The 57671-nt window shown below is 69.8% G+C and carries 51 protein-coding genes, 2 pseudogenes and 1 riboswitch (1 of these 54 running past the window's edge); of the genes and pseudogenes, 32 read left to right on the top strand and 21 right to left on the bottom strand.

Annotated features, from left to right (window positions below; translation table 11 throughout):
* Positions 1–159: 159 nt before the first annotated feature.
* The 3 genes and pseudogenes from QRX50_RS50545 to QRX50_RS42720 all read left to right on the top strand — a co-directional run.
* Positions 160–699 (top strand): annotated as a pseudogene (locus QRX50_RS50545) (ATP-binding cassette domain-containing protein); the annotation flags it as partial.
* Between the two features lie 216 nt (positions 700–915).
* Positions 916–1797: an ATP-binding cassette domain-containing protein gene (locus QRX50_RS50540; RefSeq protein ID WP_434533383.1), complete on the top strand. Its 882-nt coding sequence runs from the start codon at positions 916–918 to the stop codon at positions 1795–1797.
* Positions 1798–1976: 179 nt separating this feature from the next.
* Complete coding sequence (locus tag QRX50_RS42720; protein WP_003071237.1) at positions 1977–2186, top strand: helix-turn-helix domain-containing protein; 210 nt, start codon at positions 1977–1979, stop codon at positions 2184–2186.
* Here QRX50_RS42720 and QRX50_RS42715 read toward each other — a convergent pair.
* Positions 2173–3488 (bottom strand): annotated as a pseudogene (locus QRX50_RS42715) (glycosyltransferase 87 family protein). The gene QRX50_RS42720 and the pseudogene QRX50_RS42715 overlap by 14 nt on opposite strands.
* Positions 3489–3559: 71 nt before the next feature.
* Entirely contained in the window at positions 3560–4432 is an 873-nt protein-coding gene (locus QRX50_RS42710) for an LLM class flavin-dependent oxidoreductase (RefSeq protein WP_285968774.1), read from the bottom strand.
* A gap of 72 nt (positions 4433–4504) precedes the next feature.
* On the opposite strand from QRX50_RS42710, the gene QRX50_RS42705 reads away from it, so the two are divergent.
* Positions 4505–4945 (top strand): MarR family winged helix-turn-helix transcriptional regulator, encoded by a 441-nt coding sequence (locus QRX50_RS42705; protein WP_285968773.1) that lies wholly within the window; start codon positions 4505–4507, stop codon positions 4943–4945.
* Between the two features lie 116 nt (positions 4946–5061).
* Positions 5062–6930, top strand: a complete 1869-nt coding sequence (locus QRX50_RS42700; RefSeq protein WP_285968772.1) for an ABC transporter ATP-binding protein — start codon at positions 5062–5064, stop codon at positions 6928–6930.
* A 52-nt stretch (positions 6931–6982) separates the two neighbouring features.
* Here the strand turns inward: QRX50_RS42700 and QRX50_RS42695 are convergent, their stop codons facing one another.
* Positions 6983–8146, bottom strand: a complete 1164-nt coding sequence (locus tag QRX50_RS42695; RefSeq protein ID WP_285968771.1) for a serine hydrolase domain-containing protein — start codon at positions 8144–8146, stop codon at positions 6983–6985.
* Between the two features lie 123 nt (positions 8147–8269).
* On the bottom strand, positions 8270–8998 hold the full coding sequence (locus QRX50_RS42690) for an SIS domain-containing protein (protein WP_285968770.1): 729 nt from the start codon (positions 8996–8998) through the stop codon (positions 8270–8272).
* 111 nt (positions 8999–9109) lie between these two features.
* Between QRX50_RS42690 and QRX50_RS42685 the strand changes: the two genes are divergently transcribed.
* The 4 genes from QRX50_RS42685 to QRX50_RS42670 all read left to right on the top strand — a co-directional run bounded on the left by QRX50_RS42685 (position 9110) and on the right by QRX50_RS42670 (position 13086).
* A complete protein-coding gene (locus QRX50_RS42685; protein ID WP_285968769.1) occupies positions 9110–9802 on the top strand; it encodes an alpha/beta hydrolase in 693 nt (230 codons plus the stop codon).
* A gap of 90 nt (positions 9803–9892) precedes the next feature.
* A complete protein-coding gene (locus tag QRX50_RS42680; RefSeq protein ID WP_285968768.1) occupies positions 9893–11152 on the top strand; it encodes an SAM-dependent methyltransferase in 1260 nt (419 codons plus the stop codon).
* Positions 11153–11268: 116 nt separating this feature from the next.
* Complete coding sequence (locus QRX50_RS42675; RefSeq protein ID WP_285968767.1) at positions 11269–12468, top strand: LCP family protein; 1200 nt, start codon at positions 11269–11271, stop codon at positions 12466–12468.
* A 93-nt stretch (positions 12469–12561) separates the two neighbouring features.
* Positions 12562–13086: a GNAT family N-acetyltransferase gene (locus QRX50_RS42670; protein ID WP_285968766.1), complete on the top strand. Its 525-nt coding sequence runs from the start codon at positions 12562–12564 to the stop codon at positions 13084–13086.
* Between the two features lie 32 nt (positions 13087–13118).
* Here QRX50_RS42670 and QRX50_RS42665 read toward each other — a convergent pair whose 3' ends face one another.
* From QRX50_RS42665 to QRX50_RS42620, 10 genes are all read right to left on the bottom strand, one after another.
* Positions 13119–13580, bottom strand: a complete 462-nt coding sequence (locus tag QRX50_RS42665) for a peroxiredoxin (protein ID WP_285968765.1) — start codon at positions 13578–13580, stop codon at positions 13119–13121.
* A 73-nt stretch (positions 13581–13653) separates the two neighbouring features.
* Entirely contained in the window at positions 13654–15510 is a 1857-nt protein-coding gene (locus tag QRX50_RS42660; RefSeq protein ID WP_285968764.1) for a diguanylate cyclase domain-containing protein, read from the bottom strand.
* A gap of 255 nt (positions 15511–15765) precedes the next feature.
* The gene (locus QRX50_RS42655; protein WP_285968763.1) at positions 15766–17226 is read right to left on the bottom strand and encodes a cytochrome P450; all 1461 of its coding nucleotides are present in this window, start codon (positions 17224–17226) and stop codon (positions 15766–15768) included.
* Positions 17227–17339: 113 nt separating this feature from the next.
* Positions 17340–17447, bottom strand: coding sequence for a GMC oxidoreductase (locus QRX50_RS42650; RefSeq protein WP_285968762.1), 108 nt, complete (start codon positions 17445–17447; stop codon positions 17340–17342).
* 281 nt (positions 17448–17728) lie between these two features.
* A complete protein-coding gene (locus QRX50_RS42645) occupies positions 17729–17956 on the bottom strand; it encodes a hypothetical protein (protein ID WP_285968761.1) in 228 nt (75 codons plus the stop codon).
* 90 nt (positions 17957–18046) lie between these two features.
* Positions 18047–20302: a 5-methyltetrahydropteroyltriglutamate--homocysteine S-methyltransferase gene (gene metE / locus QRX50_RS42640; protein WP_285968760.1), complete on the bottom strand. Its 2256-nt coding sequence runs from the start codon at positions 20300–20302 to the stop codon at positions 18047–18049.
* Positions 20303–20412: 110 nt separating this feature from the next.
* Positions 20413–20630, bottom strand: a riboswitch (cobalamin riboswitch).
* A gap of 88 nt (positions 20631–20718) precedes the next feature.
* Entirely contained in the window at positions 20719–21789 is a 1071-nt protein-coding gene (locus QRX50_RS42635) for a ribonucleotide-diphosphate reductase subunit beta (RefSeq protein ID WP_285968759.1), read from the bottom strand.
* A gap of 70 nt (positions 21790–21859) precedes the next feature.
* Complete coding sequence (locus tag QRX50_RS42630; protein ID WP_285968758.1) at positions 21860–24841, bottom strand: ribonucleoside-diphosphate reductase subunit alpha; 2982 nt, start codon at positions 24839–24841, stop codon at positions 21860–21862.
* A gap of 246 nt (positions 24842–25087) precedes the next feature.
* Complete coding sequence (locus QRX50_RS42625) at positions 25088–25687, bottom strand: acetoacetate decarboxylase family protein (RefSeq protein ID WP_285968757.1); 600 nt, start codon at positions 25685–25687, stop codon at positions 25088–25090.
* Positions 25684–26523 carry an enoyl-CoA hydratase-related protein gene (locus tag QRX50_RS42620; RefSeq protein ID WP_285968756.1) on the bottom strand — a complete coding sequence of 280 codons (840 nt, stop codon included), beginning with the start codon at positions 26521–26523 and terminating at the stop codon, positions 25684–25686. The genes QRX50_RS42625 and QRX50_RS42620 overlap by 4 nt, the downstream gene beginning before the upstream one ends.
* A 164-nt stretch (positions 26524–26687) precedes the next feature.
* On the opposite strand from QRX50_RS42620, the gene QRX50_RS42615 reads away from it, so the two are divergent.
* From QRX50_RS42615 to QRX50_RS42575, 9 genes are all read left to right on the top strand, one after another.
* Entirely contained in the window at positions 26688–27479 is a 792-nt protein-coding gene (locus QRX50_RS42615) for a TIGR03084 family metal-binding protein (protein ID WP_285968755.1), read from the top strand.
* A complete protein-coding gene (locus QRX50_RS42610; protein ID WP_285968754.1) occupies positions 27476–29170 on the top strand; it encodes an acyclic terpene utilization AtuA family protein in 1695 nt (564 codons plus the stop codon). The genes QRX50_RS42615 and QRX50_RS42610 overlap by 4 nt, the downstream gene beginning before the upstream one ends.
* Positions 29170–30318 carry an acyl-CoA dehydrogenase family protein gene (locus QRX50_RS42605; protein ID WP_285974699.1) on the top strand — a complete coding sequence of 383 codons (1149 nt, stop codon included), beginning with the start codon at positions 29170–29172 and terminating at the stop codon, positions 30316–30318. Before QRX50_RS42610 ends, QRX50_RS42605 begins: the two co-directional genes overlap by 1 nt.
* Positions 30315–31916 carry an acyl-CoA carboxylase subunit beta gene (locus QRX50_RS42600; RefSeq protein WP_285968753.1) on the top strand — a complete coding sequence of 534 codons (1602 nt, stop codon included), beginning with the start codon at positions 30315–30317 and terminating at the stop codon, positions 31914–31916. Before QRX50_RS42605 ends, QRX50_RS42600 begins: the two co-directional genes overlap by 4 nt.
* A 10-nt stretch (positions 31917–31926) precedes the next feature.
* Entirely contained in the window at positions 31927–33879 is a 1953-nt protein-coding gene (locus tag QRX50_RS42595; protein WP_285968752.1) for an acetyl/propionyl/methylcrotonyl-CoA carboxylase subunit alpha, read from the top strand.
* The gene (locus QRX50_RS42590) at positions 33876–35042 is read left to right on the top strand and encodes an acyl-CoA dehydrogenase family protein (RefSeq protein WP_285968751.1); all 1167 of its coding nucleotides are present in this window, start codon (positions 33876–33878) and stop codon (positions 35040–35042) included. Before QRX50_RS42595 ends, QRX50_RS42590 begins: the two co-directional genes overlap by 4 nt.
* Positions 35043–35095: 53 nt before the next feature.
* Positions 35096–35899, top strand: coding sequence for an SDR family oxidoreductase (locus QRX50_RS42585; protein ID WP_285974698.1), 804 nt, complete (start codon positions 35096–35098; stop codon positions 35897–35899).
* Positions 35899–36504, top strand: coding sequence for a TetR/AcrR family transcriptional regulator (locus QRX50_RS42580; protein ID WP_285968750.1), 606 nt, complete (start codon positions 35899–35901; stop codon positions 36502–36504). The genes QRX50_RS42585 and QRX50_RS42580 overlap by 1 nt, the downstream gene beginning before the upstream one ends.
* Positions 36505–36653: 149 nt before the next feature.
* A complete protein-coding gene (locus tag QRX50_RS42575) occupies positions 36654–36875 on the top strand; it encodes a hypothetical protein (RefSeq protein WP_285974697.1) in 222 nt (73 codons plus the stop codon).
* 183 nt (positions 36876–37058) lie between these two features.
* Here QRX50_RS42575 and QRX50_RS42570 read toward each other — a convergent pair whose 3' ends face one another.
* The 3 genes from QRX50_RS42570 to QRX50_RS42560 all read right to left on the bottom strand — a co-directional run bounded on the left by QRX50_RS42570 (position 37059) and on the right by QRX50_RS42560 (position 40626).
* Positions 37059–37943, bottom strand: a complete 885-nt coding sequence (locus QRX50_RS42570) for a MarR family winged helix-turn-helix transcriptional regulator (protein WP_285968749.1) — start codon at positions 37941–37943, stop codon at positions 37059–37061.
* Positions 37944–38031: 88 nt separating this feature from the next.
* Positions 38032–38991: a chitinase gene (locus QRX50_RS42565; protein WP_285968748.1), complete on the bottom strand. Its 960-nt coding sequence runs from the start codon at positions 38989–38991 to the stop codon at positions 38032–38034.
* Between the two features lie 297 nt (positions 38992–39288).
* Complete coding sequence (locus QRX50_RS42560; RefSeq protein ID WP_285968747.1) at positions 39289–40626, bottom strand: histidine-type phosphatase; 1338 nt, start codon at positions 40624–40626, stop codon at positions 39289–39291.
* A 182-nt stretch (positions 40627–40808) separates the two neighbouring features.
* Here QRX50_RS42560 and QRX50_RS42555 point away from each other — a divergent pair, with 182 nt between their 5' ends.
* Positions 40809–42050 carry a GGDEF domain-containing protein gene (locus QRX50_RS42555; protein WP_285968746.1) on the top strand — a complete coding sequence of 414 codons (1242 nt, stop codon included), beginning with the start codon at positions 40809–40811 and terminating at the stop codon, positions 42048–42050.
* Positions 42051–42059: 9 nt separating this feature from the next.
* Here QRX50_RS42555 and QRX50_RS42550 read toward each other — a convergent pair whose 3' ends face one another.
* A complete protein-coding gene (locus QRX50_RS42550) occupies positions 42060–42521 on the bottom strand; it encodes a nucleoside deaminase (RefSeq protein ID WP_285968745.1) in 462 nt (153 codons plus the stop codon).
* A 90-nt stretch (positions 42522–42611) separates the two neighbouring features.
* Between QRX50_RS42550 and QRX50_RS42545 the strand changes: the two genes are divergently transcribed.
* Entirely contained in the window at positions 42612–43574 is a 963-nt protein-coding gene (locus tag QRX50_RS42545) for a helix-turn-helix transcriptional regulator (RefSeq protein WP_285968744.1), read from the top strand.
* Positions 43575–43587: 13 nt separating this feature from the next.
* Here the strand turns inward: QRX50_RS42545 and QRX50_RS42540 are convergent, their stop codons facing one another.
* Together QRX50_RS42540 and QRX50_RS42535 are read right to left on the bottom strand one after the other, a co-directional pair.
* Positions 43588–44202: a TetR/AcrR family transcriptional regulator gene (locus QRX50_RS42540; protein ID WP_285968743.1), complete on the bottom strand. Its 615-nt coding sequence runs from the start codon at positions 44200–44202 to the stop codon at positions 43588–43590.
* Positions 44203–44337: 135 nt separating this feature from the next.
* On the bottom strand, positions 44338–45093 hold the full coding sequence (locus QRX50_RS42535; protein WP_285968742.1) for a GntR family transcriptional regulator: 756 nt from the start codon (positions 45091–45093) through the stop codon (positions 44338–44340).
* A 139-nt stretch (positions 45094–45232) separates the two neighbouring features.
* On the opposite strand from QRX50_RS42535, the gene QRX50_RS42530 reads away from it, so the two are divergent.
* Entirely contained in the window at positions 45233–46300 is a 1068-nt protein-coding gene (locus QRX50_RS42530; protein ID WP_285968741.1) for a YeiH family protein, read from the top strand.
* 48 nt (positions 46301–46348) lie between these two features.
* Positions 46349–47806: an FAD-dependent oxidoreductase gene (locus tag QRX50_RS42525; RefSeq protein ID WP_285968740.1), complete on the top strand. Its 1458-nt coding sequence runs from the start codon at positions 46349–46351 to the stop codon at positions 47804–47806.
* A gap of 35 nt (positions 47807–47841) precedes the next feature.
* Here QRX50_RS42525 and QRX50_RS42520 read toward each other — a convergent pair whose 3' ends face one another.
* Positions 47842–48741 (bottom strand): M24 family metallopeptidase, encoded by a 900-nt coding sequence (locus QRX50_RS42520; protein WP_285968739.1) that lies wholly within the window; start codon positions 48739–48741, stop codon positions 47842–47844.
* Between the two features lie 286 nt (positions 48742–49027).
* On the opposite strand from QRX50_RS42520, the gene QRX50_RS42515 reads away from it, so the two are divergent.
* The 10 genes from QRX50_RS42515 to allB all read left to right on the top strand — a co-directional run.
* On the top strand, positions 49028–49753 hold the full coding sequence (locus tag QRX50_RS42515; protein WP_285968738.1) for an HD domain-containing protein: 726 nt from the start codon (positions 49028–49030) through the stop codon (positions 49751–49753).
* Between the two features lie 200 nt (positions 49754–49953).
* The gene (locus tag QRX50_RS42510; protein WP_285968737.1) at positions 49954–51264 is read left to right on the top strand and encodes an ammonium transporter; all 1311 of its coding nucleotides are present in this window, start codon (positions 49954–49956) and stop codon (positions 51262–51264) included.
* Positions 51261–51599, top strand: coding sequence for a P-II family nitrogen regulator (locus tag QRX50_RS42505; protein ID WP_285968736.1), 339 nt, complete (start codon positions 51261–51263; stop codon positions 51597–51599). Before QRX50_RS42510 ends, QRX50_RS42505 begins: the two co-directional genes overlap by 4 nt.
* A 628-nt stretch (positions 51600–52227) precedes the next feature.
* On the top strand, positions 52228–52911 hold the full coding sequence (locus QRX50_RS42500; protein WP_285968735.1) for a GntR family transcriptional regulator: 684 nt from the start codon (positions 52228–52230) through the stop codon (positions 52909–52911).
* Between the two features lie 199 nt (positions 52912–53110).
* Positions 53111–53911 (top strand): substrate-binding periplasmic protein, encoded by an 801-nt coding sequence (locus tag QRX50_RS42495; RefSeq protein WP_285968734.1) that lies wholly within the window; start codon positions 53111–53113, stop codon positions 53909–53911.
* A gap of 22 nt (positions 53912–53933) precedes the next feature.
* Positions 53934–54593 (top strand): amino acid ABC transporter permease, encoded by a 660-nt coding sequence (locus tag QRX50_RS42490; protein WP_285968733.1) that lies wholly within the window; start codon positions 53934–53936, stop codon positions 54591–54593.
* A gap of 17 nt (positions 54594–54610) precedes the next feature.
* Positions 54611–55405, top strand: coding sequence for an amino acid ABC transporter ATP-binding protein (locus QRX50_RS42485; RefSeq protein ID WP_285968732.1), 795 nt, complete (start codon positions 54611–54613; stop codon positions 55403–55405).
* A 2-nt stretch (positions 55406–55407) separates the two neighbouring features.
* Positions 55408–56307, top strand: a complete 900-nt coding sequence (locus QRX50_RS42480) for an NAD-dependent epimerase/dehydratase family protein (RefSeq protein WP_285968731.1) — start codon at positions 55408–55410, stop codon at positions 56305–56307.
* The gene (locus QRX50_RS42475; protein ID WP_285974696.1) at positions 56297–57073 is read left to right on the top strand and encodes an SDR family NAD(P)-dependent oxidoreductase; all 777 of its coding nucleotides are present in this window, start codon (positions 56297–56299) and stop codon (positions 57071–57073) included. Before QRX50_RS42480 ends, QRX50_RS42475 begins: the two co-directional genes overlap by 11 nt.
* Before the next feature lie 50 nt (positions 57074–57123).
* Positions 57124–57671, top strand: the 5' end (the start) of a protein-coding gene (gene allB / locus QRX50_RS42470; RefSeq protein WP_285968730.1) for an allantoinase AllB. The gene runs 862 nt beyond the window's last position; only the first 548 of its 1410 coding nucleotides appear in the window; it begins with the start codon at positions 57124–57126; its stop codon lies off the right edge, out of view.

Raw genomic sequence — 57671 nt, 5'->3', positions numbered from 1 at the left:
CGGAAAACCGTTCGACGCCGACCCGTACACTGGGTCCCGTGGAACGGGAAATCCTCACGGAGTAGCTGCCGCACCGGGCGCTCGTGACCGATCTTCGTTTGAGCGGGGACGGCGAGCGATGCCGGTGCCTGCCGCTGTCCACGTTCACCCCCGAATCCGGGAGTTCTCTTGATCACGGCCACTGGCCTCGAGCTGCGTGCCGGCTCGCGCATCCTGCTGAACGGCGCCACCCTCCGCATCCAGCCCGGCGACCGCATCGGCCTCGTCGGCCGCAACGGTGCCGGCAAGACCACGTCGCTGAAGGTCCTCGCGGGCGAGGGCGAACCGCACGCGGGCGAAGTCCGCCGCAGCGGCGAGCTCGGCTACCTGCCGCAGGACCCGCGCGAGGGCGACCTGTCCGTCACGGCGAAGGACCGCGTGCTGTCTGCGCGCGGCCTCGACACGCTGCTGCGCGACATGGAGAAGGCGCAGACCGCGATGTCCGAGCTCGTCGACGACAACCAGCGCGACAAGGCCATCAACCGCTACAGCCGCCTCGAAGAACGGTTCGCGTCGCTCGGCGGGTACGCCGCCGAGAGCGAGGCCGCGCGCATCTGCTCGAACCTCGGTCTCGCCGACCGCGTGCTCGCGCAGACGCTCAACACCCTCTCCGGCGGTCAGCGCCGGCGGGTGGAGCTGGCGCGCATCCTGTTCGCGGCCGCCGAGGCCGGCGCGGGCGGCAAGTCCGAGACGATCCTCCTGCTCGACGAGCCGACCAACCACCTCGACGCCGACTCGATCACGTGGCTGCGCGGCTTCCTCAAGCAGCACGACGGTGGGCTCGTGGTGATCAGCCACGACGTGGAGCTGCTCGCCGACGTCGTGAACAAGGTCTGGTTCCTCGACGCCACGCGCGGCGAGATCGACCTCTACAACATGAGCTGGCAGCGCTACCTCGACGCGCGCGCCACCGACGAGAAGCGCCGCCGCCGCGAGCGCGCGAACGCCGAGAAGAAGGCGTCGGCGTTGCAGCAGCAGGCCGCGAAGCTCGGCGCCAAGGCGACGAAGGCCGTGGCGGCCAAGAACATGGCCCGCCGCGCGGAGCAGATGCTGTCGCAGCTCGACGACACGCGCCAGGCCGACAAGGTCGCGCGGATCAAGTTCCCCGAGCCCGCCCCGTGCGGGCGCACACCGCTCACGGCCGACGGGCTGTCGAAGTCCTACGGCTCGCTCGAGATCTTCACCGGAGTCGATCTTGCGATCGACCGCGGCTCGAAGGTTGTCGTACTGGGTTTGAACGGTGCCGGAAAGACGACATTGCTCCGGCTGCTCGGCGGAATGGAAACTCCGGATACCGGTTCCGTCGAGCCGGGTCACGGATTGCGTTTGGGCTATTACGCACAGGAACACGAAACTCTCGACCACGATGCGAGTGTGTGGGAAAACATCCGACACCTCGCGCCGGACACGGGGGCGCAGGAGTTGCGGAACCTGCTGGGTTCGTTCCTGTTCACGGGTGAACAACTCGACCAGCCCGCCGGCACGCTTTCCGGCGGTGAGAAGACCCGCCTGGCACTCGCCGGGCTCGTCTCCAGTGCGGCGAACGTGCTGCTCCTGGATGAACCGACCAACAACCTCGATCCGGCCAGCCGTGCGCAGGTCCTGGACGCCCTGCGCAGCTTCGCCGGCGCTGTGGTGCTGGTGACGCACGACCCGGGCGCGGTCGAGGCGCTGGAGCCCGAGCGCGTGATCCTCCTGCCCGACGGGACCGAGGACCATTGGTCCGCGGATTATCTGGAACTTGTCCAGCTAGCGTGATCAGATACGGCCATTTGGGTGCTTGCCACGCTCCGTGAAGCACTTGAATGGCCCAATGTGATCGCAATTTCGCTCGTTTTACGTCTGTCGTCTGGCATTCCTGGGCTTCGTGTTCGATCATTGCCCCGGCAGGGGCCGTCAAATGGCCCAGAACTCCACTCGGCGGGAAGGCGATCGACGTGGCTGATCTCAAGAAAGGCGCGCGGATCACCGGCAACACGCGCGACAAGCTGGCCGCTGACCTGAAGAAGAAATACGAGAAGGGCTCGAGCATCCGGGCCCTCGCTGAGTCCACGGGGCGTTCCTACGGGTTCGTGCACCGTGTTCTCTCTGAGTCCGGGGTCCAGCTGCGGGGGCGCGGCGGGGCCACGCGGGTCAAGAAGAAGTAGCAGTACCAGGCCGACTGCGCGGGGGGCGCAGTCCCTGTTCGGCTGCTCGGAACGTCAGCACTCCTCCGAGCAGCACCAACGGATAAACCAGGTAGCCGTAGCGGGTTGCCGGGGTGAGCAGGACCAACGCGCCGAGTCCGACGGCGATCCGCAAGAGCGCGGCGGATCCCGTCGCGGGGGACGGCGCACCAGCCACGCCAGCATCGCCACCGCCGCGGCCGCCACCAGGACGAGTGAGATCACGCGGCCCGCTGAGCCGGTTTCCGCGATCAGGTGGCCCGGAAGCGGGCTTGCCGCGGGGGAGCGCACCACGCCCATCCCGAGCGGGAACCGGATCACGTGCTCCACGAACGCGCCCGGGTCGACCAGGTACACCGGCAGGTGCAGCACCACGGTCGCACTGACCAAAGTGGTCACGAACCACGCGAGCGCCCTGCGGTCGCGTGAATTTCCGTTGTGCGTACGGCACAACACGAAGACCGCGAGCACGGCCGCGGCCGGCGCGACGATGAGCTTCGCGCTGATCACGAGTGCCAGCACGAATCCCGACCAGCCCGCGCGGCCGGTCGCAGCGAGTGCACAGGCGAGCACGAGCAGTCCCACAATGGCGAGATCGGGGCCGGCGACGGCCCAAGTCAATGCGGTGAGTGGGCACGCGATTGCCAATTGTGCCGAAAGAACCGGAATTCGCGGCCATTTCAGCATTCGTAGTGAGGCGATCACGCAGAGAGACGCGCAAAGTGCGAACATCCACCGGGCATCGGTGAGCGCATTGGTGAACGGCGTTCCCCCGAACAACGCGCGCGGAAGGCCGAACACCGTCATCACGGGTCCGTAGGGCGTGTAGTCGTTCACCTCGGGAGCGCGCCCGAGAGCGGTCACGTCGAGGTATGGCGTGCCGTGCTGAAGCAGCAGGCTCGCGCTGCGTTCGATCACCCACACCTCGGGCTGCGCAGCCCACGAGAACGGCGTGACGAGCCAGTCGACACCGGTCAGTCGGCGAATCACGAGCACCACGAGCGGGATGATCATCGCCAACAACCCGATGACCGCGATCGAGCACCACCGCGAGCCGAGCCGGCTGCGGGGCGTGCGCCCGAGCCGGGCCGACACGAGCAGCCAGCCGCTGTGGGCTGCGGCGAAGCCGTACGCGGCCGTCGCGAAGTCGGCCCAGATCCGGTAACCGTAGAACTCGGACTTGAGCGCGCTGATCAACGCGAAGGCGAAGCAGCCCAGGTAGAACACCAGGTCCCAGGTGAGCACGCGGGCGGCCCGGTCCGCGCCGGCCCGGGCCGGCGCCATCAGCAGCTGCACCGCTTCCCCCTCACGAACCTGGCCGTCCCCGTCGCGTCAGGCTACCGAGGGCGTCCGGATCACCCGTGCTCGCCCGTTCGGCTCAGCTCGCGCAGCCGCGGGAGCAGCGCGGCCGCCTGCTTCGCGCGGCCCACGGTGTCGCCGGCGGACGGGAGCATGAGGACGAGGTCGGTGAACCCCGCGTCGAGGTAGGTCCGCGCCTCGCGCAGGGTGTCGCTGTCCTCGGCCGAGAGCCGGAACTGCACGGCCCGCCGCACCGTCGCCGGGTCACGCCCGACCGCCGCGCAGTGCCGGTCGAGCACGCCCGACAGGCGCGTGAGCTCCTCGACGGGCGTGCCCGGCAGGCTCGCGTTGAGCCACACGTCGGCGTGCTCGGCGACGATCCGCAGGCCGCGGCGCTCGCCGTTGCTGCCGAGCCACAGCGGAGGCTTCGGCGTCTGCACGGGTTTCGGGTCGCTCGTCGCGGCCGTCAATGAGTAGTGGGTGCCGGTGAAGTCGGCGACCGGGCGCGCCCACAGCAGATCGAGGACGGTGCAGGCCTCGGCGAGCCGCTCGACGCGTTCGCGCGCCGGCGGGGTCGCCACGCCGAGCATCGTGTCGGCGAGCTCGTCGCCACCCGCGCCTAGGCCCATGTCGAGCCGGCCGCCGCAGAGATGGTCGACGGTCGCGGCCATCTTGGCGAGCACGGCCGGGTGGCGGTTGGTGTTGCCCGACACCAGGCAGCCGATCCGCACGTGGCGCGTGGCCTCGGCCATGGCGGCGAGCAGGGTCCAGGCTTCGAAGACGGCGCCGGTGCGGACCGGGCCCATGGGGGCGAAGTGGTCGAAGGTCCAGAGGCCGTCGAACCGCGCGTCGTCGGCGATCGCCCAGATCTCGCGCAGCGCCGCGATGTCCGTGAACTGCTGCGCGGGTTTCAGTCCGAAGGTCACCATGGGGGCTCCTGATCGTCAGGGCGAAAAATCATCAGCACTACTGATTATCAGCGTAGAGCTAGGATGCAGCTCATGTCGAGTGCCCCCGAAACCCCGGCCGTCGTGACCCGCCGGCTCGGTTATCTGCTCAAGCACGCGCAGCTGCGGCTGGCCGAGCTGCAGGAGCCGCTGCTGGCGCCCCACGGGGTGACCGGGCGGCAGGTCGCCGTGCTCGCGCTGCTGGCCGACGGTGAGCCGCAGTCGCAGCAGGAGGCGGCCGCACGGCTCGGCGTGGACCGGACGACCATGGTGCAGCTCGTCGACGAGCTGGAGGACAAGGCGCTCGTCCGGCGCCAGGTCGACCCCGCTGATCGCCGCCGCCGGATCGTGACGCCGACGGAGGAAGGGCTGCGGGTGCTGACGGCGGCCACCGAGGCGTCGGAGGAGGCGGAACGGCGGCTGCTGGGCCCACTGGGCGGGCGCGAGGCCGACGGGTTGCGCGAGGCGCTGTGGGCGGTTGTTCACCAACGGTGAACGCCACGGGTGGACGGTACGGGGAAGAACTCGGGACGAACCGGCGTTGTGCTGGGCATCTCGGGAAAAAAGCTCAAGTAATGTAGAAGTTTTGTCGATCGGGGGAAAGGCTCCACATGGACAACTCGTGGGCGTTGCTCGGTTCCGTGATGCGGGGGGCCGACACGCCAAGGGCGCTCACGCGCGGAACCGTGAAACGGGTCGCGCGGTTCGCTCGTCCGCACTGGTCACGGCTGCTCGTGTTCCTCGTGCTCACGGTGGTCTCCGCGGTGCTCGCGGTGACCACGCCCGTGCTGGCGGGCAAGGTCGTCGACGCGGTCGTCGGCCACCAAGACCTGCCGTTGATCATCTGGCTCGCCGTGGTGATCGCGGTGCTCGCCATCCTCGACGCCGGGCTGGGGCTGGCGGAGCGGTGGCAGTCGGCGCGCATCGGCGAGGGGATCATCCTGGACCTGCGCGTCGCTGTGTTCGCGCACGTGCAGAAGCTGCCCATCGCGTTCTTCACGCGCACCCGCACCGGCGCCCTGGTCAGCCGGCTCAACAACGACGTGATCGGCGCGCAGCGCACGTTCACCGCGACACTCTCGGGCCTGGTCACCAACGTGATCCAGCTCGTGCTCTCGCTCGCGGTGATGGTGACGCTGTCGTGGCAGGTCACGGTTTTCGCGCTGGTCCTCCTGCCGATCTTCGTGCTGCCGGCACGCCGGCTGGGCCGCCGGATGGCCGGGCTGCAGCGCGAGTCGGCGCAGCTCAACGCCGGCATGACCACGCAGATGACCGAGCGGTTCTCGGCGCCGGGCGCCACGCTCGTGAAGCTGTTCGGCCGCCCGCGCCAGGAGGTCGGGGAGTTCAGCGACCGCGCCGGGCGCGTGCGGGACATCGGCGTGCGCACGGCGATGCTCACGCGCTGGTTCATGACCAGCCTCACGCTCGTGTCGGCGCTCGCGCAGGCGCTGGTCTACGGTCTCGGCGGCTACCTCGCCTTCACCGGCCAGATCGCGCCCGGCACCGTGGTGGCGCTGGCCCTGCTGCTGACCCGCCTCTACGCGCCGCTCACGGCGCTGGCCAACGTCCGCGTGGACGTGATGACCGCACTGGTGTCGTTCGAGCGGGTCTTCGAAGTGCTCGACCTCGACCCGATGATCAAGGAACCGGAGAAGCCGAAGGCGTTGCCCGCGGGCGGCGTGGCCGTGGAGTTCGAGGACGTGCGCTTCGGGTACCCGGCGGCCGACCGGTTCTCGCTGGCGTCACTGGAAGACGTGGCCACTTTGGACAGCCGTGGCGGCGAAGAGGTGCTGCACGGCATCAGCTTCCGCGCCGAACCGGGCCAGATGGTGGCGCTGGTCGGCTCCTCGGGTGCCGGCAAGTCGACCATCGCCTCGCTGCTGCCACGCCTCTACGACGTGGACGGCGGTGCGGTCCGGCTGTCCGATGTGGACGTCCGGGACCTGGACTTCGCGACGCTGCGCGCCACCGTGGGCGTGGTGACGCAGGACGGGCACCTGTTCCACGACACCATCCGAGCCAACCTGTCCTACGCCCGCCCGGGCGTGACCGACGACGAGATCTGGGCCGCGCTGGAACAGGCCCGACTGGGCCACCTGGTGCACTCGCTGCCCGACGGACTCGACACCACCGTCGGCGAACGCGGCTACCGCCTCTCCGGTGGCGAACGCCAGCGCCTCACCATCGCGCGGCTCCTGCTGGCACAGCCGAAGGTCGTGGTCCTGGACGAGGCCACGGCGCACCTGGACTCCGAATCGGAGGCCGCGGTCGGCGAGGCCCTCACCGGTGCCCTCGAAGGCCGCACGGCGCTGGTGATCGCGCACCGGCTCTCGACCGTCCGCGCCGCCGACCTGATCCTGGTCGTCGAAGACGGCCGCATCGTCGAGCGCGGCACGCACGAACAGCTGCTCGCCCTCGGCGGCCGCTACGCCGACCTGCACCACACGCAGTTCGACGAGGAGCCGACGGCCGTCGCGTGACGCGCGGTGAAGGGCGTCTCGAGGAGACTCGAGGTGCCCTTCGTGTGTCCGCTCAGTTTTCGAGGCACGCGAAGGTCGCGTTGACGAGCGCCATCTTGCGCGGGTCGTCACGCAGCAGCGGGCCCATGCGGTTCATCACGTAACCGAAGCCCACGCCGGCTTCCGGGTCGGCGCCGCCGGAGGAGCCGCCGAGGCCGTCGTGGCCGAAGGCGGCCGGGTTGGGGCCGAAGCCGCGTGCGGTGCTGCCGAGGTAGAAGCCCAGGGCCCACTCGTTGGGCACGCCGGCGACGAGGTCGACCGAGGTGCCCTGCCCTTCGCGGGCTCGCGCGAGCGCGCCGGCCGAGATCAGGCGCTCGGAGCCGTCGGCCAGTGCGCCGTAGATGATGGCGAGGGCCTTCGCCGTGCCGTGGCCGTTGAGTGCGGGCAGCACGGCGCGCCGCCACGCGGGATCGTTGGCGTGGTGGCCTTCCACGCGCGGGTTGGCCATGGCGGCGAGCGCGACCGGGCCGGCGTTCGCGAACGCCTCGGTGAGCGCCGTGGCCATCTCCGGGGTGAGCACCGGCTCCACGAGCGTCGAGCAGCGTCCGAGGTCGGTTTCCCCGACCCCGAGGGAGAAATCCGCCTCCAGGGGACTGGCCACATGCTCGGCGAAGAACGCGTCGATGCCCTGCCTGGCCACGCGGCGCACGACCTCGCCGACGAGGAAGCCGTAGGACAGCGCGTGGTAACCGCTCGCCGAGCCGGGTGGGAACAGCGGTTCCTGCTCGGCCAGCAGCCCCGTGATGTGGTCCCAGTCGTAGAGCTGTTCGACCTTCACCGGGTGCGCCAGGCCGATGCCGACGACGCCGGAGCGGTGTGAGAGCAGCCAGCGCACCGGGAGGTCCTGCTTGCCCGCCGCGGCGAACTCCGGCCAGTAGCGTGCCACCGGCGCGTCGAGGTCGAGCTCGCCGGCGTCGGCCAGCTGGTGCGCGCAGATCGCCGCCATGCCCTTGGTGGTGGACCAGACGTTGGTCAGCGTGTCGGGCCGCCACGGTGTGGTGCGGAGGGGATCCGCCCAACCGGCCCAGAGATCGACCACGACCTCGCCGCGGTGGGTCACCGCGAAGGCCGCGCCCAGTTCGTCGCGCTCGGAGATGTTCTCGACGAACGCGGCCTGCACCGGCTCGAACCCGGGCGCGCAGGTGCCGTGCAGGGGCACGGCCGTCTCCTCGTCCATGCTGGCCCGCCTCCACTCGACACCGACTGGTCGGTACGCCGAAGTTAGAAGGGCCGACCGGGCCCGTCAAGACCTGCCGGGCCCGGTCCTTTTTCGCCGGAAGTGCCGCTGGTTCGCCGACGGCTACCGCAGGGCCGGCACGCGGGGGCCGTACTTGGCGAGCAGGGCCGTGTTGGCCTCGTCGCCACCCTCCACATTGGAGCTCCGCCACAGCGGGACGTCGATGCCCTCGGCCGTGCCGCGGTCGTAGACCTCCGCCAGGATGAGGTTCCACAGGAACGCGTTGACCACAGTGGACAGTGGTGCGGTGCGCGGCGCGGCGGCCGGGTGGCTCGCGTCGCCGGGGATCACGAGCGAGTCGAGCACGACCGTGCCCTCCTCGACCAGCGTCGTCGCCGACCGGCGCGGCGCCGCGGCCACGCATGCGCGGGACGTCACGGCGATCACCGACGCGCCCCGGCGACGGGCGCCGGCGGCCAGCTCGACCGGGTACGGGTTCACCCCGGAGGTCGAGAACACCACGAGCACGTCGTCGGGCCCCGGCGCGCGCTCGGCCAGCACCTCTTCGGCGAGCCCGCTGCGGCGCTCGGTCTTCGTGCTCTGCTGCGCGCCGTGCAGGGGCAGCAGCTCCGGGTGGTACAGCGGGTAGACGCAGGCGAGGCCGCCCGCGCGGTAGAACGTCTCGGCGACCGCGGCGAGCGAGTGCCCGGCACCGGCGGTGAACACGAGGGCGTCGGACCGGATCACCCCGAGCACGAGATCGGCCGCCGCCGTCAGCGCTTCGGCATTGGCCTCCCGTGCGGCCGCGAGCTTTTCCGAGGTGCTCTTCCAGATTTCCGTGGCGCTCACCACACCTGCCCTTCGTCGCGGGTTCGGGCGCCGAATGTATCGCTTGGACACGCTTCGTGGTGGATTAGCGTGAGAGCTGATCATCCGGGCGTACCGGTGACTGGGAGGCGGCACGTGGACGGAGTACCCGTCGTTTCGGTGCGGCGTGCGCACGGGCGGACGAGAGCGGTGGCGCTGGTGCTGCACGGCGGCGCCGAGCACAGCACCGCGGCGGTAGGGCCGTGGCGGCTGGCGTACCTGCGCATGGTGCCGCTGGCCCGAGCCCTGCACCGGGCGGGCCGCGCGGCGGGCCTGGAGGTGCGTCTGGTGCGCAACCGCCGCTACGGCTGGAACGCACCCGCGGAAGACCCGGTGGACGACGCACGCTGGGCGCTGGAGCGCGTCCGCGCCGAGCACCCGGGCCTGCCCGTCGTGCTCGTCGGGCACTCGATGGGCGGCCGGGTGGTGCTGCGCGTGGCCGACGACCCCGCGGTGGTGGGCGTGTGCGCGCTCGCGCCGTGGACACCGCCCGGCGAGCCCGTGGAGGCCGTCACAGGCCGCTCCGTGGTGCTGCTGCACGGCACGCGCGACCGGATCACCTCACCGCGTGATTCCCACGCCTTCGCCGAGCGCGCGCGGGAGCTCGCCAAGCGGCTCGCGCGCTTCGACGTCACCGGCGAAGGTCACGCGATGATCAAGCGTCCGGCGGTCTGGACCAGGCTGATGTGTGCTTTCACACTGGAAGCCATCGACGCTGGGGAGACCGACGAGACTCTCCGGCAGGCGTGGAACCGGCCCGCGGACGAGCGGTTGCGCATCCCCGTGTGACCGGATCCGGCGACAACCGCACAGCGCAGGTCGCGTGTGCCGGGAATACCATCAGTTGTGGGCCGATGGGCCCATTCCGGAGGGAGTGTCTTGTCCACCTCAAGTGTTGACCGAGCGGCGGGGCCCGCCTCGCTGCCGGCGCCCGACGAAACCCGGTGGCCGGGGCTGGCCACGCCACCGCACTCGCCGCTGCGCGCGCGAGCCGCGGAGGCGCTCTTCCGCCGTGCCGTGAAGAACCTCGACCTGCGGGTCACGTTCCCCGACGGCACCGTCCTGGGCGCCGGCGGTCCGGAGGCGCCCGAGATGCGCATCCTGCGGCCCTCGGCGTTTTTCCACCGCCTCGGGGCCGACGCGAAGATCGGCTTCGGCGAGTCGTACATGGTGGGGGACTGGACCGCCGAGGACCTCGCGGGCGTCCTGACGCCGTTCGCCGAGAAGCTCACCACGATCGTGCCGCTGTTCCTCCAGCGGTTCCGCCGCTTCGCCGAGCGCGTGCAGCCGGCGGCGGAGGAGAACACGATCGAGGGGTCGCGGTCGAACATCCACCGGCACTACGACCTGTCCAACGACCTGTTCAGCGCGTTCCTCGACGAGTCGATGATGTACTCCTCGGCGCTTTTCGGCCCGGGTGAGGACCTGACGCAGGCCCAGCACCGCAAGCTCGACAGCGTGCTGGACTACGCGGGCGTGCGCGAGGGCAGCGAGGTGCTCGAGATCGGCACCGGCTGGGGCGAGCTGTCGATCCGCGCGGCCTCCCGCGGCGCGAAGGTGACGTCGCTGACCATCTCGCAGGAGCAGAAGGTGCTCGCCGACGCGCGGATCGCCGAGGCCGGCCTGTCCGACCGCGTCGACGTGCAGCTGTGCGACTACCGCAACGCCACCGGCCAGTACGACTCCGTGGTCAGCGTGGAGATGATCGAGGCCGTCGGGCAGTCCTACTGGCCCACGTTCTTCGCCACCATCGGCAAGCGCCTGCGCCCGGGCGGGCGCTTCGGCCTGCAGGCCATCACGATGGACCACGACCGGATGCTGGCGGCGGCCCGGTCGTACACCTGGATCCACAAGTACATCTTCCCGGGCGGCATCATCCCGTCGGTGCAGGCCATCGAGGACGGCATGCGCGACAACACCCGCCTCAAGCTGGCCGGCATGCGCGAGTTCGGCCAGGACTACGCGCGCACGCTCAAGCTGTGGGGTGAGCGGTTCCACCAGCGCTGGGACGACATCCGCGGCTTCGGCTTCGACGACGTGTTCCACCGGATGTGGGAGTTCTACCTCGCCTATTCGGAGGCCGGGTTCCGCTCCGGGCACATCAAGGTGCACCAGTTCGGGTTCGCCGACCCCCGCTGAGCAGGCCGTTCCCCACCGGATGAACCTGCACCAGGTGCCGCACGTCCTTTGTTCGAGGGCGTGCGGTTCACTGGCCGCACGATTTTTGCCGGATTCGGGGATTGGGTGAGAGACCGATGACGTACGGAGGCGACGACGGCAGGCGGCGGGTGCCGCCCCGGCCACCGCAGCCCGCCGCACGCCCGCGGCAGCATCAGCGGGCGCAGATGATGCCGCTGCCAGGAGTGAGCAGCAGCCCGTACGACGCGCGCACCAGACCCATGGGCTCGCGCGGCGAGGCTCCCGCGCCCCCGCCGCCCGCACCGCCTCGGCAGGCCCCGCCGCGCCAGGCCCCGCGGCCCGGACCGGCTCCGCGCCGGCGCCGCCGGTGGAGCTTCGGCAAGGTCCTGATGACGCTGGTGCTGATCTTCGTCGTGTTCGTGGGCGGGATCTGGGCGTATCTGGAGTTCTCGATCAAGCGCGTCGACGCGCTGGCCGACTACGACGGCCGTCCCGCGGCCGCGTCGGGCACCAACTGGCTGATCGTGGGCTCCGACAGCCGCGACGGGCTGACGGCCGAGGACGAAGAGCGCCTCGCGACCGGCGACGTCGCGGCGGCCGGCGGGCAGCGCACCGACACGATCATGATCGCGCACATCCCGGACAACGACACCAAGCCGACGCTGCTGAGCCTGCCACGCGACTCGCAGGTGAAGATCCCGGGCCACGGCACGAACAAGATCAACGCCGCGTTCTCCCTCGGCGGCCCTGCGCTGCTGGCGAAGACCGTGGAAGGCGTCACCGGCCTGCGGATGGACCACTACGCGGAGATCGGCTTCGGCGGGTTCGCCAACATCGTCGACGCGATCGGCGGGGTCGACATGTGCGTGGACAAGGCCATGCACGACACGTTCACCAACATCGACATCAAGGCCGGCTGCCAGACGCTGGACGGGCGCGAGTCGCTCGGGTTCGTCCGCATGCGCCACAGCAGCGCGACCCCGCGGTCGGACCTCGACCGCGTGGCCAACCAGCGCAAGTTCATCGGTGCCCTCGTGAGCCAGATCGCGAGCCCGGGGACGCTGCTGAACCCGTTCGACTTCTTCCCGCTGCTGTCCTCGGCGCCCGACGCGCTGACGATGGACTCGGGTGACCACGTGCACAACCTGGCCGGCCTGGCGATCGCGATGCGCGGCATATCGTCCGACGGCGTGCTCACCGGCACGGTGCCGGTCACCGACGGCTCGGCCGAGCACTGGGACAAGACGAAGTCGGCGCAGCTGTTCGACGCGCTGAAGAACGACACCCCGGTGCCGCCCACGGCTGTCGTCAACTAGCTCACGAGCACCGACCACGGGGGCCCGCCGGAAAACGGCGGGCCCCCGCGTTATTTCGATGCCACAAAGCTGTCCCGGTGCGACCATGAGGACATGGACACCCTCACCGACGGCGTGGTCACCCTCAACCGCTGGCGCGCCGAAGACCTCGACGTGCTCGTGGACACGGTCTCGGCGTCACGCGAGCACATCGGCGAGTGGCTCGTCTGGGCCACCGACGGCTACGGCCGGGCCGAGGGCACGGAGTTCCTCACGAGCACGGCCGAACGCTGGGCGTCGGGTGAGGCCCAGGAGTACGGCATCTACACCGCCGACAGCACGCTCGCCGGCGGCTGCGGCCTGATGCGCCGCGACGACGGTCGCGAGATCGGCTACTGGCTGGCGAAGACGTGCACCGGCCGCGGCCTGGCCACGCGCGCGACGGCCCTGCTGGTCGCCGAGGCCTGGCGTCTGGGCACGCCCCACGTCGACATCCTCCACGACGAGCTCAACACCCGCAGTGGTGCCATTCCCGCCCGGCTGGGTTTCACCTTGCACCACAAGGAAGCCGCCTCCGACGCGCTGGCCCCGGCGTGCTCGGGCAACGACTTCGTGTGGCGGATCCAGCGACCGGGCTGACCCGTGAATCCCTTGCCGGGCAAGGGAAAGTGTCAGGAGACGTTCTTGCGCTCGCGCAGCATCTTCAGCGCGCGGTCCGCGTGCGCGGTGAAGTTCAGCTCGCTCTTGATCACGTCGAGCACACGCCGGTCGGTGTCGATGACGAACGTGGTGCGCTTGGTGTGCAGCGGGATGAACTTGCGCCACGCGCCGAACTGCTTCGCTACCGCACCGTCCACATCGGACAGCAGCGGGTAGTCGAACCCGTTGGCAGCGGAGAACTCCCGCTGCTTGGCCACGGCGTCCGGGCTGATGCCCACGCGCTGGGCGCCCACCTCGGCGAACTCGGCGGCCAGGTCGCGGAAGTGGCAGCTCTCGGCGGTGCAGCCGCTCGTCATGGCGGCGGGGTAGAAGAACAGCACGACCGGGCCGGCCGTCAGGAAGTCCGAGAGGGTGCGGTCGTTGCCCTGGTCGTCGGAGAGGGTGAAGTCGGGCGCGAGGTCGCCGGTGTCCATCGGGGTCCTTTCGGGCGGGGTCCGTGAGTCATGATCCTCCCCGGTGTCCGGAACCGCGCCGCAGGTGGACGGGTCAGCCGGCGTGGCGCTCGATCATCTCGTCCACTTCGTCGCCCGTGGCCGAGTCGGCGACGAACGGACCGCGCGCGGCGAGCACGCCGAGCTGGCGCAGGCGAGCCGCGTGCTCGGCGCTGCGCACGCCTTCGGCGCCGATGCGCAGCTTGAGCTCCTTGCCGCGTTCCACGAGCTGGCGCAGGTGCCGCACATCGGTCTCGGCGGCGCACTCGGCCAGCGCGTCGACGACCGGGCCGCTGAGGATCACGTGCCGCACGGGCAGGTTGAGCCGCGGGATCAGCTCCAGGTCGTCCGATCCCGAGATCGTGAGCACGAGCTGGGCGCCGAGTTCGGCGAGCAGCCCGAAGGAGTCGTGCACCTCGCCCTTCGCGTCGAACATCGACTGCCGGTCGATGCACAGCCGCAGCGCCTGTGCCGGCAGGCCCTGGCGGTCGAGCTCTTCCTTGACCATCCCCACCAACTCGGCGTCGCTCGCGAAGCGCCGCGGCAGCCGGATGCAGACGTCGGGCGTGGCCTCGCCGAAACGCGATCGCCAGCGGGCCGTGGCCTTGAGTGACTCGGCGAGCAGCCACTTGCCCAGCGGCACCGTCATGCCGGTGATCTGTGCGAGCGGGTAGAACTCCTCGGAGTCGAGCTCGCCCTTCTCCGGGTGGTTCCAGCGCAGGCCCGCGTTCACGGCGGCGATCTCGTCGGGCTTCGCGAGCTTCACGGTGGGCTGGTAGACGAGGGTGAACTCGCCGTTCTCCAGCGCGCCGGCGATCACCGCGCCGAGCTGGTAGCGGCTGCGGTCGCGCTCGTCCTCGGCCGGGTCGTACAGCATCCACTGGGCCTTGCCGCGTTCCTTGGCCCGGTGCAGCGCGAGCTCCGCGGCCCGGCGCAGCTCGGTGTGCCCGCCGCCGGGCCGCCCGCCCACGACGATGCCGGCGCTGGCGCTCACCCCGATCCCGTGGCCGCCGAGGTACACGGCCTCGTTGAGGTCGTCCAGCGCCCGGTCCACGAGGCGCACCACGTGCTGGGTCGTGAGGTCCGCGCCGCGCATCAGCACGCCGAACCCGTCGCCGGACAGCCGGGCCACGTAGCCGTCATGGTGCCCGGTGAAGGTCTCCGCCAGCCGGTTCGCGACCTCCTTCAGCACCCGGTCGCCCACGCCGGCGCCGAGGCCGTCGTTGATCACCTTGAAGCCGTCGATGTCGAGGTAGACCAGCGCGATCTCTTCGGTGCCGGGCGCGCCGAGCGCGGCCTCGACGCGGTTGGCGAACGCCTGGGAATTGGGCAGGCCCGTGAGCGCGTCGTGCACGTTCTGGTGCAGCAGGCGCTCGCCGAGCAGGTGCAGGTCGTCGGTGTCGGCGGCCATCAGCACGGGGAAGTGCGTGTCGGCCCGGTCGCCGGGCAGCCGCGCGAGCGTGACGTTGGTGGTGATGCTGCCGTCCTGGCTGTGGTCGAGGTGCACGCCGCGTTCGGTGAGGCGGCCGATCTCCGCGGTGCTCAGGCGCTCGAGGCAGCTGCGGATGCGGGTCGCGTCGTGGTCGGTCGCGGCCAGGTCGGCGAGGTGCCTGTCGTGGAGCCGGCTCTGGGTCGAGCTGAGCAGCTTGGCCAGCGCCGCGTTGGCCTCCATGATCACGCCGGAGGGGTCGGCCAGCGCGATGCCGATCGGGGCGGCGGAAAAGAGCGTGGTGAAGCGCAGGACGGCGCCTTCGTACGCGGGGGTCGCCACCTCCGTGATCTCCTGGGCGAAGGAGAGCAGGAGACGCTCCAGTTCCGCGGGCGGAAGCGTTACTCCTTTCGTGTCGGTCAGCGTCGTCGCGAACTTGCGCGCGACGTCGACCAACCCTGGCGCGGCACCAGGCTCAGGCACACTCCACCTCTTCATGCGCGGACTAAAGCCAGCTCAGACCCGGTGTGAAGGTTCATGGACCCACACTAGGTATGAGTTGGCCGTGAGTGATGCCACGGCATCATGCGCGAAACGGGGTGTCTACCGGCTGAACGAGTGATGACCCCTACACAAATAGTGACGTGATGTCACCTTGAGTGCTCGAACGTGTTTTTCCGGTTCGCCGGATTTCCCGTTTGTCCGGCACAGTCGGCTCCCCGCCTCCCGCCATGACCGTCAACGATATTCGAGACGCACCGGCAGTCCGTCGGCGGGGACCGGCAACGAGACGTAGTCCCAGCGCGCGGTGTAGTCCTGCGGCACCGACCAGCGGAAAGTCCGCAGCATCTCGTGCATCAGCGCCTTGACCTCGAGGCTGCCGAAGTGCAGCCCGATGCACTTGTGCGCGCCGCCGCCGAAGGGCATCCACGCGAACCGGTGCGACTTGTCCTCGCGCCGCGGCTCGGCGAACCGCTCGGGGTCGAAGCGCATCGGGTCGGTCCAGCACTCGGGGGTGAAGTGGTTCAGCGTCGGCGAGACGCCGACGAGCGTGCCTTCGGGGATGAAGTGACCGAGGACCTCGGTGTCCTTGGTGGTCTTGCGGGCCATCGACGGCACCGGGGCCCGCAACCGCAGCGACTCCTTCATCACGAGGTCGAGCGTCTCCAGGCTTTCCAGTGCCTCGATGTCCGGCACGTCGTCGCCCAGCGCGAGCGACTCCGCGCGGGCGCGTTCCTGCCACTCCGGGTGCTTGGCCAGGTAGTAGGCCATGGCGCTGCTGGTGATGGTCGTGGTGTCGTGCGCGGCCATCATCAGGAAGATCATGTGGTTCACGATGTCCGCGTCGGTGAACCGGTCGCCGTCCTCGGTGGTGGCGGTGCAGAGCGCGGCGAACAGGTCGTCGCCGCCGGCGCGGCGCTTTTCCGGCAGCGTCTCGCCGAAGTAGCGCTCCAGCAGCCGCCGGCCGCGCAGGCCCGCGGACCAGCGGCCGCCGGGCACGGGGTAGCGCACCAGCGCCGTGCCCGCGCGCACGGTGTTCACGAACGCGCGGTTGATCCGCATCGCGTCGTCGAGCGAGCGCATGTCCATGAACACGCGGGTCGCCACGTCGAGCGTGAGCTGTTTGAGCGCCCAGTACAGCCGCGGCCGGGTACTGCCGGGCCACGCCTCGACGCCGGCGCGCAGGGCCGGGCCCATCTGCCCGACGTAGCCGACGAGCCGCTCCCGCGTGAACGCGCTCTGCATGATCCGCCGGTGCAGGTGGTGCTCGCCGAAGTCGAGCAGCATGAGGCCGCGGTCGAAGAACTTCTCGATGAAGAACTTCCAGCCCTCCTGCGAGAACGCCTTGTCCTTGTTCACCAGGGCGATCTGCGTGGCCTCGGGGCCGGACAGCGACACTATCCGGCGACCGAAGCCGCCCATCCACGAGACGGGGCCGTACTTCTCGTAGCGGCTGAAGCTGAAGTCCAGGCCGAAGCGCATCATCTCCAGCGCGTGGCCTACGACCGGCGGGCCGTCGTCGCCGAGCACCGGCTTGAGGCCGCTGCCCGCGGGCGGTGCCGCGAGCTCGCGCACGGGGTAGCTGGCCGCCTGCCAGCGCTGGTCGACGGTGCGGGGCAGTGGCATCGACGTGAGCGTGGGCACGCGTTCACGCAGGCTCTCGGCGACCTTGCCGACCTTGCCGACTGCGCTCGTCATGGCGACCTGCCTTCATTGGCGGAAACCCGGTCGATCTCCACCGTGGCGCGCTGTTGACCGAATGACAATACCTTGGGCCAGCTCCATCCGGGTGATCCTTGACGAAGATCGGGTCAGTGCCGCGCGGTGCGGATGAGCTCGGCGGGCCGCTCGGCGATGGCGTAGACCGTGGCGTTGGTGTTCGCCGACACCGGGGCGGGCATCACCGACGCGTCGGCCACACAGGCTTTCGTCGTCGCGCACGTCCCGGCCGGGCTGCGCCTCGGATGCCGGCCACGGCGCGAGCGTGGGCGCGACGCCGATCTCGAGCGCCGTTCGCACCCCGGCGACCGCCATCTTCGACGCCGGTGCACCGGTCGCCGTCGACGATCATGCGGTGCACCGGCGCGCCGGTAGCCAGGTCGAGATTCGGGCGGAGCCAGGGCGGGGGTGAGGGGAGGCGTCGCCGGCGCTTTGCCGCTTGCCGTCGACGAAGTTCGAGTGGCACCGGCCGAACGCGGCTTCAAGGCCGCCGCCGATGTCGTTCGTCGTCGGGAACCCCGGACTGCCGCGCGGCTTCAAGGCCGCCGCCGACGGGGTTGGCCGACGACGCCTGCCGGGGACGCAGGGGACCGGTGCGGCCTCGCAGCGCCGGGTCACCGCTTTCGATGGTCTCGCTGCGCCTGAAGCACGGCAGGAGGTCGTCGAAGCTCCTGCCTTTCGCCCCTGCGGCGTCGGTGACCTTCACCACGAGCCCTGTGTCGAAGAAGCGGGCCACCTGGTCGCGAAGGCCTGGTCACGCCTCTGGCGGACCAGGGGCGTGACCGTTGCGCGGTGGTGCTCAGCCGAGTTCGGCGCGGACCTGGCGGGCCGCCGCGACGAGGTGGCGCAACGCGGGCTCCACCTCGGCGTAGCGGCGCGTCTTGAGGCCGCAGTCGGGGTTCACCCACAGTCGCTGTGCCGGCACGGCGGAGGCTGCCGTGCGCAGCAGGTCCACGACCTCCTCGACGCCGGGCACACGCGGCGAGTGGATGTCGTAGACGCCCGGGCCGACGCCGCGCGCGAACCCACCGGCCGACAGGTCGGCGAGCACCTCCATCTTCGAGCGCGCGGCTTCGATGCTGGTGACGTCGGCGTCGAGGCCGTCGATCGCCGGGAGCACCTCGCCGAACTCCGAGTAGCACATGTGCGTGTGGATCTGGGTGCCTTCGGCGACACCGGCCGTCGCGACGCGGAACGCGCGCACCGCCCAGTCGAAGTAGGCCGTGTGCCCGGCCGCGCGCAGCGGCAGCAGCTCGCGCAGCGCCGGCTCGTCGACCTGGATCACGCGCACCCCCGCGGCTTCGAGGTCGGCCACCTCGTCGCGGATCGCGAACGCGACCTGCAGCGCCGTGTCCGCCAACGGCTGGTCGTCGCGGACGAACGACCACGCGAGGATCGTGACCGGGCCGGTGAGCATGCCCTTGATCGGCTTGGCGGTGCGGCTTTGCGCATACCGCGCCCACGGCACGGTCATCGGCCGCGGGCGCGAGACGTCGCCGTGGAGGATCGGCGGGCGGACGCACCGCGAGCCGTAGGACTGCACCCAGCCGTGCTCGGTCGGGGCGAACCCGGCGAGCTGCTCGGCGAAGTACTGCACCATGTCGTTGCGTTCGGGCTCGCCGTGCACCAGCACGTCGAGGCCCAGCTCCTCCTGCAGCCCCACCACGCGGTCGATCTCGGCGTGCATCTCGGCCACGTACCCGGCTTCCTCCAGCGTGCCCGCGCGGTACGCGGCGCGCGCCTTGCGGACGTCGGTGGTCTGCGGGAACGAGCCGATCGTGGTGGTCGGCAGCGGCGGCAGGCCGAGGGACTCCTGCTGCACGGCCGCGCGTCGCTCGTACGGCTCACGCACGGCGTCCCCGGGCTTCAGCGCCGCCAGCCGCTCGCGCACGGCCGCGTCCAGCGGGTTCGTCGCGCGGTCCGCGGCGGCCGCGCGCGCCGCCGACAGGTCCACCTGCTCGCCGCGCAGCGCCCGCCCGAGCAGAACGACCTCGGCAACCTTCTGGTCGGCGAACGCGAGCCAGCTCTTCAGGCGTGGATCGAGGTTCTCGGCCTCGACGTCGTAGGGCACGTGCAGCAGCGAGCACGACGTCGTGATGCTCACGTGCCGCGCGGTGCCGGCCAGCCGCGCGGCACGTTCCAGCGCGCGGTCCGGGTCGGTGCGCCACACGTTGCGCCCGTCGACGATGCCGGCGAGCACCTCCTTGTCGCGCAACGCGCCTTCCGCGGCCACGGCGTCCACAAAGGACTCGTCGGTGACGAGGTCCACGGCCAGCGCCTCGATGGGGGAGCGGGCGAGCACACCCAGCCCGCGCCCCAGACCGCCGAAGTACCCGGCGACGAGCAGCTTCGGGCGGTCCTGGGCCTTGGCCAGCACGTGGTACGCGCGGGTCAGCGCGTTGAGCCCCTTCGTGGTGCGGTCCCCAGCGAACGCCGGCTCGTCGAGCTGCACCCACTCGACGCCCTCGGCTTTCAGCGAGCTGAGCAGCGCCGCGTAGTCGGGCAGCAGTTCGTCGAGCAGCTCCAGTGGTCGGAAGCCGGGCTGCGTCGCCTTGGCGAGCAGCAGGAACGTGACCGGGCCGACGAGCACCGGCCGCGTCTCGATGCCCAGCTCACGGGCCTCGCGCACCTCGTCGAGCGGCTTCGTGCCCGACAGTGTGAAGCGCGAGCCGGGCCCCAGCTCGGGCACGAGGTAGTGGTAGTTGGTGTCGAACCACTTCGTCATCTCGAGCGCCGGCTCGTCCTGCACGCCGCGCGCGGCGGCGAAGTACGTGTCCAGCGGCGAGAGGCCGAGGCGGGTGAAGCGCTCGGGCAGCGCGCCGAACAGCTCGGCGGTGTCGAGCACCTGGTCGTAGTGGGAAAAGGTGTTGGCGGGGACGGACTCCAGCCCCGCGTCGCGCAGCCGCTGCCAGGCCCGCGCCCGCAGGGTTTTGCCCACCGCGAGCAGCTCCGCCTCGCCGGTGGTGCCCGCCCAGTAGCGCTCCAGGGCGCGCTTGAGCTCCCGGTCCGGTCCGATGCGCGGGTACCCCAGGATCGTGGTGCCGATGGTGTTCACAGGCTCTCTCCTCGCGAGCTCGATCGAGGCGAGCCCGGGCACGCGAAAGCCGCGCTTCGGTCAGGCCTGCTCCCACGGGACCCGGACTCACGCACGCCGTCGGCGCACGTACCACGGGCAGGTCTTCGGACTCGTGGGCGCCGAGCTCGCGCCTACTCACCGTCGCTTCCCGGGCTCACGCCCAGTGCTTGACCACGAAATCGTGGTGACGGCTTTCGTTCCCACTCACCGCTGCGGGGCAGTCCCGGATCCACACCGGGTTCCCTGTTGCCTCGCCAGAGTGTGGTCGCGCGAAAAAAGGCCCGGCCACGCCCTGGCGAACCAGTGGCGTGGCCGAGCCTAGCGCCGGGTGGCACAACGTCCGCCGTGATCCCGGAGACCGGGATCAGGAGTGCGCGATCAGCTTCCGCAGTTGATCAGTCCCAGTCCAGCGCGCCGCCCGACTGGTACTCGATCACGCGGGTCTCGAAGAAGTTCTTCTCCTTCTTCAGGTCCATCGCCTCCGACATCCACGGGAACGGGTTCTCCGTCTCCCCGAAGATCGGCGCGAGGCCGATCTGCTGGGCGCGCCGGTCGGTGATGAAGTGCATGTACTGCTCGCACAGCTGCGCCGAGAGGCCCAGCATGCCGCGCGGCATGGTGTCGCGCGCGTAGCGGACCTCCAGCTCGCACGCATCCTGCAGCATCTGCCGGATCTCCGCCTGGAACTCTTCCGTCCACAGGTGCGGGTTCTCGATCTTGATCTGGTTGATGCAATCGATGCCGAAGTTCAGGTGAATCGACTCGTCGCGCAGGATGTACTGGTACTGCTCGGCGATGCCGACCATCTTGTTGCGCCGGCCGAGCGAGAGGATCTGCGCGAAGCCGGTGTAGAACCACATGCCCTCGAAGATCACGTAGAACGCCACGAGGTCGCGCAGGAACGCCTGGTCGGCCTCCGGCGTGCCGGTCTCGAAGTCCGGGTCCTCGAGGTGCTGGGTGTACTTCAGCGCCCACGCGTCCTTCTCGGAGATGGACGGCACCTCGCGGTACATGTTGAACAGCTCGCCCTCGACCAGGCCGAGGCTTTCGCAGATGTACTGGAAGGTGTGCGTGTGCACGGCTTCCTCGAACGCCTGGCGCAGCAGGTACTGGCGGCACTCGGGGTTGGTGATCTGGCGGTACACCGCGAGCACGATGTTGTTGGCCACCAAGGACTCCGCCGTGGCGAAGAAGCCGAGGTTGCGCTTGAGCATCTGGCGCTCGTCCTCAGTCAGGCCGTCCGGCGACTTCCACAGCGCGATGTCGGCCTGCATGGCGACCTCGGTCGGCATCCAGTGGTTGTTGCACGCGGCGAGGTACTTGTCCCACGCCCAGCGGTATTTCATGGGCAGCAGCTGGTTCACGTCGGCGCGCGCGTTGATCATGCGCTTGTCGTCGACGTTGATCCGGGCGGCACCGACCTCGATCTCGCCGAGGCCGGTGGCCGTGGTCTCCACGTTGGTCATCAAGAGGCTCCAAGAAAAGGCTCGTGTGCGGCGAGGCCGGTTTCAGCCGGCCTCGCCGCACACGAGGAGGTCACTGGCAGGCTTCGCAGTCGGGGTCGTCGATGCGGCAGGCGGCGCCTTCGGTCGCGACGAAGTCGATGTCGTCGACCTTCGGCATTTCCTTCGGCTCGGCGGGCTTGGCGGCCGGGACCGCGGCGGGCACGGCCGCAGCGGGGCTCGCCGGGACCGCGGCCGAGGGCGAAGGAGCCGGGGCCGGCGAAGGCGCCGGGGCGGCCGGAGCAGTAGCGGTGGCGGCCGGGGCGGCCGAGACCGCGTTCAGCTTGCCGTCGGTGCCGCGCAGGGTGCTCTTCTCCACGTGCGTCGCCGACTGCGCGCGCAGGTAGTACGTGGTCTTGAGGCCCTTGTGCCACGCGTAGCGGTACAGCTCGTCGAGCTTGCGCCCGCTCGGCGCCGCGATGTAGAGGTTCAGCGACTGCGCCTGGTCGATCCACTTCTGCCGGACCGAGCCGGCGTCCACGATCCACTTCGACTCGATCTCGAACGCGGTGGCGTAGAGCGCCTTGAGGTCGTCCGGCACGCGGTCGATCTGGCCGAGGCTGCCGTCGAAGTACTTCAGGTCGCTGACCATGACCTCGTCCCACAGGCCGCGGGCCTTGAGGCTCTTGACCAGGTGCGGGTTCACCACGGTGAAGTCGCCCGACATGTTCGACTTCACGTACAGGTTCTGGAACAGCGGCTCGATCGACTGGCCGACGCCGGAGATGTTGGAGATCGTGGCGGTCGGCGCGATCGCCATCACGTTGGAGTTGCGCATGCCGACGGTCTTCACGCGCTCGCGCAGCGGCGCCCAGTCCAGCGTCGTGGAGGTGTCGACGGCGAGGGCGTCGCCCTGGCGCGCGTCGATCAGCAGCTGCATCGAGTCGATCGGCAGGATGCCGCGGCTCCACAGCGAACCCTCGAACGTCTGGTACTGGCCGCGCTCCTCGGCGAGGTCGGTCGACGCCGAGATCGCGTAGTAGGACACGTGCTCCATGCTCACGTCGGCGAACTTCACCGCTTCCTGGGAAGCGAACGGCACGCCGATCTCGAACAGCGCGTCCTGGTAGCCCATGATGCCCAGGCCCACCGGACGGTGGCGCAGGTTGGAGCGGCGCGCCTCCGGGATCGTGTAGAAGTTGATGTCGATCACGTTGTCGAGCATGCGGACCGCCGTGCGCACGGTCTTCTCGAGGCGCTTCGTGTCCAAGCCCTCGGGGGTGACGTGCTTGAGCAGGTTCACCGAACCGAGGTTGCAGACCGCGACCTCGTCGATGTTGGTGTTCAGCGTGATCTCGGTGCACAGGTTCGAGGAGTGCACCACGCCGACGTGCTGCTGCGGCGAGCGCAGGTTGCACGGGTCCTTGAACGTGATCCACGGGTGGCCGGTCTCGAACAGCATGGTCAGCATGCGCCGCCACAGCTCGACCGCGCGGATCCTGCGGAAGACCTTGATCTCGCCGCGGTCGGCGGCGGCCTCGTACTCGCGGTAGCGCTCGGCGAACGCGTTGCCGTAGAGGTCGTGCAGGTCCGGCGTCTCGTTGGGGGAGAACAGGGTCCACTGCGCGTCGGCCTCGACGCGGCGCAGGAACTCATCCGGCACCCAGTTGGCCGTGTTCATGTCGTGGGTGCGCCGGCGGTCGTCACCGGTGTTCTTGCGCAGGTCGAGGAACTCCTCGATGTCCACGTGCCACGTCTCGAGGTACGCGCACGCCGCGCCCTTGCGCTTGCCGCCCTGGTTCACGGCGACGGCGGTGTCGTTGGCGATCTTGAGGAACGGCACGACACCCTGCGACTGGCCGTTGGTGCCCTTGATGTGGGCGCCGAGGCCGCGGACCGGGGTCCAGTCGTTGCCGAGGCCACCCGAGTACTTGGCCAGTAGCGCGTTGTTCTTGTACGCCTGGAAGATCGAGTCCAGGTCGTCGTCCACAGTGGTCAGGAAGCACGATGAGAGCTGGGCGCGCGTGGTGCCCGAGTTGAACAGCGTCGGCGTCGAGGCCATGAAGTGGAACGTGGAGAGCAGCTCGTAGAACTCGATCGCGCGGGCTTCGCGGTCGTCCTCGCGGATGGCCAGACCCATGGCCACGCGCATGAAGAACGCCTGCGGCAGCTCGAAGCGCGTGCCGTTGTGGTGCTGGAAGTACCGGTCGTACAGGGTCTGCAGGCCCAGGAACCCGAAGTCCAGGTCACGCTCGGCGTGGATGGCCGCGGTGATCTTGTCGAGGTCGAACGTGAGCAGCTCGCCGTCGACCAGCTCCAGCTCGACCGCGCGGCGCAGGTAGGTGCGGAAGTAAGCGGGGTACTCGGCGGTCATCTCGTCCTGGCTGGCCTGGCGTGCGCGGCCGGCGAGGTAGCTCAGGGCCTCTCCGCGCAGCTTGTCCAGCAGGAGCCGCGCACTCACGTACGAGTAGTTCGGCTCCTGCTCGACGAGCACGCGGGCGGCCATGATCTGCGCGAGCGCGAGCTCGTCGGCGCTGATGCCGTCGTAGAGGTTGCGCTTGGCCTCGGCCAGCACCGGCTCGGCGGACACGTCCTCGAGTCCGGCCACGGCCTCGCCCACCACGTGGGACACGCGGGCCCAGTCGAGCGGGCGCAGCGAGCCGTCGGTGCCCTTGACGCTGATCGCGGCCTCGGCGGGCGCCGGCGTGACGGCCTCGCGGGCCTTCGACCGCTCGTCGCGGTAGAGCACGTAGGCGCGGGCGACCTTGTGGTGCTCACCGCGCATCAGGGCGAGCTCGACGAGGTCCTGGATCTGCTCGATGTGCAAAGCGGTTTCGGGGCCGGCGTGGCGCAGCAGGGAAGCCTCGACCTGCTCGGTCAGCTCGGCGACGACGTGGTGCACGCGCGAGGAAGCGGCCGCGTCGCCGCCCTCCACGGCGAGGAAGGCCTTGGTGAGGGCCACGCTGATCTTGCCGGCGTCGAACGGCGACACACTGCCGTCGCGCCGGATCACGCGGACCGCGCTCGGTGCCGAGTCCGCCGACGAGGGCGGACGCTGACCGGTTTCCACTGACATGCGGGTCTCCAACAAAGTCGAAAAATGGGCGCGCTTCATCGCCGCACGGCCGCACAAGGCCGTGCGCTGCTGTTTCTCCAAATCGGCCCGGCGGCCCTTCCTGAGCGGTCTCCCCGTCGCTGGGGGCTGCCGGTCCACAGAGACTACATCTAGGGGTTCGGGCTCGCACGTGCCCCAAGGGGTGGCGTGTCGCGGGCTCACCCTCGCGGGTTAGTCGATCACTCAGAGCGGCTGGTCGGGGGCGGTTCAGCCGCCGAAGACGAGGGTGCAGTCGCGCAGACTCGCGCTCACGATCGGGCGACGTCCGACCAGGAAACCGAGCGGTCCGGCGGGGTTCACGGACCAGTCGGCGGCGGCCGCGTGCGGCTTCGCGCGCGACCTGACGGGGCTGCGCTTGAGCCGCCCGCCGAGCGTCTGCGTGATCTCGAACCGCGCGGGCAGCGTGGCCGGCAGCCCCGCGCGGCGGGAGAACGCGGCGGTGGCGATCCAGCCGTCCTCGGTGGCCGCGGTGAACTCGCGGTCGCCGGTGAACTCGAGCGTCGCGAGATTCTTCGGGATGCCCCACAGCTCGCGCCCGCCCGCGAGCGAGACCTCGCTGTCGACCCAGATGTCGGTGATCGACGCGGTGAGCCCGCCGCGCACGGCGACGGCGGCGAGCAGCTCGTGGTAGCTCAGCTGCCCGGGCGCGCGGTAGTCGATCCACGCGGTGAACACCGCGGCGTGACCGCCGGTGGTGACGGGTTCGACGCCTTCGGGCAGCTCGGGCAGTTTGCCGGCCGGGAGCAGCCACACGGACAGCTGTGCCTGGCCGGCGAGGTGCCACGGTTCGGGCGGGTAGCCGGTCACTCGGCGATCCAGGGGAGGTAGGGCGGCAAGTCGTGGTCGACGCGGAGCTTGAACTCCGCCGGGCGTTTCTGGAGGAACGACAGCACACCCTCGATCGAGTCCGGGTTGGTGGCGATCCCGCCGATCAGCTTCGAGTCCACCTCGTGCACCTCGAACGGCGACGGCGCCGAAGCCATCCGGTAGAGCAGCTGGCGCGTGACGGCGACCGACACGGGCGCGGTGTTCGCCACGAGGTCGCGCGCGAGCTCGTAAGCCTTGTCCAGCACGGCTTCCGGCGGATGGACGCTGTGTACCAACCCCTTCCGCAACGCTTCCTCGGCGCCGAAGACGCGCCCGCTCACCATCCAGTCCACGGCCGTGCCCATGCCGACGAGCCGGGGCAGGAACCACGCCGACGCGCCTTCGGGGTAGATCCCGCGGCGCGTGAACACGAACCCGAACTTCGAGTCGTCGGCGGCCAGCCGGTAGTCGCACGACAGCGTGATCGTGATGCCCCCGCCCACCGCCGCGCCGCGCAAGGCGGCGATCACGGGCTTGTTCATCGTGAAGATCCGCTTGGAACAGCGGCCCGCCGGCTCCTGCCAGCCGTCGGGCGGGCCCTCGCCGAGCTCGAAGTCGAACCCGCCGGACGAGAGGTCGGCGCCGACCGAGAAGTCCTTGCCGGTGCCGGTGAGCACGACCACGCGCACGTCCTCGTCGCGGTCGGCGCGGTCCATGGCGGCGCCCAGCTCGTCGGCCATCCGCACGGTGTAGCCGTTGCGCGCCTGGGGCCGGTTCAGCTTGACCGTCGCGATCCGCTCGGCGACCTCGTAGGTGATGTCCGCGTAGGGGCTCATGGCTGGAACGGTAGGACAACGCGATTCTACTGGCAACGTGTCAATAGTGGCCGTGTGCTCGGCTGGAAAGAAAAACAATCAGGCGCGCTTGATTTTTCCTCGGTCGGGGTGCGAGGGTGGGCCCGAGCGCGTAGTGCTTACAGAAGGACGCATGGAGGCGCAGGATGGCTGATCTCGGCGTGATCCTCGGGGATCTCGCGGCCGAATCGCAGGCGATCGACGACGTGGTGGCCGGGCTGCCGGCCGAAGGGTGGGCCAGGCCGACGCCGGCGAAAGGGTGGACGGTCGCGCACCAGATCGCGCACCTGGCCTGGACAGACTCGAAAGCGCTGATCGCCGCGGCCCGGCCCGAGGAGTGGCAGGCCGAGGTCGAGCACCTGCTGAGCGTGGGGGAGAGCTACGTCGACCTTGCCGCCGAGGAAGGCACCGCCACGCCGCCGGAGGAGCTGCTCGCGCAGTGGCGCGCCGGGCGGACGGCGCTGTCCGAAGCGCTCGCCGCCGTGCCGGCCGGGCAGAAGCTGCCGTGGTACGGCCCGCCGATGAGCGCCGCGTCCATGGCCACCGCCCGGATGATGGAGACGTGGGCCCACGGCCAGGACGTGTTCGACGCGCTGGGCCTCGCCCGTCAGCCGACCGGCCGGCTGTGGCACATCGCCCGCTTCGGCACGCGCACTCGGGACTTCGCCTTCAAGCTCAACTCACTGGCCCCGCCGCCGGAGGAGTTCCGCGTTGAGCTGGCCTCGCCGGACGGCACGACGTGGGCGTTCGGGCCCGAGGACGCCGAGCAGCGGCTCACCGGCAGCGCCGTGGACTTCTGCCTGGTCATCACGCAGCGGCGCCACCCCGCGGACACCGACCTGGTCGCGACGGGCGCCGACGTCGAGGAGTGGCTCACCATCGCGCAGGCGTTCGCCGGTCCGCCCGGTGAAGGCCGGAAGCCGGGGCAGTTCGCATGAGCGCGCCGATCCGGATCGGGAACGCGTCGGGCTTCTACGGCGACCGGTTCTCCGCCGTGCGCGAGATGCTCACCGGCGGCCCGCTCGACGTGCTCACCGGTGACTACCTCGCCGAGCTGACCATGCTCATCCTCGGGCGCGACCGCATGAAGGACCCCGAACGCGGCTACGCCAAGACCTTCCTGCGCCAGATGGAGGAGAACCTGGCGCTGGCCAAGGAAAAGGGCGTGAAGATCGTCGCCAACGCCGGTGGCCTCAACCCCGCGGGCCTGGCGACGGCGTTGCGCGAGCTGGTCGCGAAGCTCGGCGTGGACGTGCGGATCGCGCACGTCGAGGGCGACGACCTGATCGGGCGCGCCGAGGAGCTGGGCTTCAAGAAACCGTTGACCGCCAACGCCTATCTCGGCGCGTGGGGCATCGTCGAGTGCCTGAACGCCGGCGCCGACGTGGTCGTGACCGGCCGCGTCACCGACGCCTCGGTGATCGTCGGACCGGCCGCCGCGCACTTCGGCTGGACGCGCGAGGACTACGACGCGCTGGCCGGCGCCGTCGCCGCGGGCCACGTGATCGAGTGCGGCGCGCAGGCGACCGGCGGCAACTACGCGTTTTTCCGCGAGCAGCCGATCGGCGTGCCCGGGTTCCCGATCGCCGAGATCCACGCCGACGGGTCCAGCGTCATCACGAAGCACCCCGGTACCGGCGGTGTCGTGAACACCGGCACGGTCACCGCGCAGCTGCTGTACGAGATCACCGGCGCCCGCTACGCGAACCCGGACGTCACCACGCGCTTCGACACGCTGACGCTCACCGGGGACGGCCCCGACCGTGTGCGCATCAGCGGCGTGACCGGTGAGGCCCCGCCGCCCACGCTCAAGGTCGCGCTGAACCGGCTCGGCGGGTTCCGCAACGAGACCACGTTCGTGCTCACCGGCCTCGACATCGAGGAAAAGGCCGCGCTCGTGCGCGAGCAGCTGGAGACGGCGCTCGAACGGAAGCCGCCCGCCGAGGTCCGCTGGACGCTCGCGAGGACCGACCACCGCGACGCCGACACCGAGGAACAGGCGAGCGCGCTGTTGCACGTCGCGGTGAAGGACGCCGACCCGAAGATCGCCGGCCGCGCGTTCAGCGGCGCCGCGGTGGAGTTGGCGCTCGCGAGCTACCCCGGCTTCCACGTGACCGCTCCGCCTTCCGACGCCTCGCCCTACGGTGTGTACTCGGCGGCCTTTGTGGACGCGGCCGAGGTGCCCCACGTCGCGGCGCTGGCCGACGGTCGACGTGTCGACATAGCACCGTCCACCAAGACCCGAGCACTGACCGAAGTGGACGAACCCGCGCTGCCCGAGCCGTTGCCGGACGGGCCAGTGCGCCGCGTCCCGCTCGGCCGCGTGATCGGCGCGCGCAGTGGCGACAAGGGCGGCAGCGCCAACCTCGGCGTCTGGGTGCGCTCGGAAGAGGCGTGGCGCTGGCTCGTGCACCGGCTCACCGTCACCGAGTTCCGCCTGCTGCTGCCGGAAACCGCGGAGCTGCCCGTGAAGCGGCACCTGCTGCCGAACCTGTGGGCGATGAACTTCGTGGTCGAGGACATCCTCGGTGAGGGCGTGGCCTCCCAGGCGCGGTTCGACCCGCAGGCCAAGGCGTTCGGCGAATGGCTACGGGCGCGCGAGATCGACGTGCCGGAGGCGCTGTTGTGATCGTGGACCCGTTCGCGACGCCGGAGCGCAAGGAGCTGCGCGCGACCGTGCGACGGTTCGTCGAGAAGGAAGTGCTGCCGCACCTCGACGATTGGGAACGCGCGGGCGAGCTGCCGCGCGAGCTGCACCGCAAGGCGGGGGACCTCGGGCTGCTCGGTGTCGCGTTCCCCGAGTCCGTGGGCGGAGGCGACGGCAACTACCTCGACGCGCTCGTGGTCGCCGAAGAGATGCACTACGCGGGCGGCTCCGGCGGCCTGTTCGCCTCGCTGTTCACGTGCGGCATCGCCGTGCCGCACATCGCCGAGGCCGGCGATCCGGTGCAGGTCGAACGCTGGGTGCGCCCGACGCTCGCGGGCACGAAGATCGGTTCACTGGCCGTTACCGAGCCCGACGGCGGGTCCGACGTCGCGGGCATCCGCACGACCGCCGTGCGCGAGGGTGACGAGTACGTGGTCAACGGAGCCAAGACGTTCATCACCTCCGGCTGCCGCGCCGACTTCGTGACCACCGTCGTCCGCACGGGCGGCGAGGGCGCGCACGGCATCTCCCTGCTGGTGGTCGAACGCGGCACACCCGGGTTCACGGTGTCGCGCAAGCTGGAGAAGATGGGCTGGGCCGCCTCCGACACCGCCGAACTGTCCTACGTGGACGTCCGGGTGCCGGTGGAGAACCTCGTGGGCGCCGAGAACAGCGGCTTCGCGCAGGTGGCCACCCAGTTCGTGACCGAGCGGCTCTCGCTCGCCGTGCAGGCCTACGCCCACGCGCAGCGCGCGCTCGACGTCACGCTCGACTGGTGCCGGCTGCGCGAGACGTTCGGCCGTCCCCTCATCTCGCGCCAGGTCGTGCAGCACAAGCTGACCGAGATGGCGCGCAAGACCGACGTCGCCCGCACGTACGCGCGCCAGACCGCCGTGCGCCACGTCTCCGGCGAAGAAGTGATCGCCGAAGCCTGTTTCGCCAAGAACACCGCCGTCGAAGCCGCCGAATGGGTGGTGAACGAGGCCGTGCAGCTGCACGGCGGGCTCGGGTACATGCGCGAGTCCGAAGTGGAGCGGCACTACCGCGACGTCCGCATCCTCGGCATCGGCGGCGGTACCACCGAGATCCTCACCGGCCTGGCCGCGAAGCGATTGGGATACACCGCATGACCGCATTGAGGTCTGTTGTGGACACACGGGCCGGCGAGTTCGCCGCGAACCGCGAGTCCATGCTCACCAAGCTCGCCGAGATCGACGCCGAGCACGCCAAGGCCGTGGCCGGTGGCGGCGAGAAGTACGTGGAGCGCCACCGCAAGCGCGGCAAGCTCCTGGCCCGCGAACGGATCGAGCTGCTCATCGACGAGGACTCGCCGTTCCTGGAGCTCTCGCCACTGGCCGCGTGGGGCTCGGACTACCGCGTGGGCGCCAGCGTGATCACCGGCATCGGTGTGGTCGAGGGCGTGGAGTGCCTGATCTCCGCGAGCGACCCGACCGTCAAGGGCGGCGCGAGCAACCCGTGGACCACCAAGAAGAGCTTCCGCGCGGCCGACATCGCGGCGCAGAACCGCCTGCCGGTGATCAACCTCGTCGAGTCCGGTGGCGCGGACCTGCCGACGCAGAAGGAGATCTTCATCCCCGGCGGCCGCATCTTCCGTGACATCACGCGGTCTTCGGCGGCGAAGGTGCCTACCGTCGCGCTGGTCTTCGGCAACTCGACCGCCGGCGGCGCCTACCTGCCGGGCATGTCCGACTACGTGGTGATGGTCAAGGAACGCGCGAAGGTGTTCCTCGGCGGGCCGCCGCTGGTGAAGATGGCGACCGGCGAGGAGTCCGACGACGAGTCGCTGGGCGGCGCCGAGATGCACGCCCGCACCTCGGGCCTGGCCGACTACCTCGCGGCCGACGAGCAGGACGCGATCCGGCTGGGCCGCAGCATCATCAAGCGGCTCAACTGGCACAAGAAGGGGCCGGCGCCGCGGAGCGAGTACGTGGAACCGCTGTTCGATCCCGAGGACCTGCTCGGCATCGTGCCGAGCGACCTCAAGGTGCCGTTCGACCCGCGCGAGGTGATTGCGCGCGTCGTCGACGGCTCCGACTTCGACGAATTCAAGCCGCTCTATGGTTCGAGCCTGGTCACGGGCTGGGCGAACATCCACGGCTACCCCGTCGGCATCCTCGCCAACGCGCAGGGCGTGCTCTTCAGCGAGGAATCGCAGAAGGCCGCGCAGTTCATCCAGCTGGCCAACCAGATCGACACCCCGCTGGTCTTCCTGCACAACACCACCGGCTATATGGTCGGCAAGGAGTACGAGCAGGGCGGCATCATCAAGCACGGCGCGATGATGATCAACGCGGTGTCGAACTCGAAGGTGCCGCACCTGTCCGTCCTCATGGGATCGTCTTACGGCGCCGGGCACTACGGCATGTGCGGGCGCGCGTACGACCCGCGGTTCCTGTTCGCCTGGCCGAGCGCGAAGTCGGCCGTGATGGGCCCGGCGCAGCTGGCCGGGGTGCTGTCCATTGTGGCTCGTGCCGCCGCGGCGAGCCGGGGGCAGGAGTACAGCGAGGAGAACGACGCGGCGATGCGCGCCATGGTCGAGCAGCAGATCGAGGCGGAGTCGATGCCGATGTTCCTTTCGGGCATGCTCTACGACGACGGCATCATCGACCCGCGCGACACCCGCACGGTGCTCGGCCTGAGCCTGTCGGCGATCCACAACGGACCAGTGAAGGGCGCCGAGGGTGGCTTCGGCGTCTTCCGGATGTAGGGGTGCAGCCGTGATCCACAACCTGCTGGTCGCCAACCGGGGCGAGATCGCCCGCCGGGTGTTCCGCAGCTGCCGCGACGCCGGCATCGGCACGACGGCCGTGTTCTCCGACGCCGACGCCGCTGCCCCGCACACGCGTGAGGCCGACGTCGCGGTGCGGCTGCCGGGTGACGCGCCGGGGGAGACGTATCTGCGCGCGGAGCTGATCGTGAAGGCCGCGGCCGACGCGGGAGCCGACGCCGTGCACCCGGGTTACGGGTTCCTGTCCGAGAACGCCGCGTTCGCGCGGGCCGTGCTCGACGCGGGGCTCACCTGGATCGGCCCGCCGCCCGCGGCGATCGAGACGATGGGCTCCAAAGTGGAGTCGAAGCGGATCATGGCCGCCGCCGGGGTGCCGGTGCTGTCGGAGCTGGACCCCGCCTCGGTGACGGGAGCTGACCTGCCGTTGCTGGTCAAGGCTTCCGCCGGTGGCGGCGGCCGCGGCATGCGCGTGGTCCGGGAACTGGATGAGCTCGCCGAGGCGGTCGAAAGTGCCCGAGCCGAGGCCGGGTCCGCGTTCGGCGACCCGACGGTGTTCTGCGAGCGTTACCTGGAGACGGGTCGCCACATCGAGGTACAGGTGCTCGCCGACAGCCACGGCACGGTGTGGGCGGTGGGGGAGCGCGAGTGCTCGATCCAGCGTCGGCACCAGAAGGTGGTGGAGGAAGCACCGTCGCCGTTCGTCGACGACGCCATGCGCGCGGAGCTGTTCGACGCGGCGCGCAAGGCCGCGTCGGCCATCGACTACGTCGGCGCCGGCACGGTCGAGTTCCTCGCCGGTCCGGACGGGCGGTTCTACTTCCTGGAGATGAACACGCGCCTGCAGGTGGAGCACCCGGTGACCGAGAACGTCACCGGCCTCGACCTCGTGGCGCTGCAGCTTTCCGTCGCCCAGGGCGCGAAGCTGGCCCCGGAACCGCCTGCGCCGCAAGGACATTCGATCGAGGTCCGGCTCTACGCCGAGGACCCGGCCGCGGGCTGGCAGCCGCAGAGCGGCACGCTGCACACCTTCGAGGTGCCCGGCGTCGACCGCGAGTTCACGCACGGCGCCGGGCTGCGGCTCGACTCCGGCGTGGAGAGCGGGTCGGTCGTCGGCGTGCACTACGACCCCATGCTCGCCAAGGTGATCACGTGGGCGCCGACGCGCGACGAGGCCGCCCGCCGGCTCGCCACCGCGCTGGCCGCGGCGAAGATCCACGGTGTGGTCACCAACCGCGACCTGCTCGTGAACATCCTGCGCCACGAAGCGTTCCTCGCGGGCGAGACCGACACGGCGTTCTTCGACCGCCACGGCCTCGGCACCCTCGCGAAACCGCTGGCCGGCGGCGACGCGGAGAAGTTGTCCGCACTCGCCGCCGCACTGGCCGACGCGGCGGGCAACCGCGTGGCCGCGACCACGCTGGGCCGCCTGCCCAGCGGCTGGCGCAACGTGCGTTCGGCGAGCCAGCGCAAGGTGTTCACGCGCGGGGACACGACCCACGAGGTCCGGTACTCGCTCACCCGGGACGGCCTGCGGGCCGAGGGGTACGACGACGTGCGGCTCGTCTCGGCGGAGCCGGCCCGGGTGGTACTCGACGTGGGCGGCCTGCGGCGCACGTTCACCGTCGCACGGCACGGCGACAAGTCCTTTGTGGACTCGGTGCTGGGCTCGGTGGCGTTCACGGCGGAGCCGCGGTTCGCGGACCCGTCGGCGGCACTGGCGGCGGGCTCGCTCGTCGCGCCGATGCCGGGCACGGTCGTACGGCTCGCGGTGGGTGTGGGCGACACCGTGGCGGCGGGCGATCCGCTGCTGTGGCTGGAGGCGATGAAGATGGAACACCGGATCGCGGCCCCCGCCGACGGCGTGGTCACCGAGCTGCCGGTGGAGGTCGGGTTGCAGGTCGAGGTCGGCACGATTCTGGCTGTGGTGGGAGAACGAGCATGAACGCGATGAACTTCGTCGAGCCCGAGGAGCGCGTGGCGCTGCGCAAGGCGGCTTCGGAACTGGCGCGCAAGTACGGGCACGAGTACTACTCGAAGAAGGCCCGTTCGGGCGAGAAGACCGTCGAACTGTGGGACGAGGCCGGCCGGCTCGGCTACCTCGGCGTGAACCTGCCCGAGGAGTACGGCGGCGGGGGCGCGGGCATCGCCGACCTCGCGGCGGTGCTGGAGGAGTTCGCGGCCGCCGGCTCGCCGTTGCTGCTCATGGTCGTCTCGCCCGCGATCTGCGGCACCGTGATCTCGCGCTTCGGTACGGATGAGCAGAAGAAGCAGTGGCTGCCGGGACTTTCCGACGGCAGCAAGAAGATGGTCTTCGCCATCACCGAGCCCGACGCCGGGTCCAACTCGCACAAGATCACCACCACCGCCCGCCGCGACGGCAGCGACTGGGTCCTGAGTGGGCGCAAGGTGTTCATCTCCGGCGTCGACGAGGCCGACGCCGTACTCGTGGTCGGCCGTACCGAGGACTCGAAGACGGGCCGGCTCAAGCCCGCGCTCTACATCGTGCCCACCGACACGCCGGGCTTCGAGTTCAAGCAGATCGAGATGGACCTGGTCTCGCCGGAGAAGCAGTTCGGGCTGTTCCTCGACGACGTCCACCTGCCGGCCGAAGCGCTGGTGGGGGAGGAGGACGCGGCGATCGCGCAGCTGTTCGCCGGGCTGAACCCCGAACGCATCATGGGCGCGTCGTTCTCTCTCGGCACCGCGCGCTACGCGCTCGACAAGGCCGTGGCGTACGCCAACGAGCGCCAGGTGTGGGGCGCGCCGATCGGCTCGCACCAGGGGCTGGCGCACCCGCTGGCGCAGATCAAGATCGAGCTGGAGCTGGCGAAGCTGATGACGCAGAAGGCGGCCTCGCTCTACGACTCCGGCGACGACTTCGCGTCGGGCGAGTCGGCCAACATGGCCAAGTACGCCGCCGCGGAGGCCGCGATCCACGCAGTGGACCAGGCCGTGCAGACCTACGGCGGCAACGGGCTCGCGACCGAATACGGCCTCGGAACGCTCGTGACGGCGGTGCGACTCGGGCGGATCGCGCCGGTGAGCCGCGAGATGGTGCTCAACTTCGTCGGGCAGCACAGCCTCGGGCTGCCGAAGTCCTATTAGGAGTGACTGTGTCTGAGAAGACCGAGAAGTCCCTGGCGGGCCGCACGATCATCATGTCCGGCGGCAGCCGCGGCATCGGCGAAGCGATCGCCCTGCGCGCGGCCGCCGACGGCGCGAACGTGGCTTTGCTGGCCAAGACTGCTGAACCGCACCCCAAGCTGCCCGGCACGATCTACACCGCGGCCGAGGCCATCGAGAAGGCCGGCGGCAAGGCGCTGCCCATCCTCGGCGACGTGCGCGACGACGAGGGCGTGGCCGCTGCCGTGGCGAAGACCGTCGAGCAGTTCGGCGGCATCGACATCGTGGTGAACAACGCCAGCGCGATCGACCTCACGCCCACTGAGCAGGTGAGCATGAAGCGCTACGACCTGATGCAGGACATCAACGCGCGCGGCACTTTCTTGCTGTCCAAACTGGCCATCCCGCACCTGCGCAAGTCGGCCAACCCGCACGTGCTCACGCTGTCGCCACCGATCAGCCTCGACGAGAAGTGGTTCACGGCCGGGCACCTCGCGTACAGCATCGCGAAGTACTCGATGAGCCTCGTGACCGTGGGGCTCGCCGCGGAGCTCAAGAAGGACGGCATCGCGGCGAACTCGCTGTGGCCGCGCACCACCATCGACACCGCGGCGATCCGCAACGTCGTGGGCGCGGAGTTGGCCGACCGCAGCCGCACGCCGGAGATCATGGCCGACGCCGCATACGCGATCCTGACCCGGCCCAGCCGCTCGACGACCGGCAACTTCTTCCTCGACGACGAGGTGCTCGCGGCCGAGGGTGTCACCGATCTGTCGAAGTACCGGATCGGCTCGTCGGAAGCGGACCTGCAGCTCGACTTCTGGGTCGATCCGGCCTGATGCTCCGGGAACCGCAGCAGGAGCGCAGCCGCACCACTCGCCGGCGGCTGATCGAGGCGGCGATGGACTGCATCGGCGAGCGGGGCTGGCACGGCGTCACGGTCGCCGTGATCGCCGAGCGCGCCGGCGTGTCGCGCGGCGCCGCGCAGCACCACTTCCCGACGCGCGAGGACCTCGTCGCGGCGGCCGTGGAGCTGCTCGGGGAATCGCAGATCACCGAGCTGCGGACGAAGGCCGACGGGCTGCCGACGGGCGCATCGCGGATCTTCGGTGTGGTGGAGATGGTGCTCAACCTCTACACCGGGCCGATGTTCCGCGCCGCGCTGCAGCTGTGGGCCGTCGCGTCGAGCGACGAGCAGCTGCGCGGCACCCTCGTGCCGCTGGAAGCGCGCGTCGGCCGCGAGGCGCACCGCGTGACGGTGGAGCTGCTGGGCGTCGACGAGGCAAAGCCCGGGGTCCGTGAGCTGGTCCAGGCCACCCTGGACCTGGCCCGCGGCCTCGGCCTCGCCAACCTGCTGACCGACGACACCCGCCGCCGGCGCCAGATCGTCCGGGAGTGGGCCCACACGTTGGAGACGCGACTGTCCGGAACCGGCGAGGCCTAATGAACGTCACAACTTCGGCCTAATAAGATGTGGCTGTTAACACATTCGGCCCAACGGACGATGACTCCGAGTAAGTGGCTCCACCAGGAAGAAGGTCGGTACCGGTGTCCGGTTCAGAAGGCGCGGCAGTCGAGCTGACGCACCGCGCGATGGCGATGCTCAGGGCGGTCGCCGCTCACCGCGCGGAGATGACCACGAGCAGCGAGCCCGACCTCTTCATCGACGGTTTCGCCTGCTGCGACCAGATGACCGCCCACAACCTCGCCCACGGCGGTTACATCCGCCCCGCCGTGCCGGACGCCGCGGGCCGCGTGCCCGCCGCATTGACCGAGGCCGGGCACGCCGCGCTGGAGATCACCGTCGCCGCTTGATGCGACTACGAGGTGTCGCGGACGGGTGAGGATTTCGCTCGCCCGTTCGGGTAGTTCCCTCCGGCTCGGGTTTTGAGTGCGAACGGTCCGGCCGCGAGGCTGAACCACACCGCGGCCGGTCAGTGGTCCAGGCCCGTGACCTCGGGTGATGAGGTCGAACCACCCCGCACGTATGCCCCGCCGTCAGAGCTGTGCGCGGATCTCGCCCGCTCGCGCCGTCACCGTGTCGAGGACGCGTTTCGCTGCCGCCAGGTCCTCGGGGGCGATGCCCGCGAACAGTCGATCGCCGGCTTCCGTCGAGTCCGCCGTCACGCGTTCGACCAGCTCGCGCGTAACCGGGGTGACGTCGACGACGTCCCCGCTGGTCAGCCGGCCCGCCGTCACCAGGCGGTCGAGCACCGAGCGCACTGCTTCGGCGGGCGCGACAGCCGTCGCCGCGATGGTCTCTACCAGGGTGTCCGCGGGCTGAGCGCCATTGGCCACGGTCCGGAGGACCACGTAGTCGGTGAAGTCCAGACCTTCGCGGTCCAGCAGCGTGGTGAGCAGGGAACGGGACGCGGCGGCGGCCAGGTTGAGGTCGCGGCCGCCGACGGCACGGGCTGTGGTCATGGTCTTCTCGCTTCCGGTGGGGTCGTCACCCAGCAGCGTCTGCAGGGTGTCGCGGAACCGGCGGGTCCGCGCGCTGCGGGAACCGCCGAGGTTCGCGGTGAGCTCCTCGTGCAGGTCGCGCACGAGGGAGATCGCCTCGGTGATCACGTCGTGGCCCCGGGCGGTGAGGTCGAGCCGCACGGCGCGTGGGTCGTCCGGGTCCGGGGGGCGGGTGACGAGGCCGGCCTGTTCGAGCGCCCGCGCCAGCTTCGACACATGCAGCGGCTCGAGGCCCGTGTGGTCGGCCAGTTCGCGCTGGCTCGGCCGGACCCCGCGCCCCACGAGGCCGGTGAGCGTCGCCAGCAGCGAGTATTGGGCGTGGGTCAGGCCGAGCGGCTTCACGGTCCGGTCGACGGCCGCCCGCCACTTCATGGACAGCCGCCACACGAGGTGGCCGGTGGTCGGGTTCTCGAGGCGCACGAAAATAATGTACATGGATACTATGTCCATGGCTACTATTCGCCGGAAGAAACGGGGACCCCGAAACAACCGGGGTCCCCGCCGACGCTCAGCCCTGGTACCCGGCCACGATCTTCGTGAACGCGTACTTCTCCTGGTCGATGCCGCTGCACTCGCCGCCGCCGCTGCAGTCGCGGTTGGTGGCCCAGAACGTGAAGCGCCCGAGGTGGTGGCTGGCGGCGTAGTCGCGGAGCGAGGTGAAGTTCGCGACGGACACGTTCTCCCCGGCGTTGTCGGTCTTGCCGTTCATCGACGACAGGCCGCTGTGCCGGTAGGCCTCGTCGTCGCTCCAGCCGAACGCGGACTTGAGCTGGTCCTTCAAACCGTCGACCGCCGACTTCGTCATCGCGGCCATGTCGCCACCGCTGGAGAAGTCGAAGGGCATGACCGACCAGACGTCGACGTTCGCGCCGATCGCCTTCGCCTGCGTGATGAGGCGGCTGCCCCACTCGGTCGGGCCCTGCGGGCTCGTGCCCATCGTGATGACGACGCGCACGCCCGGGTTCTTCTGCTTGGTGATCTTCACGGCGTTCAGGATCCGGTCCTGCACCGCCGCGTTCTCGAACTCGTCGGTGTTCTCGATGTCGAGGTCGATCGCCTTGAGCTGGTAGGCGTCAATCACCTTTTGGTAGGCGCCGGCGAGGTCCTCCGGCGACCCGCACTGCGAGCCGAGCTTGGTGCCCGACCAGCCGCCGAACGACGGGATCACGTCGCCGCCGGCCGAGCGGATCTTTTGGATCAGGGTGGCGTCCGAACCGTTCAGGTCGCGGTTGCCGTCCCACTTCGGGTTGCAGCCGCCGTCGGCGAGCATGAAGGCCAGCGTGAACGCCTTCACGCCGGTGGCCGACATGGCCGCGGCGGGGTCGGTCTGCCCGCCCCATTGGTACAGGTACGGCGAAGCGACCACGGGGTCCGGTGCGGCCAGTGCCGACGGGGCGACGCCGAGGGTGGTGGTTAGCGCGGCGCCCGCGGCGAGCGTGACGGTGGCCAGACGGCGCAGGGGTTTCATTGGTCCTCCAACGTGGGACGCACGCGTGAGCGCGTTTGTGTGGAGCACCTCCGATGCTTGATGCGGCGGTATCAACTCAGAGGAGCACTCGGTGGGATGCTTGCCCGCCACAATGGACTAGACCATTGAGAAGTGTCAAGGTTCCGGCCCGGAAAGAAAAAAACCACCGAAAGTCGGTGGTGCCAACGGGATCCACCGGTGATCATGGACGTGACGAGGGTGCCTTTTTCGTGCCCGGAAAAGCGAACGAGCCCGCGGCGATCGATCGCCACGGGCTCGCTCGGTGATGCGGAAGGATCAGGACTGGCCGTAACAACGCTCGAGCTCGTCGAGCCGGTAGAAGGAGCTGCCGCGGTGCACCGGCGCGCAGCTCGCCTTGAACGCGGTCTGCTTCTCGTTGTAGAGCATGCGCACAAGGTAGGTGTGGCCGTCGGAGTAGAGGTCCCACTGGATGTTCGCGGCCATCGGCGCCACCTGCGCACCACGGAACGGGTTGTTCGCGTAAGTGAACAGCTCGCTCTCGGGCTGCTGCTCGGTGCTGCCGGGCAGGCCGAGCAACGACGCGAGCGGGAAGATCTCCTCGGCGTGGGTGAAGCGCAGCTCCGCGTCCCGCGTGGTGGTGCCGGCGCGCTTGGCGTCGAGCTGGGCGAACATGTCGCTCAGCAGGCCGCCGGCCATCTTGTACGTGATGTCGCTGCCGGCGAACGCGGGACCGTTCTCGTAGAACGAAGTCACGTCGTCGAGGTAACCGAACCACGAGGCCTCGTCGGGCGTAATGTAGCGGTCGAAGTGCCAGCGGCCCTCGCCCGGCAGGTCCACGGTCACCTGGTCCAGCGCGTACACCGCGTCGGCCGCGGCGATCTCGTCCTTGAACTCCGCGTGCTTCCCGGCCGCGATCTCGTCCACGAACTTCTTCGAGAAGCTGCGCTGCAGCACCGAACGCGCCACGGCGTGCGTGCGCGGCTGGTCCGTCGCGGCCTTCTCGGCTGCGGCCACGCGCGGGTCGTTGTCGACGTAGTCGTTGTACTCGACGTTCGACTTGTGGAAGTAGAGCAGGTTGTCGTCGGTGCGGGTGGCCGTGGTCGTCAACCCCGGCTTCGCGGACTTCAGACCGGCCACGAACTCGTTGGCGCTGTCCACCGTGCGCTGCTGGCTCGACGCGACGACGTCGATCTTCGGCGTCGTTCCCTTTGCCGCGTCGGCGAAGAGCGACGGCAGCCGCCGCACCATGCGCTGCGCGGTGGTGCGCATCTCGTCGCGGCCAACCTGGGTGAGCAGGCCGTAGCCGTCGCGGGCGTTGGCGGCGAGCAGCGCCTGCACGTCGGGGCCGAGCTGCTTGCCGACGCCGGTCAGCACGCCCTCGGACTTCGCGGTGTTCCACAGCGCCAGCAAGGCGTCGCCGTCGTCGCTGTCGGACAGCGTGCGCGCGCCGTGGCGCGAGACGTTCTCGGTGAACACCGGGCGGAACGACGAGGGCAGCCGCTCGTAGGAGGACAGGTGCCCCTGCGGCTCGTAGGCGGTCTTGGTGGTGAACGCGTCCTGCGTCGCGTGCGCCTCGTGCGCCTGCGCCGGCAGGGCGAACAGCCCTGACAGCGCCAGTGCGGCCCCGCCGATTCCGGCCACAACACGTCTCATCGAGCTACCCCGCTGTCTGGTCTGGGTGAAAGGACGGCTCAGTAGACCCGCCGGTCGTGACGCCGTTCGGGACGACGGGTAGCGCGTCGGTGAATTCCCGGGGTTCCGGTGAGCGGAACCGGTTGCGGCTCACCGGGCGGCCGGAAAACCGCCGCCACACTCAAGACGGTGCCGAAACCGCGGTGAACCGGCTATTTGCCGAAATGGTGGGGGATCCGGCGACGGCCGGAGGGGGTGAGCGGCGCCGGTTTCCCGTCGCCGTGGCGAACTGGGGGCTGTGGCGCGTGCGCACCCGCGCGCTGGCGGCGTTCGTGGTGTGCGTCGACATGGTGGCGCTGGCCGCGACGATCGTCGTGGCGGTGCTGGTTCCCCTGCCGCTCACGGGTTCCGCGCGGTTCGCCGTGCTGGCCGCGGGGCTGCTGGTGAGCGCGGAGCTCAGCCGTTCGGCCGAACGCGGACGTGGGGAAACGTTGCTGGGCCAGGGTTTCGGCACGCCGTGGGTGTTCGCCGGCGCGGTGGTGCTCCCGCCGGTGCCCGCCGTGGTGCTCGCGGTGGTTTCGGGCGCGCACCGGTGGCTGCGCGTGCGGCGGCGCGCGCCGTACCGGCAGGTGTTCGAGGTGGCGGCGACGGCGCTGGCCGTGCTGCTCGCCGGCCGGTTCCTCGCGTGGGCGGTGCCGGTGCCGCCGAGCTCGCTGGGCGACGTCCGCCTGATGGGACTGCTCGTGGTGGCGGCGGTTGTGTTCACACTGGTCGACGCTGCGCTCACCGGGGTCGTGCGCGGCTACCCGCAGGGCGTGGCGGGGCTGCTGTTCGACGTCGCGCTGGGCATCGCCCTCGCCTGGGCTGTGGTGGATTCGCCGCTCGTCGTGCCGCTGCTCGCCGCGGCGCTCGTGGTGCTGCACCGCGGTGGCGTGGGCGCCACCCCGCGCGCCGAGCCGACGGCCGACCCGGGCACGGGCGCCCTGACCGCGTCCGCCTGGTGGGACGCCGCTCGCGCGCAGCCGGCCCCGGCGTACTCCGTGCTGGTGCTCGACCTCGACCGCTTCGGCGACGTCAACGCCCTCCACGGCCGCCGCATCGGCGACGCCGTGCTGCTTGCCATCGCCGACGCGTTGCGCGACGAAGTCCGCTCCGCCGACCTCGTCGGGCGCTCCGGCGGTGGCGAGTTCGCCGTGTTTCTCCCCGGTACCAAGCCGTTCGACGCGCTCGCCATCGCCGAACGCATCCGCCTGCGCGTCGCCTCGACGGCCGTCGCGTTGAAGGCGCCCTACGGCAGCCCGCAGTTCGCGTGGGCGACGGTGTCCGTCGGCGTCGCCGCCCGGCCCGCCGACGGCGACACGGCGGACGCGGTGTTCGCAGCCGCCGTGAAAGCCGTGCGGCGCGCGAAAGCCGGTGGTCGTAACCGGACTGTGTGCGCGGAGTAGCTCCGCCGATCAGTCCGAAGTGGACGGTACGCCGATGTCCTCGAACCACAGCTGCGGCCGGGTCTCGATGAACTCCTCCATCAGTGCCGTGCACGCGGGGTCGTCGAGGACGTCGATGCGCACGTCGTGCTCGGCGAGCCAGTCGTGGCCGCCGGAGAAGGTCTTGGCTTCGCCGATGATCACCCGCGGGATGCCGAACTGGCGCACGAGGCCGCTGCAGTACCAGCACGGCGAGAGCGTGGTGACCATGATCGTGTCGCGGTAGTGGGGACGGCGCCCGGCGTTGCGGAACGCGGTGGTCTCCGCGTGCAGCGACGGGTCGCCGTCCTGCACGCGGCGGTTGTGGCCGCGGCCGAGGAGCCGGCCGGAGCTGTCGAAGAGGGCCGCGCCGATCGGCACGCCGCCCTCGGCCTTCCCGAGCTCGGCCTCTTCGCGGGCGACGGCGAGCAACGCGTGCGGATCGATCTGCATGGCCCACACTTCACCGGCCCCGCTCGCGGAAGGCAAGTCCGCACGCATTGAGGACCGATCCTGTCCGCGAGGTCTGGCAGAGTGGCCCGCATGTACGGAACCTCGGAGCGGCTGCTGCGCCTGTTGTCCCTGCTGCAGGCCCGCCGCGACTGGCCGGGGCCGGACCTGGCCGACCGGCTGGGCGTCGACGTGCGCACGGTCCGCCGCGACGTCGAGCGGCTGCGTGGCCTCGGCTACCCGGTGCACGCGACGCCGGGGGTCGCGGGCGGCTACCGCCTGGGGGCCGGTGCCGCACTGCCGCCGTTGCTGCTCGACGACGACGAGGCCGTGGCCGTCGCGGTCGGCCTGCGGACGGCGGCGAACGGCACGGTGTCCGGCATCGAGGAGACGTCGGTGCGCGCGCTGGCCAAGCTCGAACAGGTGCTGCCCGCGCGGCTGCGCCACCGCGTGAGCGCCATGGGCTCGGCGATGCTGCAGCTCGGCGGCGGGGGACCGGTCGTCGACGCCGAGGTGCTCACCGTGATCGCCGCGGCCTGCCGCGACCACGAACGGGTGCGCTTCACCTACGCCAACCACACCGGCCAGGTCACCGAGCGCGACGTCGAGCCCCTGCGCCTGGTCCACACCGGCCGCCGCTGGTACCTCGTCGCCTACGACCTGGACCGCGACGGCTGGCGCACGTTCCGCGTGGACCGCATCGACGGCGTGCCGGCGCCCGGGTTCCGCTTCGCGCCGCGCGAACCGCCCGCGGAAGACCTCGCCGCGTACGTGTCGCAGGCGATCTCTTCGGCGCCGTACGCGCATCAGATGTCCCTGCTCGTGTCGGTGCCGGCGGAGGTGCTCGCGGCCCGCGTGCCGCCGACCGCCGGCACCGTCGAGCCTGTGGACGAGCACACGTGCCGGCTGCGCACGGGCGCGACCGACCTCGCCGCAGCGCCGTTCTACCTCGCGCAGTGGGACTACGACTTCGTGGTGGAAGACGCGCCGCCCGGGCTGGTCGACCGGCTGGCGCGGATCGCGGAGCGCTTCGCCTCGGCGGCGGCGCGCAGCTGAGCGGCTCGAGGGGTCAGGCGGCTCGCGTGCCGAGCATCCGCAGCACCAGCTCGCTGTAGTCCTTGCCCAGCTCGGCCGGCGTCTGGCGCGTGCGCTCGCTGTACCAGCGTGCCACGTCGACGCCCAGCGACAGCACCGCGCGCGCCGCCGTGTGTGAATCGGTCACGGAGAACGCACCGGACTCGGCGCCCGCGGCGATCACGTCGCGCACGATGCGCTCGATGCGCCGCCGCAGCTCCGTGACGACCTCGAACTCCTTCTCGGGCAGCGCGTTGAGCTCGTACTGCACGACCCGCGCCACGGTGTGGCGCCGCGCGTGCCAGGCCACGAAGTCCTCGACCACGAGCCGGATGCGCTCGACCGGGTCCTCGGCCTTCTCCAGCGCGTTCTCCACCAGGGCCAGCGTCTGCTCGTGGCCGCTGCGGCTGATCTCGAACAGCAGCGCCGCCTTCGACGGGAAGTGCACGTACAACGCGGCGGGGCTCATCCCCGCAGCGCCGGCGATGTCCCGCGTGGTCGTGGCGTGGTACCCGCGCTTCGCGAAGGACTCGACCCCGGCCAACATCAGCCGGCGCGCGGTCTCGGGCTGCACGTCGGGCCACAGCTCGGCCGAGAGCGAAGTCGTCATCCGGCGATCCTCCCAGATCTGCTGCCGCGCCCGGCGGGCGTGAACCGAGCCCATTCTAAGCGCTTGCTTTGTGCAGAGATCCGGTGATGCGTCGCTGATCCGGGTGCCGCGTACGGTCCCTCGCGCCGGGAGCCGTCAGGATTGGCTGACGAGCCGGTAGCCGGTGGCGGAGAACTCGGCCGTGAGCGCGTAGCGGTCGCCTCGGACGAGGGTGTGGCGCCATTCCACCGGGCGGCCTTTCGCGTGACTCAGGCGGTTGATGGCGAAGGCCGCGACGTCGTGGGCACAGGCAAGAGTGGTGCGTTCGGCGGCGGTGGGGATCACGGCGTGCACCTCTTCGCGCCCGTGGCTCAGGCGGACCCCGGTGCGCCGCGCCAGCTCGTTGTAGAGGCTGGTGTGGGTGAAATCGGCCTGCAGCAACGGTTTCGCGAGGTCGGCGGGGAGCCACACGCGGTCGAGGGCCAGCGGCTCGTTGCCCGCCAGGCGCAGGCGCTCCAGATAGACGAGTGGCGTCGAGGCTTCGAGGTCGAGGCGTTCGGCGACGAGTGCGTCGGCGCGGACGTCGAAGGTGCGGACGATGCTGTGCTGCGGTAGCCCTGCCGCTTCGACGGAGGTGAACAGGCTGTAGAGCGCGCCCAGCGGCTGCGCGATCTCGGCCGGTGGGGCGACGCGCGGCTGGCGGCCGCGTTCGGCGACGACCACTCCGTCGGCGCGCAGCTGGCGAAGAGCCTGGCGCACGGTCTGGCGGCTCACGCCGTACTCCTCGGCGAGTGCGAGCTCACCGGGGAACTCGTCGGTGAACTCGCCGTCGTCGAGCCTGGTCAGCAGCTCGCTCTGGAGCTGGCGCCAGAGCGGCTCGGAGCCGGACCGGCTGAGCGTTCGCGGTGCCATCACTTCCTCCGGGCTGTCGCGCCCGACACTACCCGTAGTCAAATGTGCGGACATCGTCTACGTTTAATGTGCGGACATTTGATGCGGAGGTAACGGCGATGCGGAACTCACACGAACCCGAGCCGGTCGAGGCGCTCCGATGACCGCAACCCAGGACCGGGCCGCCGACCAGCAGCCGGCGCGGAACCGCGTCGCCGAATCCGCTCCGGGGCTGCTGGTGGCGCTGGTTGTCGCCGGCGTCGCGACGGTGCTGGGTTCGCTGGTTCCGATCGTGGGCGGGCCCGTGTTCGGGATCGTGCTCGGCGCGCTGGCCGCGGCTCTCGTGCCGGGCCTGCGTGCGCAACGGTGGGCGCCCGGCTACGGCGTGGCGTCGAAGCCGGTGCTCCAGCTGTCGATCGTCGTGCTCGGGACCGGGTTGTCGCTGCAGGAAGTGGTCCGCGTCGGGGTGCAGTCGCTGCCCGTCATGCTCGGCACCCTGGCTGTCGCTCTCGGTGGGGCGTGGCTGCTCGGTCGCCGGCTCGGTATCGAACGTGACACGCGGACCCTGATCGGGGTGGGGACGGGTATCTGCGGTGCGTCCGCGATCGCCGCCACCACTGCCGTGATCAAGCCGAAGCAGGCCGATGTCGCCTACGCGATCGGCACGATCTTCACGTTCAACATCGCCGCGGTGCTGCTGTTTCCGCCGCTGGGCCATCTGCTCGGGATGAGCCCGCACAGCTTCGGCTTGTGGGCCGGCACGGCGATCAACGACACCTCCTCGGTCGTGGCCGCGTCGTTCGCGTACGGCGGCGACGCCGGCTCGTACGGCATCGTCGTGAAGCTGACCCGGACGCTGATGCTGATCCCCATCGTCATCGTGCTCGCGTTCCTCACCGCCCGCCGCGAGGCTCGGCAGGACCCCGCTCAGCAAGGCGCATTCAGCATCCGCACGATGCCGTGGCGGCGCATCATCCCGCTGTTCCTGCTGGGTTTCATCGCCGCCGCCGCCCTGGACAGTCTCGGCGCGGTGCCCGCGTCCTGGCACCCCGCACTGTCCACACTGGGCACGTTCCTCATCACCACCGCGCTGGCCGGGATCGGCCTTTCCCTGCGCCTGGGCGACATGCGCCGCGCCGGCCCCCGTCCGCTCATCCTCGGCGGCACCCTGTGGATCGCCGTCGCCGCGACGAGCCTCGGGCTGCAGGCCCTCACCGGCTCGCTCTGAGCCCCGCGGTCCCGCCCGCTTCCTCCGTGCTGTCGCGCCCGACACAACTTGCGGCTAAATGTACGTGCATATTCTAGAGTAAATGTACGTACATTCGATCGGCCCGCAATCGAGGCCGTACAGCACAGCCCGGAGGAAGTTATGTCCAATGTGGACAACGCACACTTCGATCTTGTCGTGATCGGGTTCGGCAGAGGCGGGAAGACGCTGGCCGCCGCGATGGGGCGAAGTGGCAAGCGGGTGGCCGTGATCGAGCGGTCGGCGCAGATGTACGGCGGTACCTGCCCCAATGTCGGGTGCGTGCCCACCAAGTCGCTGATCCACCAGGCCGAGACCGGCGCCGGCCACGGCGAAGCCGTCGAGAAGACCCGGAACCTGACCACCAAGCTGCGTGGCGTCAATTTCGTCACCCTCGACTCGATCAACTCGGTCAGCGTCCTCACGGGCCGGGCCGCCTTCGTCGACGCCAAAACGGTGGAGGTCAGCGCCGGCGACGACCGCCTGACCGTCACTGGCGACACCATCGTCATCAACACCGGGGCCGAGCCCGTCGTGCCGGACATCCCCGGACTCGCCGGGAGCTCCCGAGTGCACACGAGCACCGACCTCATCGGGCGCGAGAACCTCCCGCGGAGGCTGGCTGTGCTCGGCGGCGGCCATGTCGGCATCGAGTTCGCCTCGATGTTCGCGCAGTTCGGCAGCGAGGTGACGGTGCTCGACCAGACGCCACGCATCCTCGGCCGCGAGGACGACGATGTCGCGGCGGCCGCGGAACAGGTGCTCGTCGACGCCGGGGTCCAGTTCGTCCTCGATGCCCAGGTCATCCGGCTGACCGAGACGGACGAGGGGGCCAAACTCGACTACCGGCGTGGCGACGGCGAGGACTCGATCGTCGTGGACGCGGTGCTGGTCGCGGCGGGTCGCAAGCCGGCCACGGAAGGCCTCGGACTGGACCGTGCGGGCGTGGCCACCACAGCCGGCGGTGCGGTCGAGGTGGACGATCACCTGCGCACCAGCCAGCCCCACATCTTCGCGGTCGGCGACGTCAAAGGCGGACCGCAGTTCACCTACGTCTCCCTCGACGACAGCAGGATCGTCGCCGATCAGCTCGCGGGTCGTAGAACTCGGTCGACGGCCGACCGGGCGCACATCCCGTACACGCTCTTCCTGACGCCACCGTTGGCCCGGGTGGGGCTCACCGAACGGGATGCACGCGAGCAGGGGTACGCGGTGAAGGTGTCGCAGAAGGCGGTCGCGGACATCGTTTCGATGCCCAAGGCGAAGATCCTCGGCGAGACCCGAGGGCTGATGAAGTTTGTGATCGACGCGGAGACGGACCAGATCCTCGGCGCCGCGCTGCTGAGCGTGGACGCGCAGGAGCTGATCAACACCGTCACGCTGGCCATGCGGCACGGCGTGACCGCGACGGATCTGCGTGACGCGATCTACACGCACCCGTCGTCGACCGAGGCATTCAACGAAGTGCTGTCCGCTTCCCGCAGCTGACCGGGGGGTGCCCAGGGGCTTTCCACGGTTCCCGGTCAGTGTTGTGGGGCCGGGTGAACGCCGTGGTCGGCCCAATAGCGGACGTGCGGAAGGTCGTCGTCGAGCCAGTACGCGGTGTCCTCGGTCACCACGAGAACCTCGCCCCATTTCGCGCCGACATCGCCGCGGCCGATGTGCGGCTCGAATGCCCACAGGCCCGGCTCGCAAGGCCGGTCGGATTTCGGCTTCCAGAACGGCGCGGAGCGAACATCCAGCCGAAGTGCCGACCCGAGGACATCGCCGGCCAGGTAACCGACGGTTTGCGGGCTGAACCCCTTCACGTTGAACGTCGGCAACCGCAGGCCGGGCACTCGGCCGACCCGGTGCGCGATCGCGGACCCGGGGTACCTCGAGTGGATGTTCAGATAACCATGATCTTTGGTGTAGTCGTCGATCTCTTTGTCGATCTTGCTCTGGGTTTCGCCGTTTTTCACCATGTCCAGGATCATGTGCCGATAGGGTGCCAGCGCCATTCGGGTTTCGTGAAATTCTTCCGTCGGCCGGCCGAGGCTGCAGGAGTATCCGATATCGGCAGCACCACGCTGGTAGATGGGACCGATGTCGAGGATGACAGCATCACCCTGCTTCAGTCGACGGCCGCCCGGCCGGTAGTGGCCGCTGAAATGAGCCGCCTTGGTACCGAAGAGATCTCGGACCCGACGCGGAATCGGCGGGAAATCCAGGAACCGCGTGCGGTCACCGAACCACACGAAGCCGTAGTGGAAGAAGTGGGAAACGCCGCGCGCGCGAAGCCAGCGCTCGAGCTTCACGGCCGCCTGCTGCTCGGTGATCCCTTCGTGCAGCTCGGTTTCGATCGAGACGACCGCGTCGAAGGCGAGACGTTGAGCTGCCTTGAACGCTGCGAGTTCTTCATCGGTGAACAGTTCACGGGTCAAGGTCTGATGCCTCCGCTGGCCTGGGGAAGTGGATCAGTCCCAGCGTGTTCGAGCTCTGTGCGGTGCTGAAGTGTAGAGGCGGACGACAATCCCACAGATCTGGACAGATGCAGTCCACGTTGCCGACCCGGTGCCGTCGAGTCCGGATCTGTGGGCTACCGGTCCCGCATCGCCTTGCCGGGACTTTCATGATCGCAAACACTGGGAGCGGCCAGTCCCCGTCTCACTTCCCTCTCCAGGAGCCCTCGTGTGTGCACGTGACGCAGCAAGTGGATCGACCTCGGCGATGGCCGGATATGACTGGGTCTGCGAAACGAACGGCGTACTGACTCGCGCCGAGCGTTCGATCGTCCGCGCCGGTATGCGGAAGTTCATCATGGCGACGATCGGCGGTTTCCTGACGTGGCCGATGAACGGGCCGCGCTTGGCGGAGACCGTTTTTCCGGCAGTTCCTGACACCCCGGTTGCGACGGTTGCCGTCGAAGCGGCCAAGAAACAAGGCACCACGCTTCTCTTCCACGGCTACCGAACCTGGCTGCTCGGAACCGCCTTGTCTCAGGTCGACCAAGCCGAAGTCGACGCCGAACTCCTCTTTGTTACGTCACTGCTCCACGACTCGGGAATGCTTGTCAGCGTGCCGGGCGAGGACTTCACCCGGCGATCCGCGGAGAACGTTCTCGAGGTGTTCGACCGAGCCGGCGCGCCGCGCCGCCGGGCTCTCGAAGCCGCGGATGCCGTGGTCGCGCACGCGACACCTGGTCTGGACAGGTCGGCGGACCCGATCGGCTACTACGTCCAATGCGGTGCCATGGCAGACCTTGCCGGTATCCGCAGGTGGCATCTACCGCCCGGTGTCATGAGTCAAGCCCATGCCCGCTACCCGTCGCACGATATCCACCGCACGCTTTCGGCACTGGCCCGCCGAAACGCGGAAGAAGTGCCCGGCAGCCGGATGTCACTGCTCGTTCCGAAACCACTGGGAAAGGTTATTCGACTGGCGCTGAACTTCTGAACCGGCTCCGATGCGGGTGCGCTCGTGGCCAACGCGACGATCCGGGCGCACCCGGCGGAAAGCGCCTCGGCGTCCCCTTGATCGCGGTTCGGCGCGTTCGCCGTGTCGCGGGAATCTGGCTGACTCGCGGCGGAAACATGGCCGTAACACTGCCCGGTTAACTTCCTGCGGCTGGTCGGTGAGGTGAGGAGAGCCCGAGCGTGGTGGATACCGGAAGCACGGCGTGGTTGCTGGGCAGCGCGGCGCTGGTGATGCTGATGACGCCGGGCCTCGCGCTGTTCTACGGCGGGATGGTCCGCGCGCGCAGCGTGCTGAACGTGATGGCGATGACGTTCATCTGTCTCGCCACCGTCGGCCTCATCTGGGTGATTTACGGGTACTCGCTGGCGTTCGGCGCCGACTGGTTCGGCGGGCTGCTCGGTGATCTGCGGCTGGCCGGTCTGCGCGGGGTCGCCCAGCAGACGGTCGGGCCGGCGGGGACCAAGGTGCCGCTGTTCGCCTTCGTCGCCTTCCAGATGATGTTCGCGGTCATCACGGTCGCACTGCTCGCCGGCGCGATCGCCGAGCGGGCCCGGTTCTGGACCTGGACCTTGTTCTCCGTCGTGTGGGTCACGCTGGTGTACCTGCCGGTCGCGCACTGGGTCTTCGCCCCGGACGGGTGGATCGCGACCAAGCTGCACCTGCTGGATTTCGCGGGCGGCACCGTCGTCGAAGTGAACTCCGGGGCGGCCGCGCTGGCACTGGCGATCGTGCTCGGCCGCCGGCACGGCTGGCCGAAGCAGGCCGCCCGGCCGCACAACCTGCCGTTCGTGATGTTCGGCGCCGGCCTGCTGTGGTTCGGCTGGTTCGGCTTCAACGCCGGCTCCGCGCTGGCCGCGAAGAACCTGGCCGCCACCTCGTTTCTGAACACCACCGTCGCGGGGGCGGCCGCGGTGCTCGGCTGGCTGCTCGTCGAGCAGTTCCGCGACGGGAAACCGACCACCCTCGGCGCCGCGTCCGGCGCGGTGGCCGGGCTGGTGGGGATCACCCCCGGCTGTGCCTACGTCGAACCGATCGGCGCGATCGCGATCGGCGCCGTCGCGGGGGTGGTGTGCTCGTTCGCGGTGGGCCTGAAGTACCGGTACGGGTTCGATGACGCGCTGGACGTGGTCGCCGTGCACGGCGTCGGCGGGTTCGTCGGGACGCTGCTGATCGGCGTGTTCGCGACCGTCAGCGTGGATCCGCAGGGTGTCGACGGCCTGCTCTACGGCGGCGGGTTCGACCAGCTGTGGCGCCAGGCCGTGGGGACGTTCGCGGTACTAGGGTATTCGCTGGTGGTGACCTTCCTGATCGGCTGGGTCATGCACAAGTTCATGGGATTCCGACTCGACCGCGAGGCTGAGATCGACGGTGTCGACGAGGCCGAGCACGCCGAAGGCGCGTACGAGCTGGCAGTCCAATCCGGACGCCGGGGGAGCGCGCCCGCCGGTGCGCTGGGATCGCACCGGCCGGCGCGCGAGGAGACGCGATGAAGCTGCTGACCGCCGTGGTCAAACCGTTTGTGCTCGACGAGGTCCGGGAGGCCCTGCAGGAGCTCGGCATCGCGGGGATGACGGTCACCGAGGTCCGCGGATACGGTCGGCAGAAGGGGCACACCGAGGTCTACCGGGGCGCCGAGTACGCGATCGATTTCATCACGAAGTACCGGCTGGAGATCCTCCTGGACGACGACCAGGTCGAGGGCGCGCTGCGGACGGTGCGGGAGACCGCGCACACCGGCAAGATCGGTGACGGCAAGATCTGGGTCACGCCGGTGGAGACCGTCGTCCGCGTCCGCACCGGTGAACGCGGACGCGACGCGCTCTAGATGTGCTGTTCGGGCACGTTGGTGACGTGGCGACACGGTCGGGATGATCTTGATATAGGTGAGGACCTCGGGTTTCGGTGTGGATCACCACAACCTGCACCGACTCCGGAATCGGCGGCCACACCCCAGCCAGCCGCAGCACCAACCTCACCGAACAGCACATCTAGAGCGGCTGACGCAGCCGCTGAGAATGATCATCAAGGCCGCCTGCTCGCTGCGAGTGCCGGCGTCCCGGGCATCGTCATCCACGGTTTCGGCGTCGCCGCGATTCTGCTTCCTCGCGACCTTCGTTCGGCACGGCGACAACGCCTTCGAGAGCCCAGGGTGCCGCACGTCGGCTTCGGCGAGTGCGCAGGCCGACAGATGCCCGACGTGGGCGACCTCGTCGTACCCCTCGTCGTTCGGAAACGTGGTCAGCGTGAACTCCCGGAGTCACGTCCGCCGCTGCTCGCTCCGCCGCTGTCACCCGATTGGCACAATATAGTCACCGATGACCGGGACTGCTGACCGAGGACACATATCCCGTGTCCCGGAAACGGCCAGGTCAAGCGGTATTGACCCGGACTTGGGTGGAGCCTATAGTCCCGTATCCAGATACGAGATACGGATATGAGATACGGAGCCGGTGATGCTCGATCCACTCGACGTTCAGCGGGACAGCATCACCGACCGTGTCTTCGACGAGATCCGGCAGGCGATCGTCGATCGCCGGCTGCAGCCGGGGCAGCGGCTGTCGGAGGCCAAACTGGCTTCGATGCTGGGGGTCTCGAAAACCCCGGTGCGCGAGACGCTGATCCGACTCGAGCACGTGGGGCTCGTCGAGCCCGGGCCCGGCAGCGGACTCCAGGTCGTCCAGCCCTCGGTCAAGGTCGTTCAGGACGCCTACGAGGTGCGCCGCGGTCTCGAATCCCTGGCCGCTGGCCTCGCGGCCGAGCGGGCGAGTGACGACGTCTGCAGCAAGATCAGGAAAGCCGCGGACGAAGGACTCGCTTGCACCATCGCCAGCGACGAATCCGGCCGCCGTGGTGCGGACCGGATCTTGCACACCCTGATCGCGACCGGCTCGGGCAACACGAAGCTCGCAGCCGACATCGAGAACTACTACGTGCTGACGTGGGCCCTGCGTCAGCGTGACGTACCGGAAATGTCCGAGAGCGCTCGGTGCGGCGAACAGCACCAGCGTGTCGCAGCCGCCATCTCCGACGGCGACGCGCCTGCCGCTCAAGAAGCCATGGCGGAGCACTTGGACACCCTGCGGGAACGCGTTCTGGCCATGCTGGAGACCGCGCAGCCGGAGGAGATCTTCAGCTGAACCGGACGGAAAGGCAAGGCTTCCGCCGGCAAGTGGCACGGTGACAGTCACCGTGCCGTGCAGTACCCCCACTTTCCCGAGCCTGATCCGGCTCCCCCAGTCGATGTCGTTCCCCTGAAACCCATCGGCGCGCTCCCTCGCACCTCCTCCCCGTCCGACTTTCCCCGTCCCACCGATCCTCACCGTCGAGGAGAACATCATGAATCCACGCCGCACCCTGCGTATCTGGCTCTCGGTCCTCGCCGCGGGGTTGACACTCACCTCCGTGTCCGCCTGCTCGTCGGGCGGGTCGAACCTGGACGACATCAAGTCCCACGGCGCCATCACGATCGGCACCTCCGGCAACAACGCACCGACGATCTTCCGGGATCCCTCCGGAGGTTTTGTCGGCATCGACGCCGACTGGGCGAACCTCATCGCGAAAAGTCTCGGAACGAAGGTCGAGTGGAAGACGCTGGACTTCTCCGGCATCGTGCCCGGCCTGCAGGCGAAGAAGTTCGACATCGCGATGTCGGGCTTGCGCGTGACACCCGACCGGCAGAAGGTCGTCGACTTCTCCGAACCGATCGGATACGACGACGCTGTCGCGGTCTATCCGCAGAAGGAAAGCGGGATCACCGGCCCGGAGAGCATCAAGGGCAAGAGCGTCTGCGTCGTCGCGGGCTCGTCCAACGGCGAGGCTCCCGTGCAGCGCATCGGCGGAGCGGCGAAGGTAACTCGCTATCCCGGCCAGGCGGAAGCGTTCTCCGACCTGAAGAACGGCCGATGCGACCTCATGGTCACCGGCAGGATCCTCGCGCTGTACTGGATCAAGTCAGGTGACGGCGCCGGATACGCGGTGTCCCAGAACGGCACGGACGGGACCGCGCTGGCCGTCGGTGTCCCGAAGGGTTCGGACGCGTTGCTGCAGGCCGTCAACAAGGCGATCGAAGACGCCAAGAAGGCCGGTGCGTACCAGAGCATCGCGCAGAAGTGGCTCGGCCAACCGTTCAAGCAGTGAGCGCGACGAAGAGGAATCACCCATGAATCTCGACTTCTCCGTCGTGGCGCAGTACTTCCCGTTGCTGCTCGACGGATTGCTGGTCACCGTGGAGGTCTCGGCCATCACCCTGGTGCTGGCGACCGTGCTCGGCACGTTCATCGCCATGGCCCGGATCTCGCACCGTCAATGGCTGCGGGTCCTTGCGGGAATCTACGTGTGGATCATGCGCGGCACCCCGGTGCTGCTGGTGCTGTTCTTCATCTACTACGCGGCACCGAGTTTCGGACTGCAGCTGCCGGCGTTCGCCGCGGCGGTGATCGGCATGACGCTGAACTCCGCGGCCTACAAGGCGGAGATCATCCGCTCCGGCATCGAAGCGATCCCGCGAACGCAGACGGAAGCGGCGCTGGCGGTGAACATGACCTACGTGCAGACGATGCACCGGATCGTGCTGCCCCAGGCCGTGCGCATCGTCATCCCGCCGTACATCAACAACGCGATTCTGCTGGTGAAGAACAGCGCGCTGGTTTCCGTGATCACGGTGCCGGACTTGATGCTCAATGCGCAGCAGATCGTGTCGAGTACCTACCGTGCGGTCGAGATCCTCGGCACCGCCGGGTTGCTGTACTTGGTCCTGACCAGTCTGCTGATGCTGGCGCAGCGCTACAGCGAACGCCGCTTCGCCCTCCCCGACCGATGAGCCGACCGGAGCAAGACATGACCCAGCAGCCGGCCATCGAAGCCGCGCCCCCGCTGTTGCACCTCAGCGGATTGTACAAGTCCTTCGGCACCAACGAAATCCTCCGGGGCATCGACCTCGAGGTCCACGCAGGCGAGACCGTGGCGATCATCGGCCCGTCCGGGACCGGTAAGTCGACACTCCTCCGATGCGTGAACTGGCTCGAGAAGCCCAGCGCGGGCGAAGTCATGCTCGACGGCGTGCGCCTGCGCGCCGAGATGACCGGAAAGGAAGAACAACAGGCGATACGCGCGCTGCGCAGCCGCGTCGGAATGGTCTTCCAGCAGTACAACCTGTGGCCCCACTTCAGCGTGCTGCGCAACGTGACCGAAGGTCAGGTGCGCGTGCTCGGCACCGATCCGGGCGAGGCGAAGGCAAAGGCGCGGGAGTTCCTGGCCCGAGTGCGGATGGAGGACTTCGAGGACAGGTATCCCAGCCAGCTCTCCGGTGGTCAGCAGCAGCGGGTCGCGATTGCCCGCACACTGGCCATGGGGCCTCGCCTGGTCCTGTTCGACGAGGTGACGTCGGCGCTCGACCCCGAGCTCGTGGGTGAGGTGCTCGAAACGATGAAGCAGCTCGCGGACGACGGACTGACCATGCTCGTCGTGACGCACGAGATGGGCTTCGCGCGACGAGTGGCGGATCGAGTCGTCTTCATGAACGGCGGTCACATCGCCGAACAGGGTCCCGCGGAAGTGGTGTTCGAGAACCCGGTGCACGACCGCACGAGAGCGTTCTTCGACCACGTGCGCCGATCGTCCTGGACCGTGTGATCGTGGCCGGGACGATCGTGACGGGCAGCGCCGGGTTTCTCGGGGCTCACCTCGTCCGGGCTCTGGCCGCACGGGGTGGCCCCGTCGTCGCTGCGGATCTGGCGGAACCGCCGCCGGACGTCCGGGCGCTGTGGGCTGATCATGTCGTCGAATTCCGCGAGCTCGACGTGCGGGAGCCGGCGGAGGTGTTCGCCGAAGTGCGGCCGGACGTGGTGGTCCACGCGGCAGCCGTGACCAACGGGGATCGCCGGACCCTCGACGAGGTCAACGTCGGCGGCACGGCGGCGGTGCTCGCCGCCGCGGCGAAGGCGCGGGTCGTGTACGTCTCGTCGGCCTCGGTCTACGCGGACGCCGCCGTGCTCGACGAGGACAGTCCGGTTCGGACCGATCCCGGTGACTACCCGGCCTCGAAACTCGCGGCCGAGCGACTGGCGGCGGACGCTGAAGCCGTGATCGCGCGGGTGGCCGCGTGTTACGGCCCGCTCGAACGGGACACCGGGACCCGCCAGGTGATGTCGTTGCCGTACACCGCGATTCGGGCGGCGCTCGCCGGACGCGCGGTTCGCGTCGAACCGGAGCAGGCGGGGCGTACCTTCGACCCGACCTGGGTGGAGGACATCGCGGAAGGCATCGCGGCACTCGCCACGCTGGACCCGCCGCACCGGCTCTACAACGTCGGCTCCGGCACGGCGATCACCCTGGCCGCCCTCGCCGACGCCGTGAACTCGGCAGTCGGGCCGGTCGAGCCGAAAGAGGCCCCGTTTTTCCTCAGCCTGCCGCAGGAGCACCGCAGCGGCGTCCTCGACGTGACGAGACTGCGCGAGCTGTCCGGACTCGCGGCAACGCCGCTCCCCGATGCTTTGGCCGCCTACCTCGAATGGCTTCGTGACCATGCTTGCTGAAATGCTGATCGCGGCGAGGTTCACCGGTCGTCGTGCCGTGATCACCGGAGGAGCGGCCGGTATCGGCCTGGCCATCGCCCGGCGGCTCGCGGTCGAGGGCGCCTCGGTCACCGTTCTCGACCGTGATCCCGCCGCCTTGAAGGTCGCGGTGCGGGAGCTTCCGGGCGACGGCCACCGCGGCCGGCTGCTCGACCTCGCCGACGGAACCGCGACGCGAGAGGCGGTTGAGGGGGCGGCTGCGGACGGCGGACTGGACGTCCTGGTCCACAGCGCCGCGATGTCCGTCGGGGGCACCGCACCCGCACTCGCGCCGGAGGAGTGGAGCGGCGTGCTGTCGGTCAACCTGACCGCGGCGTTCCACCTTGCCGCGGCCGCCGTTCCCCACCTCGCCCGGTCGAGTGGCGGAGCGTTGCTGCTCATCGCCAGCCAGCTGGGACTCGTCGGCACTCGCGGTTCCGTCGCGTACACGGCCAGCAAAGGCGGCGTCGTGAACCTGACCCGGTCGCTGGCGTTGGACCACGCAGCTGACGGCGTCCGGGTCAACTGCCTCTGCCCGGGACCGACGGAGACGCCCTTCCTCGAACGCAGTTTCGCGCGGACTGGCGACGCCCCGGCGGCGAGGGCGACGGCGCTCGGCCGGGTCCCGCTCGGCCGCTTCGGGCGGCCGGACGAGATCGCGTCCGCTGCGGCGTTCCTGTGTTCGCCCGAGGCGTCCTTCATCACCGGGGCCACCCTCGTCGCCGACGGCGGCTACGTCGCACAGTGACGGCAGAACCGTTTGCCGACAAGACTTTTGGCGGATCGACAAGGAGTACTGTGGAATACGACTTGGTCCTGCACGACGTGCAGCTGGTGAGCGCAGACGGCGTCCGCCGCGCGACGGTCGCCATCTCCGGCGGGCAGGTCGCCGACGTACTGGATGCCGGTACCCGGCCCTCCGCGACCGAACACCTCGACGCCGGCGGGCTGCACCTGCTTCCCGGCCTTGTCGACACGCACGTGCACCTACGAGCGCCGGCACGGCCCGATCGCGAGACGTTCCGCACCGGCACGGCGGCTGCCGCGGCCGGGGGAGTGACCACCATTTGCGAGATGCCGACGTCGGACCCGCCGGTCAACTCCGGCGCCACTCTCGCCCGGCGCGCGATCGAGCTGCAGCCCGATGCTCTCGTCGACTACGCGCTCTACGGCGGCGCGGCATGGGAGAACCGCGACGAGATAGCCGCGATGGCCGAGGCCGGCGCGGTGGCGTTCAAAACGTGGCTGCACGCGCCGGCACCGGGACGGGAGGCGGAGTTCCACGGCCTGTCCTGCCCCGACACCGGGCGGCTGCACGAAGTCATGCGCGAGGTGGCGCGCACCGG

It is taken from the genome of Amycolatopsis sp. 2-15, assembly GCF_030285625.1.
Taxonomy (GTDB): Bacteria; Actinomycetota; Actinomycetes; order Mycobacteriales; family Pseudonocardiaceae; genus Amycolatopsis; species Amycolatopsis carbonis.
The sequence above is the reverse complement of the archived record's forward strand: the minus strand, read 5'-3'. Positions and strand labels throughout refer to the sequence as shown.

Bases quoted from the DNA above. Each gene is read 5' to 3' on its own strand.
- QRX50_RS50540 (WP_434533383.1), top strand. From the start codon at position 916: ATGAGCTGGCAGCGCTACCTCGACGCGCGCGCCACCGACGAGAAGCGC.
- QRX50_RS42710 (WP_285968774.1), bottom strand. From the start codon at position 4,432: ATGGTGACCTTCGGACTGAAACCCGCGCAGCAGTTCACGGACATCGCG.
- QRX50_RS42705 (WP_285968773.1), top strand. From the start codon at position 4,505: ATGTCGAGTGCCCCCGAAACCCCGGCCGTCGTGACCCGCCGGCTCGGT.
- QRX50_RS42700 (WP_285968772.1), top strand. From the start codon at position 5,062: ATGGACAACTCGTGGGCGTTGCTCGGTTCCGTGATGCGGGGGGCCGAC.
- QRX50_RS42695 (WP_285968771.1), bottom strand. From the start codon at position 8,146: ATGGACGAGGAGACGGCCGTGCCCCTGCACGGCACCTGCGCGCCCGGG.
- QRX50_RS42675 (WP_285968767.1), top strand. From the start codon at position 11,269: ATGACGTACGGAGGCGACGACGGCAGGCGGCGGGTGCCGCCCCGGCCA.
- QRX50_RS42670 (WP_285968766.1), top strand. From the start codon at position 12,562: ATGGACACCCTCACCGACGGCGTGGTCACCCTCAACCGCTGGCGCGCC.
- QRX50_RS42665 (WP_285968765.1), bottom strand. From the start codon at position 13,580: ATGGACACCGGCGACCTCGCGCCCGACTTCACCCTCTCCGACGACCAG.
- QRX50_RS42655 (WP_285968763.1), bottom strand. From the start codon at position 17,226: ATGACGAGCGCAGTCGGCAAGGTCGGCAAGGTCGCCGAGAGCCTGCGT.
- QRX50_RS42635 (WP_285968759.1), bottom strand. From the start codon at position 21,789: ATGACCAACGTGGAGACCACGGCCACCGGCCTCGGCGAGATCGAGGTC.
- QRX50_RS42630 (WP_285968758.1), bottom strand. From the start codon at position 24,841: ATGTCAGTGGAAACCGGTCAGCGTCCGCCCTCGTCGGCGGACTCGGCA.
- QRX50_RS42620 (WP_285968756.1), bottom strand. From the start codon at position 26,523: ATGAGCCCCTACGCGGACATCACCTACGAGGTCGCCGAGCGGATCGCG.
- QRX50_RS42615 (WP_285968755.1), top strand. From the start codon at position 26,688: ATGGCTGATCTCGGCGTGATCCTCGGGGATCTCGCGGCCGAATCGCAG.
- QRX50_RS42610 (WP_285968754.1), top strand. From the start codon at position 27,476: ATGAGCGCGCCGATCCGGATCGGGAACGCGTCGGGCTTCTACGGCGAC.
- QRX50_RS42600 (WP_285968753.1), top strand. From the start codon at position 30,315: ATGACCGCATTGAGGTCTGTTGTGGACACACGGGCCGGCGAGTTCGCC.
- QRX50_RS42590 (WP_285968751.1), top strand. From the start codon at position 33,876: ATGAACGCGATGAACTTCGTCGAGCCCGAGGAGCGCGTGGCGCTGCGC.
- QRX50_RS42585 (WP_285974698.1), top strand. From the start codon at position 35,096: ATGTCCGGCGGCAGCCGCGGCATCGGCGAAGCGATCGCCCTGCGCGCG.
- QRX50_RS42580 (WP_285968750.1), top strand. From the start codon at position 35,899: ATGCTCCGGGAACCGCAGCAGGAGCGCAGCCGCACCACTCGCCGGCGG.
- QRX50_RS42575 (WP_285974697.1), top strand. From the start codon at position 36,654: ATGGCGATGCTCAGGGCGGTCGCCGCTCACCGCGCGGAGATGACCACG.
- QRX50_RS42565 (WP_285968748.1), bottom strand. From the start codon at position 38,991: ATGAAACCCCTGCGCCGTCTGGCCACCGTCACGCTCGCCGCGGGCGCC.
- QRX50_RS42560 (WP_285968747.1), bottom strand. From the start codon at position 40,626: ATGAGACGTGTTGTGGCCGGAATCGGCGGGGCCGCACTGGCGCTGTCA.
- QRX50_RS42550 (WP_285968745.1), bottom strand. From the start codon at position 42,521: ATGCAGATCGATCCGCACGCGTTGCTCGCCGTCGCCCGCGAAGAGGCC.
- QRX50_RS42545 (WP_285968744.1), top strand. From the start codon at position 42,612: ATGTACGGAACCTCGGAGCGGCTGCTGCGCCTGTTGTCCCTGCTGCAG.
- QRX50_RS42540 (WP_285968743.1), bottom strand. From the start codon at position 44,202: ATGACGACTTCGCTCTCGGCCGAGCTGTGGCCCGACGTGCAGCCCGAG.
- QRX50_RS42535 (WP_285968742.1), bottom strand. From the start codon at position 45,093: ATGGCACCGCGAACGCTCAGCCGGTCCGGCTCCGAGCCGCTCTGGCGC.
- QRX50_RS42530 (WP_285968741.1), top strand. From the start codon at position 45,233: ATGACCGCAACCCAGGACCGGGCCGCCGACCAGCAGCCGGCGCGGAAC.
- QRX50_RS42515 (WP_285968738.1), top strand. From the start codon at position 49,028: ATGGCCGGATATGACTGGGTCTGCGAAACGAACGGCGTACTGACTCGC.
- QRX50_RS42505 (WP_285968736.1), top strand. From the start codon at position 51,261: ATGAAGCTGCTGACCGCCGTGGTCAAACCGTTTGTGCTCGACGAGGTC.
- QRX50_RS42500 (WP_285968735.1), top strand. From the start codon at position 52,228: ATGCTCGATCCACTCGACGTTCAGCGGGACAGCATCACCGACCGTGTC.
- QRX50_RS42495 (WP_285968734.1), top strand. From the start codon at position 53,111: ATGAATCCACGCCGCACCCTGCGTATCTGGCTCTCGGTCCTCGCCGCG.
- QRX50_RS42490 (WP_285968733.1), top strand. From the start codon at position 53,934: ATGAATCTCGACTTCTCCGTCGTGGCGCAGTACTTCCCGTTGCTGCTC.
- QRX50_RS42485 (WP_285968732.1), top strand. From the start codon at position 54,611: ATGACCCAGCAGCCGGCCATCGAAGCCGCGCCCCCGCTGTTGCACCTC.
- QRX50_RS42475 (WP_285974696.1), top strand. From the start codon at position 56,297: ATGCTTGCTGAAATGCTGATCGCGGCGAGGTTCACCGGTCGTCGTGCC.